Raw genomic sequence first — 55,559 nt, forward strand, 5'->3', positions numbered from 1 at the left:
CGATAACGGTGTATCAGTGCCGGATGTATTGCCTGACACACCGTTATCGCGGGCAAGCCCGCTCCCACATTGACTGTATGCGGTTCAGGTACTCTCGCGCACCTTCAACTCAAACCCCATGTCCACCACCGGCCTGGCGATCTTGCTGCCCGCCATCGCCATCAGCAAATGCTCTGCCGCGCGTCGGCCAATGGCTTCGCGTGGGGTGCTGATGCTGCTCAGGCGCGGCACCATGAAGCTGGAGGCGGGCAGGTCGTTGAAGCCCAGCACCGCCACCTGTTGCGGCACCTTGATCCCGTGGCGCAGGGCTTCGAGCAAGGCGCCCTGGGCCAGGTCGTCGTTGCCGAAGAAGATCGCGTCCACGTCCGGGTGGCTGGCCAACAGTTGCAGGAACAACTCGCCACCCAGGCCCACCGACGAGGGGCGCGGGGTCAGCAGTTCGAGGGCCGGGTCATACAGGCCGGCCTGCTGCAGGCCGCGGCGGAAGCCTTCGCCGCGCAGCAGCGTACGCTGGTCCAACTGCGCGCCGACATATGCCAGGCGCTTGCGGCCCCGGGAGATCAGGTGCGCCGCTGCGGTTTCGCCGGCATTGATCTGCGAGAAACCGACGCAGTTGACCCCGGCCGCCGGGTCCAGGTCCATCATGTACACGCAGGGCACATTGCTCGATTCCACCATGCGCCGGGCGCTTTCGGTGCGGTCAAAGCCGGTCAGCAGCAGGCCCCGTGGCTGGTAGGCCATGTAGTTGCGCAGCAGGTTTTCTTCTTCGTCCCGGGAATAGTGGGTGTTGCCGATCAGCACTTCAAAGCCCTTGGGCCGCAATACCTGGTGAATGGCCTCCAGGGTTTCGATAAATAGCAGGTTGGACAGCGAGGGCACCAGCACCACCACCGATTGGCTGCGGGCCGAGGCCAGGGCACGGGCGGCCGGGTTGACCACGTAGTTCAGCTCGGCTGCGGCTTTTTGCACTTTTTCCACCAGTTCGGTGGCCACGGTGCTGATCCCGCGCAGGGCCCGGGAGGCGGTAATCGGGCTGACGCCGGCCAGGCGGGCTACTTCGTTAAGGGTCGGGCGACCCGTGGTGCGGGTATTTTTATCGTTCTTGGAGGTCATCAGGCGGCTTGCCAAACAAAAATCGAGGCACTAAGGTAGCGCTGTCTCCAAAAGCCTGCAAATACTTGCGCAAACGGTTGGAGAGGATGCACGCGTCACTCCATAAAAATGACAATTAGGCGCGGGAAAAGCCTGTGTTTGCACAAGCCTTAGGGCGTGCAAAGATAGCGCTATCTGCGTCCTGAGGTGTTTCATGAGTCAACCTGTTACCGCCCTGGTCATCATGGGTGTTTCCGGCTGTGGCAAGTCCAGTGTCAGCGAGGCCCTGTGCCTGTTGAACGGCGCCACCGCCATTGAAGGCGACAGCTTTCACCCGGCCGCCAATATCGAAAAGATGAGCGCAGGCCATCCCCTCAACGACGACGACCGGGCCGGCTGGCTCGATATCCTCTGCGATGAGCTGCGCCGTGCGCTCAAGGCTGGCGAGCATCCGGTGCTGACCTGTTCGGCGCTGAAGAAAAAATACCGCGATCACCTGCGCGAAGCCGCGCCGGGCCTGGGCTTTGTCTTCCTGGAGCTGACCCGCGAGGTGGCCGCCGACCGCGTGTCCCATCGCCCCGGCCATTTTATGCCGGCCAGCCTGATCGACAGCCAGTTCGCCACCCTCGAATCGCCTATCGGCGAGCCGCTGACCCTGGCCCTCAACGCCAGTGAAGACAGCATCGAGGACCTGGCCGCGCAGACCCATGCCTGGTGGCTGACCCACGGCTTTGAACCTTCCCGATGATTTTTTGGCCGAAAGATAGCGCTATCCGACGGCACGAAACTCAACACCCGCTTTAATAACAACAACAAACAGGAGACGACCCCCATGTTTGGCATGTCCCACGAGTCTTACCTGCTGCTCGATGCAGTGGTCACCATCATCGGGCTGATCGTGTTGATCACCCGGTTCAAGGTCCACCCCTTTATTGCCCTGATCATCGCCGCAGGCTTCCTGGGCCTGACCTCGGGCATGCCCGTGGACAAGATTATCAAGGCCTTCCAGGACGGTTTCGGCGGGGTGCTCGGGTTTGTCGGGATTATCCTGGCGCTGGGTACGATGCTCGGCAAGATGATGGCCGAATCCGGTGGTGCCGATCAGATCGCTCAAACCCTGATCCGCGCCTTCGGCAAGGACAAGGTGCAGTGGGCCATGATGTTTGCCGCGTTCCTGGTGGGCATCCCGCTGTTCTTCGAGATCGGCTTTGTGCTGCTGATCCCGCTGGTGTTTATCGTGGCGCGGCGTACCGGGGTGTCGCTGATCAAGATCGGCATCCCGCTGCTCGCCGGCCTGTCGGCGGTGCATGGCCTGGTGCCGCCGCACCCGGGGCCGTTGCTGGCCATCGGCGTGTTTGGCGCGGATATCGGCAAGACCATCCTCTACGGCCTGATCGTCGCCTTGCCCACCGCCATCATTGCCGGGCCGATCTTCGGCACGTTCATTGCCAAGTACATTCCGGGCAACCCGTCCCAGGAACTGGTGGACCAACTGGCCCGCGAGTCCGACGGGAAAAACCTGCCGAGCTTCAGCATCACCCTGATCACCGTGCTGCTGCCGGTGTTCCTGATGCTGCTGAAAACCTTCGCCGACATCGCCTTGCCCGACGGGCATATCGTGCGCAACTGGATGGACATGATCGGCCACCCGATCAGCGCCTTGCTCCTGGCGTTGCTGCTGTCGCTGTACACCTTTGGCCATCGCCAGGGCATCGGCTCCAAGCAGATCCTCAAGCTGCTGGATGCCAGCCTTGCGCCGACGGCCGCGATCATCCTGATCATCGGTGCCGGCGGTGGTTTCAAGCAGATGCTGGTGACCAGCGGCGTGGGTGATGTGATCGGCCATATGGCGGTGACGGCACAGATCAACCCGATCCTGCTGGCGTGGCTGGTGGCGGCGGTGATTCGGATTGCCACGGGTTCGGCGACCGTTGCCACCATTACTGGCGCAGGCATTGTGGTGCCGGTGGTGGGGATGGTGCCGGGGGTCAACCTGGAGTTGCTGGTGCTGGCGACGGGGGCGGGGTCGTTGATCCTGTCGCACGTCAACGATGCCGGGTTCTGGCTGGTCAAGCAGTACTTCAACATGACCGTGGCCGAGACGTTCAAGACCTGGACGGCCATGGAGACCATCCTGTCCATCGTGGCGCTGGGCTTTATCATGTTGCTGTCGTTGGTGGTGTAACCCAACCAGGGGTGAGTGATCGTTCCCACGCTCCGCGTGGGAATGCCCCTTGTGACGCTCTGCGTCACGCTTTGGGACGCAGAGCGTCCCGGACTACATTCCCACGCAGAGCGTGGGAACGATCAGAGGGTCAGGCCTTGGTGACCAGGCCATCGGCCCGGAACATGGCCCGGATCCCGCGCACCGCCTGGCGAATGCGGTCCTGGTTCTCGATCAGCGCAAAGCGCACATGGTCATCGCCATACTCGCCAAAGCCGATCCCCGGCGACACACACACCTTGGCTTCAAGCAGCAGCTTCTTGGCAAATTCCAGCGAGCCCATGGCGGCATACGCCTCGGGGATTTTCGCCCAGACGTACATCGACGCCTTCGGGTTCTCCACCATCCAGCCCAGTTCATGCAGGCCCTTGACCAGCACGTTGCGGCGCTGGCGGTACTGCTCGGCAATGTCCTTCACACATTGCTGGTCGCCTTCCAGCGCGGCAATCGCCGCCACTTGCAGCGGGGTGAAGGTGCCGTAGTCGTGGTAACTCTTGATGCGCGCCAGGGCGTTGACCAACTCCGCATTACCGACCATAAAGCCGATGCGCCAGCCGGCCATGTTGTAGCTCTTGGACAGGGTGAAAAACTCCACCGCAATGTCCTTGGCGCCCGGCACCTGCATGATCGACGGGGCTTTCCAGCCGTCGTAGACGATATCGGCATAGGCTAGGTCGTGGATCACCAGCACGTCGTACTGCTTGGCCAGGGCGATCACCCGCTCGAAGAAGTCCAGCTCCACGCACTGCGCGGTCGGGTTGGACGGAAAGCCCAGGATCATCATTTTCGGCTTGGGGATCGAACCGCGAATGGCCTGCTCCAGCTCGGCGAAGAAGTCCACGCCGGGAATCAGCGGCACCGAGCGCACCTGGGCGCCGGCAATCACCGCACCGTAGATGTGGATCGGGTAGCTGGGGTTGGGCACCAGCACGGTGTCGCCCTGGTCCAGGGTGGCCAGCATCAGGTGCGCCAGGCCTTCCTTGGAACCGATGGTCACGATGGCCTCGGTTTCCGGGTCGATATCCACCTCATAGCGGTCCTTGTACCAGCGCGAAATCGCGCGGCGCAGGCGCGGGATGCCCTTGGAGGTGGAGTAGCCGTGGGTGTCTTCACGCTGGGCGACGGTCACCAGTTTTTCCACGATATGCGGTGGTGTCGGGCCGTCGGGGTTACCCATGCTCAGGTCGATGATGTCTTCGCCGCGCCGACGCGCAGCCATCTTCAGCTCGGCAGTGATATTAAAAACATAAGGGGGGAGTCGATCTATGCGCGCAAAGCGGCGCGGCGAACCTTGGTCTGCCATTGTTGCCTCGGAATACGTAAGCGCCCGGAACCGTCCGAGCGACGTCGGCCACTGCGGTGGCCTGCGGGGCAGACAATACGGGCGATGACAGCTGGTTGTCCAGATGGTGTAGGAAATTTTTCCATCTGGAGTGTGACGTGTGTATGCCCCTATACTCGGTATGGTTTTGGTCACTCACCCATGGAGATTGTGCAGATGAACCAACAGGTAACGTTACCCCTGGAACCCCGCATGGAAGAGGGCAAGGCCATGGTGATCGCCGGGGTCGGTGGTCATTACGGCAAGGCTACGCTGGGGGATATTCCGAAGTTGTGGGAGTTGTTCGACACCTGCATCAAGGACATCAAGAAACGCATTGGCGGCGTGACCTACGGCGTGTGCTACAACGCCACCCAGGAAGAATTCGATTACATCGCCGGGGTCCAAGTGCCGGCCAAAAGTGATGTGCCGGGCAACTTTCAATCCATTGAAGTGCCGGCCAATCATTACGCGGTCTTCGCGCACTACGGGCCGGTGTATGCGCTGTCGCAGACCTATGAGCGGATCATGTACGAGTGGTTGCCTGCGTCGGGGTACAAGGTGGCCGGGCCGGATTTAGAACGCTACAGCGCCGACTTCGATGTGGATAAGGGCACTGGCACCGTGGAAATCTGGCTGCCTGTCGAGCAGCGTTGATGCAATACGGCTGAGCTGTATGGGCAGCTCAGCCGATACCACTATTGGCTGAGCAGTCGTCCAATAAAGGACGCTGTCGCAGTGTTCAAAATGCCACTGCTTTGCAATGTTTTACTGGGCTCTACCCATTCCACTCGATTGATATCGGAGGACCAAGGTCTTCCCTGGGGGTCTCTCCATGCTTCGGCAATGCCTCCAGCACCAAAGGTGGAATCCAACTGGCCGGTCGGGGTGTGTCTGATCAGTTTGACTACACTGCCGCGCTCGTTGCGGGCTAATGCAACAACTTTCCCATCAGGTTGAACAGTCACGCTGACATAGCTTCCGTGTTGGCTGTCGCTTTCAAGAGGCTTTCCCAGGTGAAATTGTGAGTTGGGTTGGCCATTGGCAAGGAGACTGGTGATGAAGTTTACCTCTGTTGGCAAAGTGTAAGTGCCTCCTACAACAACGATTTGGCCATTTTTACCCCGGGCCAGTGCAGTAACCTGTTTGTCGTTATTGTTTGCAAATTGCAGTTGGACAAAACCATTGTTACCAAAGTTACTGTCTTGTTCCCCGTCGTGCTGAAGTCCGATGATGTATGCCTTTTGTACTGCGGATCCGGCAACTATAAAACCGCTGTTAGTGATCAGTACTGTATTGAGCCGGGCATTGGGTGATTCAATCGGGCCAACTCTTCCAAAATTGATTATCTCGCCGCTACTGTTGAGCTGGAAAATAAAGCTGTTTATGCGGTTATGGAATACAGCGATGATAGCGTGATCCTCCTGCTCCGCTAGACCACCTCTTGCGGTCAATCCGATGTAAAGCTGCTTGTCCAGTAACCTTGTACCCTCGATACCAAATGAAGGGTCCACACTGCCGGTGTCTGAATTGAATCGGGTAATGAATGCTGTTTGTGCTTCTCCAAGGGCGGCCAGTAGCAGAGGCTTCCCGTCATGCTGAATGATCAATTCAACGAGGGTGACAAAGTCTGTAGTAGGCGTATGCCAAACTCCGAAATTGATATCCAACTCTCCAGTAGGTGTGTGTTTGGTTACGACGATAAATCTTTCGTTTTCGATATAGGCCAGGCCGACGATTATAGATGAACCATTACTGAGTACACGAGAAAGCCCCCCGGATTCGGTAGCGATAACCGTACCGTCTTTAGGTTTTTTATTTCCGAAGGAAAGATCGGGGCCTCCTGCGGCGTTTACCGTATTGCTGTTCGACGGAATACTCATGGGCATTCTCCAACGTGGCAGTTTTGAGTGTCCACGCCTGCTCGTTGTAAGCGATGAGCGACAGCCTTGGTTGGTCAGTAAAAACCCATGGGTAAAATCCGTATAGCTGTGAAGGTTGACAGTAGACAACCGGCCTCTGGCAGGTCTAGCGTGTTCAATAGAGACTGTCTTTTACCCTCTGCGGCATCTCCCGGTCATAGGCCTCGGCATCAAACTGCCCATCATTCAAACGTCTGTGGAAGGCCCCCGCTGATGGCAGCGTCGAACGCTCCACATGCTTGTCCGGGTTCCAGCAATCGGAGCGTACAAAGGCCTTCGAGCAATGGAAATACGCCGCTTGCACCTGCACCACAATCACCGACCGCGCCGGCTTGCCATTGACCGCAAAGCTTTGCAGCAACTCAGGCTCGATGGAGATCTGCGCCCGCCCGTTGACCCGCAACGTTTCACCGATTCCTGGAATGATAAACAGCAAGGCAACCCGCGGATCCACCAACAGGTTACGCAAGGTATCGAGGCGGTTATTGCCCGGTCGATCCGGGATCGCCAGCGTGCGTTCATCGATGATCCGCACAAACCCCGGCACATCGCCCCGAGGCGAGCCGTCGAGGCCATCGGCGCCTGCCGAACTGACAATCACCAGCGGCGAGGCTTTGACCATCGCCTGGTAATCCTCATTGAGAAACGCGATTTCCTTGCGCAGGGCACGCTCGTGGGGCAGGCCGTAGAGGGTTTCGAGCTGTTCCAGGGTGCTTAGCATGGGAATCTCCTTGCCGGTAATCAAAACAGTAGCGCCAACCGCCGCTCATAACCCACCCGCCCCTTATACGCCTCCCCCCGGTCTACCCAACCCTGCTGCAAGTACAAGCCCATGGCCGCCACATTGTCGCGGTCCACCGACAACTCCAGGCCCGTGATCTGCGGCCAGGCCAGGCGGGCGGCGGCGGGCAGGGCTTGCAGGCAGGCCTTGCCGAAGCCTCGGCCTTGCTGGCGGCGATCGACTTGCAGGGCATGCAGGGTGGCGCTGTGGGCGTCGGCCCAATGGGGCAGGCACGGCGGGCGCTTGAGCAGCAGGAACGCCACGGGCATATCGTCGGCCAGCAGGGCGAAGCCCTTGATGCCGGGGCTGGGGTTGACCAGCAGGCTGTTCAACGCGCAGTCGATATCACCGCTATAGGGCAGTTGCCCGGGGTGGACTTCGAGGGTGCCGAGGTGCTGTTGCTGTACAGCGGTCAGCGTCTCATAGGGCGCGAGGCGGGTTTCCATCGAGCAGTTGTCCGAAATCCTACAGGGAAGTCGCAAATTCTAGCGGTTTTGCCCTGGGCGCAATTATTTTTCGTAGGCTTGTCGATTGGCGGTTGGCCCAGCCGACTAAGGCTGTCATCCGTGATTATCCAACCCTGAGGAGTAGCACCATGAGCAGCGCAATCAACACCCTGATCGAACAATGGAAACAAGCCGTCGTCGCCAAGGATATCGAGCGGATTGTCAGCTTTTATGCCGACGACATTGTCGCGTTCGATGCCGTCAATGCCCTGCAATTCAAAGGTAAGAACGCCTACCGTGCCCATTGGCAGGCCTGCATGGAGTGTTGCCCGGGCGCCGGTATCTTTGAGTTCCATGAGTTGCATATCGTCGCCGCCGATAACAGCGCCTTTGCCCACTGGCTTGCCCATTGTGGCGGCGCGGGGCCGGATGGCGTGGTTAAAACCTGCTGGATGCGCGTCACTGCCGGCTATCAGCGGATCGAGGGGCAATGGAAGGTGGTGCATGAGCACTGGTCCGCGCCTTTCGATATGGAAAGCGGCGTTGGCCTGTTCGACCTGAAACCTTGATCGCGGCCAACTATAGTCAGTAGTCCGAAAACGGAGAACGCCATGAAATACCTGTGCCTGGTCTACAGCGCCGAAGCCTTGCTGCACAGCCTGCCCGACAGCCCCAAGGATGCGGAATGCCATGCCTACGCCGAGGCAGTCCACGGCAGTGGCCGCATGCTTGCGGCCGAGGCCCTGCAGCCGGTGAGCACGGCCACCACCGTGCGCATGCGCAACGGCAAGTTATCGATCACCGATGGGCCGTTTGCCGAAACCAAGGAGCAGCTTGCCGGCTTCTACCTGATCGAAGCCCGGGACCTGAATGAGGCGCTGCAGGTGGCCGGTGGTATCCCGGCGGCACGGGTCGGCAGTGTGGAAGTGCGCCCCGTGCGTGAGTTGACTCTCTGAACCCAACAATCATAAGACTCAGGAGGTTTATCCATGAACACTCAACCCGCTGCATTTGAACTGTCCATCAGCCGCGTGATCGACGCGCCACCGAACCAGGTGTTCCGCGCCTGGACCGAACCTGCGCTGTTGCAGCAATGGTGGGGCCCCCACGGCATGACCACGCCGGAGTGCGAAATGAACCTGTGGGTCGGTGGCCTGTTTCGCACCCTGATGCGCGCGCCGGACGGCAGCGAGTACCCGACCCAGGGCGTGTTCCTGGAGATCGATGCGCCGCGTCGCCTGGTGTTTACCGATGCATTCCTGCCGGGCTGGATTCCCTCGGGCAAGCCGTTTATGAGCGCTGAAGTGACCTTCGAGGAGGTGGATGGCAAGACCCGCTATACCGCCCGCGCCATGCACTGGAGCGAAGCCGACAAACAGGCCCACGAAGCCATGGGCTTCCATCAGGGCTGGGGCGAGAGCCTGGAGCGGTTGGTGAGACTGGTGACCGAGGGCATGCCTGATTGACCGTCAAGGCCCGGGTCGAGGCAATCTACCGCAGTGAGTCGCGGCGCATCCTGGCCACCTTGATTCGCCTGCTGGGGGATTTCGACCTCGCCGAAGAGGCCTTGCATGAGGCGTTCTTCGTCGCGGTCGAGCGCTGGCAGCAAGACGGCGTGCCCGACAACCCCCGGGCGTGGCTGGTGTCGACCGGGCGCTTCAAGGCCATCGACCGCTTGCGGCGCCAGGCCCGCTTCACCCCGTTGTTGCAGGAGCAGGCCGATGCGCTGGAAGCGGCTGACTGGAGTGCCGAAGACGTGGAAGACGACCGCCTGCGCCTGATCTTCACCTGCTGCCATCCGGCGCTGGCGGCGGATGCGCAGGTGCCGCTTACCCTGCGTGAGATTTGTGACCTCAGCACCGAGGAAATTGCCCGGGCCTTCCTGGTTACGCCGGCGACCATCGCCCAGCGTATCGTGCGGGCCAAGGGCAAGATCCGCGAGGCGAAAATCCCCTACCAAGTACCAGGGCTGGCCGAGTTGCCCGAGCGCCTGGACAGCGTGTTGCGGGTGATTTACCTGGTGTTCAACGAGGGCTACTCGGCCTCCATGGGCGCCGACCTGACCCGTGACGACTTGACCCGCGAGGCCATCCGCCTGGGCCACCTGCTTCTGGAGTTGCTGCCGGAACCGGAAGTCATGGGCCTGCTGGCGTTGATGCTGCTCCATGAGTCCCGGCGCCCGGCTAGGCTGTCGCCCGCCGCGGAGCTGGTGCTGCTGGATGAACAGGACCGGACGTTGTGGGATGCCTCATTGATTGCCCAAGGCTGCGCATGGGTGGAGCAGGCCCTGGCCACCCGGCGCTTTGGGCCTTATTGCCTGCAAGCGGCGATAGCGGCGGTGCACGCCGAGGCACCGAGTGCGGCGCAGACCGATTGGCCACAGATTATCGGCCTGTATGACGTGCTGCTGCGGATGCTGCCGTCGCCGGTGATCGAGCTCAACCGCGCCGTTGCCCTGGCCATGCGCGATGGGCCGCTGGCGGGCTTGCAGCAGGTGGAGGGGATCCTGGCGCGGGGCGAGTTGCGCGATTACCACCTGGCGCATTCGGCGCGGGGGGAGTTTTGTCGGCAACTGGGGCGGATGAAAGAGGCGCGCCAGGCCTACGAAAAAGCCCTGGGCCTGACCCATCAAACCCCGGAAAAACGCTTCATCGAACGGCGCCTGGCCAGCTGTACCGACACCCCCTTGTAGGCGCCGGCAAGCCGGCTCCCACAGGGGTTATTCGAGCATCTTTTCCAACAGCCAGCTCCCCGCCGGGCCCGGTGGGTGTTGCCGTGACCACAAGGCATCCACCGCCACCGAGCGTGGCCAGCCGCGAGCCTTGAGCTCTACCAGTTGGCCATTGGCAAAGCGCTCCACCAGCCAGCGTGGCAAGGGCGCCCAGCCAAAACCGAGGATGGCCATTTCCATCAGCATCAAAAAGCTGGGGGCGGACCACACCCGGCCGGTCAGCCGGTTTTCATTGGGGTTGATGATGCTTGCCAGGCGCAGTTCCCGGTGTTGTTGCAGGGTTTGCTGATCGAGGCCATCGAGGCTGGCCAGTGCATGTCGTGGGGAAACAAACAGCGCAAGTTGCGTGCGCTCCTCGACGGTGGCATGGGTCAGGTCTGGCGGGTAGACCTCCTGCGCCTCGATAAACGCGAGCTGCGCCCGTCCGCTTTGGACCAGGGCGATGAGGTCTTCGCATTCGGCAATCAGCCACTCCAGCTCCAGGTCTGGATAGCGCTGTTCGAGGGCACTGAGCAGCGTTTCAAAGCGTCCCGACTGATAGGTATCGGACATGGCAATGCTGAGCCTGGGCTCCAGCCCCCGGGACAACTGGCTGGCGGCAAGCTCCAGGCGGCTGCTGGCCTCCAGCACCTGCTCGGCCCGTTGCAGCAGGACATGCCCGGCCGGGGTCAGGGTCGGCTTGCGGCTGCTGCGGTCGAACAGCACCACGTCCAGGTCAATCTCCAGGCTGGCCACTGCCGCGCTGACCGTGGATTGGCTCTTGCCCAGCTTGCGCGCCGCCGCCGAAAACGAACCTTGGGTCGCGGCCTGCACAAAGGCTTGCAACACTTCATAAGAGGCCATCATCTATCGCCTTGATCGATGGTTATTGATTATGAAGTATCGGGTTTAAGGGTAATGATGGCAACCCTCGACATTCACAGAGCAAGGCTTATGAACACCACCAAATCCATCACTGAACGCGTTTTCCAGGCCATCGGCTTTGAAGGCCTGGCCTTGTTGATCTGTACCCCGCTACTGGTCTGGATCACCGGCCGGCCGGCCCTGGAAATGGGCGCGGTGACCCTGGCCATCAGCCTGTTGGCGCTGACCTGGAACATGATTTTCAACAGCTTTTTCGACCGCCTCAAGGTGCGCCTGCAACTGGCCAACAGCGTCAAGACCCGGGTCATGCACGCCCTGTTGTTCGAGGGCGGGCTGATTCTGTTTGCCGTGCCGCTGATTGCCGCGTGGCTGAACATCAGCCTGATGCAGGCGTTTATCCTGGATATCGGCGTGCTGCTGTTCTTCCTGCCGTACACCTATGTGTACCACTGGGGCTACGACGTGCTGCGGGAAAAGTTCCTGCAGCAACGTGCGCCAGAGCGAGTGTGACGGTCAGACAAACATCCCGCCCGACGCCTCGATCCGTTGCCCATTGATCCATTTGCTACCGTCGGCCAGCAGCGTGGCAATCGCCCCGCCAATATCGTCCGGCAAGCCGACCCGCCCCAGGGCCGTGTTGCCGGCGACAAACGCATTGATGTCGGCGTTATCGCGCACGGCACCGCCGCCGAAGTCGGTGGCAATGGCGCCCGGGGCCAGGGTATTGACGCTGATCCCTCGTGCGCCCAATTCCTTGGCCTGGTAGCGGGTCAGCACTTCCATCGCGCCTTTCATTGAGGCGTAGGCGGCATACCCCGGCAGGCTGAAACGGGCCAGGCCGCTGGAGATATTGATGATGCGCCCGCCATCGACGATCAGTGGCAGCAGCTTCTGGGTCAGGAAGAACGGGCCCTTGAGGTGGATCGCGACCATTTGGTCGAACTGTTCTTCGGTGGTTTCGACAAAGCTGGCATGGGTGCCGACACCGGCATTGTTGACCAGAAAATCGAAATACTCCTGTGCGAAAACGTCCTTTAACGTGCGGCCGACTTCGCGGATAAACCCGTCGAAGGTGGCACTCTGGCTTACATCCAGTTGCAGCATGGCGGCGCGGCCACCGAGCTGTTCTATCTCTGCCACCACCGCCTGGGCCTCCTCGGCCTTGCTGTAGTAAGTGCCAATGATATCGATGCCTTGCGCGGCCAGGTGCAGGGCGGTGCTTTTGCCCAAGCCACGGCTGGCGCCGGTGATCAGTGCGATTTTACGGGGCATGGTGTAGTCCTCGGAGCGGGTGGTAGGTATGGGATTGAGTGTATTTGTCCGTGCATTGCGTGATAAATAGAGCAGATCCGAACTCACTGGTCGGATCAGCCGAACAATCACGGGCCGCCGCCATGAACAAGCTGGACCTGTTGCACACCTTTGTCCGCGTCACCGAGCTGTCGAGTTTTACCCAGGCCGGCGACAGCCTGGGGCTGCCGCGCTCCACGGTGTCCGAGCACGTACGGGCCCTGGAAACGCTGCTGGGCACGCGCCTGTTGCAGCGCACCACGCGCAAGGTGCAGGCCACCCAGGACGGGCGGGTGCTGTATGAGCGCAGCAAGGATCTGCTGGCGCACATGGAAGAGCTGGAAGGGTTGTTTCGCCAGGACGAGGCGCAATTGAGCGGGCGGATCCGTATCGATATGCCCAATGTCATGGCCCGCAAGGTGATCGTGCCGCGCCTGCCGGAGTTTATGGATCGGCACCCCTTGATCGAGCTGGAGATCAGCGGCTCCGACCGTCAGGTCGACCTGCTGGCAGAAGGCTTTGACTGTGTGTTGCGTGTCGGCGCGCAGCCCGACCAGTCGGTGGTGGCGCGGTTATTGTGCAGCATGCCAATGATCAACTGCGTCAGCCCCGGCTACCTGCAACGCTACGGCGAGCCCCGGACCCTGGCCGATCTGGCCGTGCATCAGTTGGTGCACTACGTGCGCCCGCTGGGCGCGCGCTCGTCGGGCTTTGAGTATGTGCTGGGCAACAAGGTGCAGCGCATCGCCATGGCCGGGCGGGTCACGGTCAACAGTACGGACGCGTACCAGTCGGCGTGCCTGGCCGGTTTCGGGATCATTCAGGTGCCGCGGCTGGGCATCCGCGAATTGCTCGACAAGGGTGAGTTGGTGGCGGTGCTTCCCGACTATCCCGCGCCTGCGCTGGATGTGTCGATGCTGTATGCCGGCCAGCGCCACTTGCCGCTCAGGGTGCGGGTGCTGATGGAGTGGTTGTCGGCCACCTTGAAGGCCCAGCTTTAACGGCGTGTCGACAACTGCTGCGGGGCGAGGAACGCGTCGTGGAAGTAGTCGCGGAACGCCTGCATCGCCGGAGTAAAGGTGCGCTCGCGGTGCCAGGCCAGGCCGACGCTCATGGGCGCGACCTTGTCAGTCACGCTCAAGGTCTCGATACGCTTGCCTTCCAGGGACCAGGGGCGGTGCACCAGGTCGGACAGGATCGCCACGCCACTGCCATTGGCCACCATACTGCGCACCGCCTCCACCGAACTGGTACGCAGCCGTACCTTGGGCGTCTGCCCGGCCTGTTCCCAGTAGCGCATGGCACTTTGCTCGGCCTCATCCACGGTCAGCAGGATATAGGGCTCCCGGGCCACATCGGCCAGGCTGACGGCGCTGCGCTCGCACAGCGGATGGTGGCTGGGCAGCCACAGGCGACGTTCGGAGTTGAACAGGGTTTCGGAGACGATATGCGGGTGGGTCAGGTTGGCGGTGAGCACCACCGCCATCTCGAACTGGCCCTCCAGCAGCCCCTGTTCGATGGCCTGGCGCTCCTGCTCGAAGACCTCGATGGTCACGTCCGGGTGCCAATGCGCCATGCGTTGCAGGTGGTGCGGCAGGAAGTAACCCAGCACCGTGTAACTGGCCGCGACCCGCAGCACACCGCTGGCGCGGTAGTCTGGCAGCGGGCTGCTGAGGGCATCGTCGACACTGCGCACAATCACATAGGCGCGGTTGAGAAAGTGCCGGCCGGCGTCGGTCAGGTTCATGCCCTGGGCCGAGCGCACAAACAGCTGGGCACCGAGCATGGCTTCCAGTTCCTTGATCGCGGTGGTCACCGCCGATTGGGAAATGTTCAGGTGAATCGCCGCCTGGGAAATCTGGCCGATTTCGGCGGTGGCGACAAAGTAGCGCACCTGGCGCAAGGTCAGGGACATGCAGATTTCTCGTTGGGGTATCTGATTTTCAGAAGATGGTCTATCTGATAATAGATCTTCCCAAGGGGTCAAGGGCCAGCCTATTTTCCCTGGCACGAACCCTAGCGGAGCAGCCCCGATGCAGACAGTGGATTTCAACTCGGACATGGGCGAAAGCTTCGGCCCCTGGACCATCGGCGACGGTGTGGATCATGAGTTGATGGCGTTTATCAGCTCCGCCAATGTCGCCACTGGCTTTCATGCCGGCGACCCCGGCACCATGCGTCGCACCATCGAGCGCGCCAAACAGTTGGGCGTGGCCATTGGCGCGCACCCGGGCTTTCGCGACCTGGTGGGGTTTGGCCGCCGCCACATCAACGCCCCGGCCCAGGAACTGGTGGACGACATGCTCTACCAACTGGGGGCCCTGCGTGAATTGGCGCGGGTACAGGGCGTGACCTTGCAGCACATCAAACCCCATGGCGCGCTGTACATGCATCTGGCCCGGGACGAAGAAGCCGCACGCCTGCTGGTGGAAAACCTGCAACGCCTGGAGCCCGGGCTGTTGCTGTACTGCATGCCGGGCTCGGTGATCTGGCGTATTGCCAAAGAGCTGGGGCAGCCGGTGGTGCGCGAGTTCTATGCCGACCGTGAGTACGACCTGTCCGGCTCCATCGTGTTTACCCGCAACGTACGCGCCCTGGACCCGGCCACCGTGGCGGCCCGTGTGCTGCGGGCCTGCCAGACCGGCCTGGTGCGCACCGTCGAGGGCGAAGACCTGTTTATCGAATTCGATTCCATCTGCCTGCACAGCGATACACCGGGGGCCCTGGACCTGGTGGCAGCAACCCGCAGGGCCCTGGACCAGGCGGGGATCGTGGTGCGCACACCCGCCTGAACCGCAGCACCCTGCATGATTTTTGCCTGCCTTTCTACAATGATTCCAAGAGGAACAGACATGGCTGAAACATCCCCGATTCGCTACAGCTTTGGCGCCGATGAGCATTTGTTCGCCGAGGTCAGCGAAAGCATGTCCCTGGAAGCATTCTTCAAGGGCATGGCCGTCACCCGTGCGGTGCAGCGCCTGACGCTGCCCGGCGTGCTGGATATCTGCCTGGCCAACGCCTCGTTCCAGATCCGCTTCGACCCGGACCTGATCGCCCCCCATGCGCTGCTCGACGCGGTGCAAAGCGCCGAGGCCCAGGCCGTGGCCGAGCGCACCTTGCACACACGGATCATCGAAATCCCGGTGCTGTACAACGACCCCTGGACCCATGAAACCCTGATGCGCTTTCGCGACCGACACCAGGACCCGACGGGCACTGACCTTGAGTACGCCGCACGGATCAATGGCCTGGCGGATGTCGAGGCGTTTATCGCGGCCCACAGTGGTGCGCCGTGGTTTGTGTCAATGGTCGGCTTTGTCGCCGGCCTGCCGTTCATGTTCCAGATGGTCGAGCGCGAACGCCAGTTGCAGGTGCCCAAATACCTGCGCCCGCGCACCGACACGCCGAAGCTGACCCTCGGTCATGGCGGCTGTTTTGGCTGCATTTACTCGGTACGCGGCGCCGGTGGCTACCAGATGTTTGGCGTGACCCCGGCGCCGATCTACGACCCGGCCCAGCAGTTGGCCTACCTCAAGGAACATATGGTGTTCTTCCGCCCCGGCGATATCGTGCAGTTCAAGCCCATCGACCGGGATGCCTACGACCTGGCGGTGGCCGAGGTAGAAGCTGGGCGTTTCGACTTGCGTATTCGCCCGGTGGAGTTCTGTCTGGACGACTTTTTGGCCGACCCGGTCGGTTACCCGAAAACCTTGCAGGAGGCGCTCGTATGATCAAGGTGCTCAAGCCTGGCCTGGCGACCTCCGTGCAGGACCTGGGGCGCGAAGGCTATTACCACCTGGGGATCCCGCCGTCCGGCGCCCTGGACCAGTACGCCTTGAGTGCGGCCAACCACCTGGTGGGCAACCCGGCGGGCGCGGCGGGGTTGGAATGCACGCTGATCGGCCCGCAGTTGGAGTTTCAACAGGACGCCCTGGTGGCGCTAAGTGGCGCCTTGATGTCGCCGCGCCTGGACGGTGCCGTGGTGCACCAGGACACCGCGTTCCAGGTGCGCGCCGGGCAGGTCCTGCGCTTTGAGTTCCCCGTGGCCGGTGCGCGCACCTACCTGGCGGTGGCCGGTGGGATCGATGTGCCGCTGGTGCTGGGCAGTCGCTCCACCTACGCCCTCGGTGCCCTGGGCGGCTTTCATGGGCGACGCTTGCAGGAGGGCGATCTGTTGCCCATCGGCGAGGTCAGCCGCGAAGGCCGTGCCGGCAACAGTTTGCCGATGGCCCTGCGCCGTTCGGTGGGCGGCGACGTGACCTTGCGTGTGGTGCCGGGGCTGTATTACGAACGCCTGGCGGCGGGTGCCAAAAGCAGCTTTTTCGCCGAGCCGTGGACCGTGGGCTCCGAGGCCGACCGCATCGGCTACCGCTTCAAGGGCGGTAGTGCCCTGAGCTTCCAGCCACGGGAGCAACCGTTTGGCGCAGGCTCCGATCCGTCGAACATTGTCGACAGCTGCTACCCCATCGGCTCGATCCAGGTGCCGGCCGGGCTGGAACCGATCGTGCTGCACCGCGATGCCGTATCGGGCGGCGGCTACGCGATGATCGGCACGGTGATCAGCGCCGACCTGGACCTGATCGGGCAGATGCAGCCCAACCAGCGGGCGGGGTTTGTTGCGGTGACGTTGGAGGAGGCGCTGGAGGCGCGGCGGGTGTACAAGAAGCGGCTCAAGGCGATGGCCAGCTTATTCGCAGGCTAAGCCATCACACACAGCAAAATGTGGTGATTCAGAAGAGTTGGGTAAACAGCCAATACAGACTGCCCGACAGTACAATCGCCGCCGGCAACGTCAGCACCCAGGCCATCAGCAGATTGCGGATGGTCTTCATCTGCAAGCCACCGCCATGGTCCCGGCCACGCCCGACGACAGCAATGAGGCGGCGATCTGGTCGACCGTTCATCCGCAGGGCTCAAGAAGCCTCTGGCCCGGCCGATGCAAGGCATAAGCACTGTAGTGGACGATAGCGATCGTGCGGTGCCAGTCCCCATTTCCCCGTTTCGAGGCTTTCCCCTATGAGCTTTTTGCGACAGTCTTTGAGAGCACAAATCCTGTCGCTGCTCGGTGGCAGCCTGCTGGCAATGCTGTTGATTGCCTTGGCGTGTTTTCATTTTCTCTCCAGCGGTGTGCAGAGTTATCGCAGTTTGCTTGACGGACCGTTGCAAACCTCACAGTTGCTCGATGAAGCCAACCTGCAATTCAAGGTCCAGGTCCAGGAATGGAAAAACGTCCTGCTGCGTGGCAAGCAACCCCAGGACCTGGATAAATACTGGGGGCAGTTCCAGGACCGGCAACAAGACGTGCAAGGCATCCTGGCGCGCCTGGTAAGCAACACCCAGGATGACCCCGGCTTGAACCGTCGCCTCGAAACCTTGCGCCAGGAACACCAGATGCTGGGCGTCGCTTACCAGAAGGGCCGTGATGCTTACCTGGCGGCCGGGGCTGACTTTGCGGCTGGAGACCATGCCGTCAAGGGTGTGGACCGCGCGGTGAGCGAGCAGATGAGTGCGCTGGTCACCCAGTTGCATGAGCAGGGCAAACTGCAATCGGTGGCGATCAGCACCTACGCCGAGCGTACCGTGATGCTGGGCTTGGCCGTGATGGTGCTGTCCGGGGTACTGATCGGCCTGTTCAGCCTGTGGTTGCTCAACCGCAACCTGATTCTGCCGATCCGTGGGCTGATCAATTATGTGGCCCAATTGAGCCAGGGCCGGTTTGCCGAGCGCGTTGCCAGCCAGCGCCAGGATGAACTGGGGCGCTTGGCCGAAGCGGCCAATACCCTGCGCGACTTCCTGGCGGAAACCTTCGGCCGCCTGCAGCGCAGTGCCAAGGACCTGGTGGGGGCCAGTGGCGAGTTGAATTCGATTGCCGGGCAGATGGCGACCGGCACCCAGGACCAGTTCAGCCGTACCGACCAGGTGGCGACGGCGATGACCGAAATGTCCGCCACTGCCCAGGAAGTCGCGCGCCACGCCGCCAGTGCCTCGCGGGCCGCGGATGAGGCTGACCAGTCGGCCCGTGAAGGCGGCCAGGTGATGCAAGTGACCATTGCCACCATCGGCCAGATGCGCAACGAGATCCTCAACACCGGTGGCATCATCCGCCGCCTGGAAGCGGACAGCGTGCGCATCGGCACGGTGCTGGAAGTGATTCGCGGCATCGCCGAACAGACCAACCTGCTGGCCCTCAATGCGGCGATCGAGGCGGCGCGGGCGGGCGAGGCCGGTCGGGGGTTTGCGGTGGTGGCCGATGAAGTACGCAGCCTGGCGCAGCGTACGGCGGCGTCGATCATCGAGATCAACCAGATTATCCAGGCGGTGCAGACCGGGGCGGTGGATGCCGCCGAGGCGATTATCAGCGGCCAGTCATGCAGTGATGAGAGTGTCGAAAAGGTCACCCAGGCCGGGGCGATGCTCAGTCAGATCTCCCAGGCGGTGGAGGCGATCCGCGACATGAACCGGCAGATTGCCACGGCGGCCGAAGAGCAAACCTCGGTGGCCGAGGATATCTCGCGCAACATCACGCAAATCACCACGGTGGCCACGGCCAACCTGGACAATGTGCAGCGCACCGAAGCGGCCAGTCATAACCTGCGCGGGCTGTCTACTGAGCTCAATGAGGTGACGGCGCGCCTGAGTGACTGACCAGAAACAACTGCGCCGCCCGAAGGCGGCGCGTTGTGTTGCCGGGGCAACTCAGGTGTCTTGCTTGTTTTCCAGGACTTCGCCGGTCTTGGCGTCGAGTTTCACGTCCCATTTCACGTTGCTGGTGTCGCGCATTTCAACTTCATAGACCAGGCGACCCCCTACTTGCTCGTCCAATTCGGTGTCGAGGATGGAAGCACCGGCGTGCTTGGCCAATGCCGCGGCGTTGAGTTTGTCGAAGGTCATGATTTTGCCCGATTTGAGCAGGCCTTCGATGTAGTCCGGGCGAACATCGGCCTGGGCCAGGCCGGCGGTCAGGGTCAGGGCGGCAGCGGCGAACAGAGCGGTGAGGTTTTTCATGGTGGAGTCCTTTGGGGTGAGCTGTTTAAGTGGGATCAGATTACCCAGTGCAACTTAATTCACCCTTAATTGCGTAGGACATGCTTGGCTGCACGCCCCTTTGTTCTGGGGCGGATTTCAGTAACCGTTGTCCTGCAGCAGGTCCTGCACGCTGGAGGACGGCCAGCGCTTGTAGAACTTCAGCAGTTCGGCCGCGCGGTTGGTAAAGATGCCATCGACCCCGGCGCTCAAGACCTTCTGGAAATCCACCGGCTCGTCGACGGTATACACGTGCACCAGCAGGCCCTTGTCGTGGGTCAGTTGGTTCATCTGTGGCTTGACCAGGTCCGAATAGCTCTGGTCGCCCAGGTTCGTCAATTGCGCGGACGGGCCGGTGCCAATCGCCCCCAGGCTCTTGGCTTCATCGACCCACTTCTCGAACTCGGCAGCGTCCTTGGGTTCCTGCTTGGCATAGTAGGCCGCCTTGCTCGGTTCGCCGGACTCGGCGAAGGTCACCTTGGACTTGGGCTCGATGCTGCCTTCACCGACCCACAACAGCAGGATTTTCGGGGTGTTGGGCATTTCTTTCTGCAGTTCCTTGAGGCTGGCCGTCTCGAACGTCTGCAACACCACGCGGCCCTTGCCCTGGCCGACGCCCGTATTGCTCTTGCCCAGCTTGGAACCCACGGAACTCAGCCAGCCCTTGTCCAGCAGCTTGTCCTTCAGATCGGCTTCGATCCCCGGGAACTGCTTGGGCTCCTTGGTTTCGATGTACAGGCCGGGTTTGTGCTGGGGGTTGCCTTCGGCGATCTTGATGATGTCGTCCAGGCTGAGGATTTTCAAGCCGACGAAGCCCGGGCGCGCACGCTCCGGGTAGGCGGCATTGAACCAACTGCCGGCATCCAGGGTTTGCAGCTCTTTCCAGGTGAATTCGTTGGCCGGGCTGTCCTTGCGCTCGGGGAACTTGCTGGCCACATCGGTGGTGCGCTGCAGGTTGTTGTCGTGCAGGGCGAACAGCACGCCGTCCTTGCTGCGTTGCAGGTCCAGTTCCAGGTAGTCGGCACCCAGGTCGCGGGCCACCTTGTAGGCGGCGGCAGTGGACTCCGGCGCATCGTAGGACGCACCCCGATGGGCGATCACGGCCGGGTGGGGAATGCCCTCCTTGGTCGCCAGCTCAACCGGGCTGATAGGGCTTGCCGCCTGTGCGTGGCCAAGGCCCATCATCAGAGCGAGCAGCAGGGCACTCTGGGTAAACGTAACAGGCATGTGCGAGGTCCTTTCGTGGAGGTAACTTCAAGAAGGGTTCCTTTTTAACAATTGCCTGCAAAACGCGCTATCACCAAACCGACATTAACGTGCGCATGCGCTATTTTTCTGCGCTTTTGTGCCGTGCTATGCAGTATTCTTGGCCCGAGCCTCCCCGTCAGAGGGAAGCCCATTGCCTTATTTCGCCGCCTCGCGTGTAAACCATCGTTCACTTCCCCTGTGGGATTTTTTAGTGAGGTTTAGCATGCGCATCACATCGGAACTCATCTGCCAGGCCGCCGACCAACTCAACGGCTTTGTCGGCCTGAACCGCAAGACCGGCCAATACATCGTGCGATTCAGCGAAGATTCGTTCGGCATGGACGTCGCCGACGACGGCATCATCCCCACCAGCGAGTTCGTCTGGCAGCCTGCGGCCGACCAGGCCATGACCCTGTCCCGCGAGCACATCCAACTGCTGCTGGACCAGAACATCGACGACCGCATCAACATCACCGAGCCGCTGCGGGTGTATATGCGCCGGGTGGAAATCCCGCAGATCAGTGCGGTGCGTAGCCTGGTGGGTTGAGCAGGGTGGGGCCCTCGGGGGCACACCGATCGCCAGTTCAAGCCGGTGCCTACAGGGCGGTGAAGGCGTAAGCCCGCTCTACCTTGCATACCCGTGTCTGAAAGGCTGAATACCAGGTGGCCCGGCCCTGTTCGCGCACGCTGCTGTGCTCGGCGTGTTGTTTCCAGGCCAGGATGGCGGCCTCGCTGGTCCAGTAGGACACAGTAATCCCCAGGCCATCTTCGCTGCGGGCCGATTCGACACCGAGAAACCCCGGTTGCTTGCGGGCCAGTTCGAGCATGCGTTCGGCGGCCTGTTCGTAGCCTTGGTCGATATCGGTGCGCTGGGAGGTGAAGATCACGGCGTAATAGGGGAGGTCGTAACTACCGATCAAAGCGAGGTGGGCAGCAGTGCGGTTCATGGTGTGGGTCCAATGGCTTGTCGAGTCCAGGGGCGCATTATAGATTGGCGTCTGCGCAATCAATATTGGCGTTCTTCCATATGCTCAATGCAGTCACGCACTATCAACTCGACTATCCCGACCTAGCACTGATCCTTGCCTTGGTGCGTGGCGGCACCCTGGCGCGGGCGGCGGCCTTGCTGCGGGTGGATGTGTCTACGGTGTTTCGGGCCGTACGGCGTCTTGAGTCGTCCCTGGGGCAGGCGTTGTTTGAAAAAAGCCGCGCCGGTTACTTGCCGACCAGCTTGGCTACTACCTTGGCCCAGCAGGCCGAGCGTGCCGAACAGGCGTTGCAAGCAGCACGTGTGGGGGTTGAGCAGGGTGGTGAAGTGATCAGCGGTACAGTGCGCCTGACTTGTACCGACTCAGTGTTGCAGGGCCTGTTATTACCGGCCTTGGCGCAGTTCATGCCCGCTTACCCTGCACTGATCCTGGAGCTGAGTACGTCCAATGACTTCGCCAACCTCAGTCGCCGCGACGCCGATATTGCCTTGCGCCTGACTAGGACGCCGCCGGAACACTTGGTAGGACGGCGTTTGGGCACGGTGTCCTATCGGGTCTGTGCCAGTGCCGGTTACGTACAACAACACGCGACTCAAGACTTGGCGACCCTGGCCTGGATCGCCCCGGATGATTTTTTGCCCGACCATCCCACCGTGGTTTGGCGTCGCGAGCATTTGCCCGGCGTAAGGCCCCGTTATCGGTGCAATAGCATGCTGTCTGCCACCGAATTGGTGCGCGCCGGTCTGGGCGTCGCGGCGCTACCGGACTTTCTGTTGGGGGAGGGTCAGGGACTACAGCCGTTGGGGCCGGCGCTCGCAGGGTACGACACGGCCTTGTGGTTGTTGACGCGTCCGGACTGCCGGGCGCTGCGTTCAGTGGTGACCCTGTTCGACGAGTTGGGCCAGCACATTCTGCGTCTTCCCTAGACGCTTCCTACAGTTCCACGGGGCAACCGAGGGGGTTGAGTCCGGGGGCGTTCAGGCGGAACGGGCGACCAGCGATTCGGCGACCGTCACCCGGTTGCGCCCGTTGCCCTTGGCGGCGTACAGCGCCTGGTCTGCGGCGTTGAGCCACATATGCGCCTGGGTGAATTGCACCTGGTAGGCCGCCAGGCCAATGCTCAGGCTGACTCGCAGCGCTGGAACCTGCGGGTCGCGGTAGCGGCTGAATATTTCCCGCAGGCGCTCCATCACATCACTGGCCTGTTCCAGTGGCACATCCGGCAGGATCACGCAGAACTCGTCGCCACCGTAGCGGCCCGCCAGGTCATTTTCCCGCACGTTGCGCTGCAATTCCTTACTCAGTTGCCGTAAGACCCGGTCACCGACGATATGGCCATAGGCATCGTTGATCTGCTTGAAGTGGTCGATATCGATCAGTGCGATAGTGGCCTGGGACTGTTGCTGTTGGCACTTGTGGAACTTCAGTTGCAGCAGGTCCTTCCAGGAGCCGTGATTGAGCAAGCCGGTCAGGCTGTCGATGCGGCTCAAGGCACTGAGGGCGCGCTTGTGTTCCGAGAGTTTGATAGCCAATTGATAGCTAACCATGCCAACGGTGGCGGGATAGAAGATCAACATCGGCAGGCAGGCATACACCTGGATCAGGCCGACATTGGGGTTGAACGAGGGACCGAACACCAGCCAGGCCAGCCCCACCCCCACCAGTTGTGCGAGCAGGCCCTGAAACATCAGTTGCCTGCCGCCCGCCGCGACATTATGCAGGGTCATCATGGCGAGGATGGTCACGGCGGTCAGCGGCGTGAATTGCGTGGCGGCGGCCCAGAACCCACCGGAAAGCGAGTCATAGAGCAGGTTACGGCGCTCCGCTTTGTAGGGAAACGCCGAATGGCTCGACAGCTGGTACGCCAGGTGTGGCCAGATAAAGGCGTTGAACAGCCATAGCCCCCAGATCCAGCCGGGCATGGCCAGCGGGTACAGGGCGGCAAACACACACAGGCTGCCAAGGCCCAGCCCGATAATGCGTGGGCGATAAATGCGCCGGGCAAACGACAGCCCTTTGCCTCGAAGGTTTTCCATAGATCCCTGCGTCAGGTTTTTCTTTTTTTAAGTGGCGAAGGCGTACGTTATCAACAGGCCATTTACGCCAGATGACCGGCGATTATTGTCAGTTATTTACGCAGGAATAATCAGTGTCCTTCCAGGCCATTTGCGCGGGAATTCTGAGGGATTGCGGCAAAAACGACCTGCCCGTGTCGTATTGGCGACAGAGGGGGTTATCGAGGGCAGGTGGCCATCTCGTAGCCGGCCAGGAACAGGTCCATCGCCGACTCGATGACGTTGGCCTGGGTGGTCGCGTCCAGGGTGGGTTGGCCAAGGGTGATTTGTGGCCAGAAGGCGAACGCCTTGAGCAGGCTTTGCACCTGATGGGCGGCAAAGCATGGATCAACTGGCTTGAGCCGCCCGTCCTCCTGCGCTGCGCGCACCCATAAGGTGAAACCTTCTTCGCGTTCTTTCAGGCGATTGACGATGTCCTGGGCGCGTTCCGGGGAATGGATGGTCGCGGCAATCGCCACCCGGGCCAGATCGAGGAAGTTGGTGTCCGACATCATTTTCATCTTCGCTTCCAGCAACCCGCGCAACTGGTCGCGCAGGGGCTGTTCGCTGCTGTAGCTGACATCCAGTTGCGCCACGCTGCTGGCCCATAACTTATGCAGGATCTCGGTGAACAGCTCTTCCTTGCTGGGGAAGTGGTTGTACACCGTGCGCTTGGATACGCCAGCGGTGGCGGCGATCTTGTCCATGCTGGTGACCTCGAAACCGTTGTCGCGAAACTCGGCAATGGCCGCTGCCACGATGGCTTCGCGTTTACGGTCGGTGAGGCGTTGAGGTGCAATCATGGGGCTTTCGGCTCTGGGAAGAAAATTACACTCGGTAGTTTACTTGGTCCGGGTTTTGTTGCAATCTTGAAACTACACTGTGCAGTGTAATTGTTGATCTGCATCAACAGAACGTACCGGAGTCACTCTGTAATGGCCACGATCTCTACCCGTGTCGACACCTCGTCCCCCGCGCTCAAGCCATCCGAGCAGCAAGGTCACTTCAAGAATCATGCCCCGGTCAATCGTGCGGGCTTGGGCAAAACGTTGCAGATCTTCTGGAAGATGCTCTTTCACAAGCCGCGCAGTACCCGGCCCGTGGGGGACATTCCGGTACAGCACCTGACACGCGAACAGCTCCTGAGCGCCCCGGATCACAGTGTCTACCGGCTGGGGCATTCCACTGTCCTGCTGAAAATGCGCGGCAAGTTCTGGCTGACCGATCCAGTGTTCGCCGAACGTGCCTCGCCTTTGAGTTGGGCCGGCCCCAAGCGTTTCCACCAGCCGCCTATCAGCCTGGAAGAACTGCCGCCGATTGAGGCGGTGATTCTGTCGCACAACCATTACGACCATCTAGACCGTCAGGCCGTTGTGCAATTGGCCGCCAAGACCCGCTATTTTCTTGCGCCACTGGGCGTCGGCGATACCTTGATCAAATGGGGCGTGGCGCCCGACAAGGTCCGGCAGTTGGATTGGTGGCAGGGCACCGAAGTGGACGGTATCCGTTTTGTCGCCACCCCAGCCCAGCACTTTTCCGGGCGTGGCCTGTTTGATGCCAACCAGACGCTGTGGGCTTCCTGGGTGATGATCGATGGCGCCCGGCGCATTTTTTTCAGTGGGGACACTGGCTATTTCGATGGCTTCAAGTGTATTGGCGAGCAGTATGGGCCGTTTGACCTGACGCTGATGGAAACCGGTGCTTACAACGTCGACTGGCCCCATGTGCACATGCAGCCCGAACAAACCTTGCAGGCCCATCTCGACCTGAAGGGGCGCTGGTTGCTGCCGATCCACAATGGCACCTTCGACCTGGCTTTCCATGCCTGGCATGAGCCGTTTGATCGCATCATGGCCCTGGCCTGGGAGCGCAATGTGTCGATTACCACGCCTGCCATGGGCCAGGCTTTTACCCTGGCTGCGCCTGAGCGCGGGCATGCCTGGTGGTTGGATGTCGAGGCCCAGGCAACGGAGCCGCTGGTGAACTGAAGGTGTTCGTAACGCACTGTTATAGACAGGGCTTTTCAAGGTATTGCGGCCTGGAGAACTGGCTGGAAAAGGATGCGATGATCTTGGGAAATCTTTTCCTGGGAGTGGGGCGTGATGAAGGAAAAATGTAGGAGCATCTTGCCACCCTGTATTCCCTGCCCAGTGGGGATATATTCAGTACTTCACCTTTTTGATAAAACGACCTTTGTACCGCCTGCCCCGGCCGCGTCGGCGGGCTCTGTGCCAGGGGCTCGCTGTGGCATTGAGTTCCAGCCCGCGGCAGCGCCTGTTGCGGCTGAGTTCGTCGTCGCCCAGGGCCCCAGGTTCGATATCCCGGGGCCGATGATGAAGACCGTGCGTGATCCGTCGTTATCGCTCATTGCCCTAAGTGGCCTCGACCCCGAGGGCCCGGTCATGGCGGAAGTCCCGCTCGTCATGGAGAGCGACGCCTTGAAGGTTCGTCCTGCCCTGGCTGATTGGCGCATCGGTTTTGCTGACGAGTACCTGCGCGATGGTGTGCTTGAAGCGGTGGAGCACTCCAACGGATTTCTCCTGGCCTTGGAGGTGCTCAGGGCCTCAGGCGCTGACGTGGTACCCGTGGTGGCGCAGTTACCGGATACCCCAGAGCAGTTCAGCCTGGCATCCGGCAACGAGATCGATAAGCGAGTGAGCGAACATCGCCTCGACGCGTTGGTGTCAGACGGCCAAAGCCCAGCCTTCCACGGCTTCTGCAAAACCGGATACCCGGGCGTATGCCAGATATTCAACGACGAACTCCATGGCACCAGGGTCGTGCTCTGGTTCTACGGTGCCCGTTGGGCACGGGATTCGTTGTCGGTCTTGGCACGGGTCTATCAACAGGCGATGCAGGCACGCGCCGGCATGTCCGCGAGGTGAACCCGTGGCGTGGCCAGTGGGCCTATGCGCCGTTGGGGTGAGGCGTGTTCGATGATGTAGAGCCCATCAGCCGTGCGATAAGGCTACGGTGGCCAGGTTCGGCATCTGCCTGTGGCGCTGAGGAGCGTCGCCCGCTCATGCCCCAGGCCGGCGCGAACCCCGGGAAAAACACCAGGCCTTCGTGCTCCAGGCGAAACGCCAGGGCAATGCAGATAGCGTCATCCACCTTATGATGGCTTTCAAAGCGCTGGATAGCGTCAACCGCCACCCCGGCGTGCCGTGCCAGGTCTTCCCGGCTCCAGCCCAACAGCGCACGGGCCTGGACGCTGTGCCGTGGGGTGAACTGATGAAGGACGATTTGTTGATCTACGGTGGTGCTCACTGCCAGAGAGGACATGGGGTTCTCCAGGAATCCAACGGGGGAGGGCAAACTATACTGTGTTTTTATACAGTTGTTTTGACCGTTCATCAATTGGCGCATTTCCTGGAGGGCCGGCCCGCGAGTGGCGGGCGTTTGCGGTCATTTCTCCTCCAGCCCCGGAGCCTCGCGGATAAGCAGGTGGTCCAGGTTCTGGATATCGGCGCTGAACACCCCGAATGTCTGTTCGGGGTTTTTCTTGCTCGGCACCTGTTTCAACACCGGTGTCACACCATAGAAGAAGCAATACAGCGCCCGCTCACTGTCCACGGCGGCCTTGATCTGCTCCAGGAACGCCTTGCGCTTGCGGTAGTTCTCGATCAGCTTCTTGTTCAGGTAGACGTTGACGGAGTAGGGCTTCTTGTCGAGCCACACCTTCTTTTCAAAGTCGATGCGAAAGCTGCTGGTGTAGTCCTTGATCGCCTTGATCCGGCCCCAGTAGATCAAGCCCTTGTTGTCTTGCAGGTATTGGATCTTCTTGAAAAACGTCCAATAGGTCGCGCTCTGTTCGCCGATCTTCAACGGCATGCCCTTGAGCTTGTCCTTGTCGTCGATGTTGGACACATAGCACTCCACCGGGTGGGCAAAGACGCTGGTCTTGTCTGGTGTGGTTTCGCTGGCGCTGTGGGAAGTATTGGAAATTATCGAAGGTGCTTTCGTCGGATCCTGTGGGATAGCGTCTGTGGATCCGTGGATGGCTGCCTTGCGTTCGTACTGACGCCGAGCCAGCACCCACTCCGACGGGAAGTGCTCCTCGCGTCCATCCTCGGTTTCTCCTGCCACGGCTTTGTGGCTGGCATAGTGGCAGCCGTCGCTATGCCGGGTGCTGGGCAGGTTCTTGAAATGTGGGGTACGCAGGTAGTTGACGTTCTTCGCATTGAACGTACCCAGCACATTGCCCGCCGCAAACGCCGCACGGCAGTCATCGTTGGGGCACAGGAAACTGTCCTTGTCGGAGTCGAAGGCGGCGGTTTCGTCGAAATTCAGGTCGCGCACGTCATAGATCGACAGCTTTTCGTCCAGGCTCAGGCAATAGGCAGTGTCGAATTTCATCGGGGCGGGTCCGTGGGGATATTCGCTATTAATAGCGGGGTTGCGCAGGTAGCACAAATGTCCGCTATCAAGGCGCAGCCCTTTCAACGCGTCTGAAAGGGCTGGTTCCAAGGGGCTTATGGCTTCGGCTTGCCTCGCCGCTTGGCCGAATGAAAATGCCGCCAATGCGCATCCTGTGCCGCTGCCAGCAATTCGCGATCCCCGCGCGTGTCACCCCAGGCCCTGAGCCGGTAATCACCCAGGTCGCCATACACCGCTTCAAGCCGCAGCACCTTGTTCTCACAACGGCAGTTGTTGCCCGTGAGGCGCCCACTCAGCACCCCATCGACCACCTCAAGCTCGGTGCCGATCAGCTTGATCCCCAGGCGATCGGCAAAAGGTTGCAACACAATTGCCGGCGAAGCCGAGCACAAGGTTACCTCGGCGCCGGAGCCAATCTCATCGGCCACCGACTGCAAGCCGGCAGGGCGCATCAGCTTGTTCCAGTAGGTCCGGCAGTATTCCTCGGCTTTCTGCTGCACCCAGGCCTTCTCCACCCCGGTCATAAAGGTGCGAATCAGCTGGGCCTTGAGCTCATCCCGGCTCATCCGGCGCAGCAGGAAGCGCAAGCCAGGCAGTGCCAGCTTGAGCATCCTGCGGTTGAATTCCTGCTTGCCGAACGCAAACTTGAGAAATGGCACAAAACTGTCGTGGCGGGTCAGGGTGCCGTCGAAGTCGAACACCGAAAGTACCTTGGCGCCCACTGGGCCGGCTTCTAGCATGTCTGGGGTCACGGGGTGGCCTCGGTCCTGTCTATTGTTTTTTTGGAAGAATATGGCAATCGGAGCACAAGGCTACAGCATTGGTGATGTGATCCGAACCCTTGCGGGTTAGGGGGCTACGGGCGATATGCTTCAAGAAATGGCAAGCCTCTACTTCAAACGCACTGTTTGACGTAAAGGCTTGCCATAAAAAAAGCCCTGAGTGTGACCTCAGGGCTTTGCGGTAGAGCGAGGTCTAGCCGATCAATCCCAGCTCAACGCCCCACCGGTCTGATACTCGATCACCCGGGTCTCAAAGAAGTTCTTTTCTTTCTTCAAGTCCATGATCTCGCTCATCCACGGGAACGGGTTGGTGGTGCCTGGGTACTCTTCCTTCAAGCCGATCTGCGACAGGCGACGGTTGGCGATGAACTTGAGGTAATCCTCCATCATCGCCGCGTTCATGCCCAGTACGCCGCGCGGCATGGTGTCGCGGGCGTATTCGATCTCCAGCTGGGTCCCTTGCAGGATCATCTGGGTCGCTTCTTCCTTCATCTCGGCATCCCACAGGTGTGGGTTTTCGATTTTGATCTGGTTGATCACGTCGATGCCGAAGTTCAGGTGCATCGACTCATCGCGCAGGATGTACTGGAACTGCTCGGCCACGCCGGTCATTTTGTTGCGACGGCCCATGGACAGGATCTGGGTGAAGCCGCAATAGAAGAAGATGCCTTCCAGAACGCAGTAGTAGGCGACCAGGTTGCGCAGCAGTTCCTTGTCGGTGTCGACGGTGCCGGTCTCGAACTTCGGGTCGGAGATCGAGCGCGTGTACTTCAGGCCCCAGGCGGCCTTTTTGGCGACCGATGGGATCTCGTGGTACATGTTGAAGATCTCGCCTTCATCCATGGCCAGCGATTCGATGCAGTACTGGTAGGCGTGGGTGTGGATCGCCTCTTCAAAGGCCTGGCGCAGGATGTACTGGCGGCACTCCGGGTTGGTGATCAGGCGGTACACGGCCAGGACCAGGTTGTTGGCCACCAGGGAATCGGCGGTGGAGAAGAAGCCCAGGTTGCGCATGACGATGCGGCGTTCGTCGTCGGTCAGGCCTTCGGGGTTTTTCCACAGGGCGATGTCGGCGGTCATGTTGACCTCTTGCGGCATCCAGTGGTTGGCGCAGCCGTCGAGGTATTTCTGCCAGGCCCAGTCGTATTTGAAGGGGACGAGTTGGTTGAGGTCGGCGCGGCAGTTGATCATGCGCTTTTCGTCAACGGCGACACGGGCGGCGGCGCCTTCGAGTTCGGCCAGGCCTTCGGCGATGTCGAGTTTGTCCAGGGCGGCCTTGGCGCGCACGATGGCGGCGGAGTCATTGGCGGTGACGGCGCGGGCTTCGAGGGCGGCAGCGGCGCCGGCACCGTCGAGGCGGTCCATGTTGGCTTCGGTGGCGTGGCCGGCGTTGGCGCCTTTAGCGGCGACTTCGCCTTCTTCTTTGTCGAATTCGTCCCAGCTCAGCATGACGTGTCGTCTCCTGCGTGAGGGCCAATGGTGCCCGTGTGAAACCGGATGGTTGGGTGTTCACACGGCCCAGGGGCCGCGGTGGATCTTTAAGGAATCGTTTGTTGCAACAGCTCGCGCAGGCACTAAACGGAATAGGGCTACGGGTACTCTGCTTGAAGCCTGAGGGGCGGAGCGACAGTGTCGTACTCCTGCGGGGTCTCAGGCTTGGCTCGTTACCCCCATGTAAAGGGATATTGCAGGCCCGATTTACCCGCGCATTATAGGGAAAAATTTGCCTTTGTGTTGCGGCGGATGGTCTCGGTGGGCGGCCAATTTGATGGCGCTTGCGGCCAGAGTGCGGGTTTGCAAGGGTTTGCCCGGTGCGGATTTTTTTGACCGGCGGTCGGCGCTGCTTTTAAGGCACGGGTCTGGGGGCGGCCGCAGGTCAATTCGGCACCGCCGTTCTTGCGCCCCTTGGCGCAAGAACGGGCCACCGGGCCTTACTGCGCTGCGGCCTGAATACTGGCCAACATCTGCTTCCCCGCCTTGGCCGGGTCCGCGTCTTTATCGCTCATAAAGTGGCTGACCACATCAAATACCGCCCCTTGCACCGCCTGGGAGGTCGACATATTGAACGCCATGCTCGGCGCCAGGGTGCCGGCTTTCTCGGCTGCGGCAAAGTCTTTGGCAGAGGCCTGGGCGCAACTGTCGAACTGGCTCATGTCCAGGCCGGTGATCACCGGGATGGAGCCTTTGTTCTGATTGAATACCGTTTGAAATGTCGGCTCCAGGGCGGTCTTGGCCAGGTCGTCGCGCGCGGCATTGTTGCCTGGCGTGTCGTTTTTACTGGACAGCTTGAACATCGCCAGGGAGTCGATGGTGTAGCTATAGAGGCCTTGGGAACCGGGGAAGGGCACGCATTCATAATCGATACCGGCTTGCTTGCCGGCCGCGCTCCATTCGCTCTTGGCCCAGTCGCCCATGATCTGCATGCCGGCCTGGCCCTTGATGACCTTGGCGGTTTCCATGTTCCAGTCTTGGCCCGCACCATTGGGGTCCATGTAGGTCTTGAGTTTGCGCAGCGCAACAAACACTTCGGTCATTTGGGGGCCGGTGAAGGTGGCTTCGTCGTGATCGATAAAGGCTTTTTTAAAGCCGTCCGCACCGAGGAGGCTCAGCACCAGGCCCTCAAATACCGTGGTGTCCTGCCAGGGTTGGCCGCCGTGGGCGATCGCGATAAAACCGGCGGCCTTGAGTTTGTCGCCGGCGGCATACAGCTCTTCGAGGGTGGTCGGCGCCTGGGGCACGCCAGCCTGCTTGAGCACAGCGGGGTTGGTCCAGAGCCAGTTGATACGGTGGATATTCAGCGGTACGGCAACATAATGACCATCATATTTCATGAGCTGAGCAATGCTCTGGGGCAGCCGGTTATCCCACTGATTGGCCTTGGCCACGTCATCGATGCTGGTCAGCAAGCCCAGATTGCCCCACTCCTGGATATCCGGGCCCTTGAGCTGTGCGGCGGAGGGCGGGTTGCCGGACACGGCGCGGGTCTTGAGCACGGTCATGGCCGCTGCGCCCCCGCCACCGGCGACGGCGCTGTTTTGCCAGGTGAAGCCGTCTTTTTCGATCAGTTGCTTGAGCACGTCCACAGACTTGGCTTCCCCGCCCGAGGTCCAGTAATGCACGACTTCCACGCGGCCCTTGCTCTCGGCGCCATGGGCGCTGAAGGTGCAGAGGCTGGCGAGGGAGATGGCAACGGCAAGGCGATTGACGATTTTCATAGGGGGTGGCCCTTTTTGTTTTTGTGGTGAGAGGAGGGTGCTTATTCCAGCCCCAGCCCTTTGCGGCCGAGGGTGTTCAACTGCGAGGTCATGAAGCGGTCGCGCCAGTGCTTTTCGTAGTCCTCGCGGGGGAAGTCATCGGGCGAGGCGCCTTGTTCAAAGGCCCGCAGCACGTCCCTGGCATAACGCAGGTTTTTCGGACACATGGGCGCAGCCGGTACGTACATCACATTGCCCCAGCCCTGCTGGTTTTCGACGGGGGCGACGCTATGGACTACATCGCAGTGCCACCACACCGAATCGCCGGCCTGCACGTCCGGGATCGGGGTCATGCCCTGGACCAGCAGCGGGTGCCACTGCTCCAGGATCGGCAGTACCTTGCCCGGCACAACGCCACACAGTTCATCCTCGGGCACATCATCCAGCAGCGGGCGCAGCAGCAGGTAGGCCATGGCCTTGGGGATTGGCAAGGTATGCAGTACGCCCTGGTCGGCAGTCATGTCGCACAGCGCGGTCCAACCCTGGAAGGTGCGGAAGGCCGAGCATTTGGTGCCTGGGTAGGCATATTCATCGACTTCGGTGCGATGGGCGGCATCCCAGGGGTCGTAGGATTTGAAGTCATTGCAGTAGATTTTCTCGAACACCTTCAGGTAGGCCGGGTGCAGCCAGCGCTCCAGCGCCCCGGAGTCGGTGTGCGGGCCCAGGCCCTTGGACGTGGTGCCGGGCGGGCGCCGCCGCACGCGGTCCGGGTACAGGGCATTGGTATCCGGGTCGAACCACTGCCGACCGTGGGACTCGATGGTCCACAGGCGGTTCAAAAAGGCTTGGGCGCAGCCCATGCGCTCATGCTGGCGCAGTTGCATCTGGGCCTGGGACCAGTAGATCGGGAAGATTTCCGGGCGCGAGGCCTCCAGGTTGCCGAAGAAGTTGTCGGCAGGGCCACGGTAAACCGCGTCGAATTGGTTGTGGTCCAGGTAGTCCAACAGGCTCTTGTCCCATCCCAGCACCTGCTGCCTGGGGAAGTGGTTGCGGATCACCAGGCAGCCTCGGCGCTTGATCAGGGCGCGTTGTGCTTCTGTGACCTGGCCGTTGGCGAGGGTGGCAAAGTCGAGTTCGGGCCAGGCGGAGCCGGTCTGGGCTTGTTGGGCCTTGATCGAGGCGATTTCCGTGGCGATAAAGGCGCTGACTTCGGCAAACAGCGCAGGCACGTCGCCGATCTGTGCGCGCAGTGCCTTTTTCATGGCGACGATGCTGCGTTTGTAGTCGTCGGGTAGCTCGGCACTGGCGAAGGATGGGGCGTTGTTCATGGGGTGGCCTGCATTTTTATTATTCATGCAGGTATGGAATCACTCCGAACGGCCTGGGCGGCAGCCTTATTTGGCGCGTTGAGCAATACGATTGTGGCGTTTGCTTCTGGCCCGGCAGAAGAATCAGCTTGGTGATGCCCTACTGGAAGTGATGCCCATGCTGGCCACGGAAGTCTGAAGGTGTCATGCCTTTGTGTGCCTTGAATTGCCGGTTGAACAGGGCCTGGGAGGCGTAGCCGACCTGTTCGGCGATGGTGCTGACGGCCAGCTTGCTTTGCATCAGCAGGGCGCAGGCGTGCCCGATGCGCAGCCGCACGATGTAGTCCAATGCCGTGCAGCGTGTGTGTTTGCGGAACATGCGGTGGAAGGCGGAAACGCTGACGCAGGCCATTTGGGCCAACCCAGGAATGCTCAGGGGCTGTGCATAGTGACCGTGCAGGTAATCCAGGACCCGACGGATGCGCGCGTCTTCAATGATGTGAGGCGTGTCTTGCACGGCAATACGCTGCGCCGCGACATCCCGCGACAGGGTATTGAGCACGGTCAGCAGGGAAATCAGGCGCTGGGAGGCGTCTTGCTCGACCATGGCCTCGATCACCGGGCGCAGTGCGCGTGAGGTGGCGTCGCTGAAACTCAGTGCATGTTGCGCGGCCGCGAGCAGGGCACGGGTCGATGCCATTTCCGGGAACAGCTTGACCAGCGAGTCGGCCCAGGCCTCGGAAAACCAGATGACCAGGGCAATGTGCGGTTGGGTCGGGTCGATCGTCTCGGCCGACGACCAGCTATGGGGAACGTTCGGGCCCACCAGCACCAGGTCGCCATCATCGTAGCGTGCCACATCGTTGCTGATATAACGGTGCCCGCGACTGTTGAGGGTGAGGGTCAGTTCGTATTCGGGGTGGTGATGCCATTCAAACGGGATCGCCTGCGGCAGGCGCCTGTTGAGCAGGGTCCAGGAGGTATTGGCCTCGGTGGGGATTTTCTCGAAACTGGCTCTCATGAACCCATCCTGCCCGGCAACGTCAGTAGCGACGCCACAATCGTAGCATTCGGGGGGCAGTGAACAAGCTTCTTGGCCGCAAGAACGATTCCTTGCGGCGAATATTGTCAGGGTAAGTTTCAACTAACTAAATTATTAGCCGTTAGAGCAACCACTGCCCATGACTTTGTAATTAAGGATATGACGCTGGCCCTGGTGATCTTCATATTCCATGCGTGCTGGAACAACTTCGCAGACATTGGGAATAGCACTCATGGACACCACCTTGGCAATATCCAGATCAGTGGAGTAGGTGTATTCCTCAACAATGGCGGTGTGCTGGCTGGCTACGTCAGTCGGGATCTCGTCGGCCAGGGCGGCGGTGGCGCACAAGCTGGCAAGGGCCATAACTAATAAAGCTTTCATTTCCAATTTACCTTTTTACAGTCGAAGGGGGTCACGGGGCCCTTGTGAGGCTACGTGTGTAACTTGAGTAGAGAGTTCGGATTAACGTGCCTTCGTGGGGGCTGCAACTTGGTTAATCACGGTGCCTTGTTGGCGAGGTTGATTGTAGGCGCCTGGGTTACATTCATATACCCGTGCTTTTGATAAACACTATTGGCGGTTTTCGTAACAATCCACGACAGAGGTTTTTTTAGATGCCGAGAAAAGCGCCACAGGCCCCGAGCCAGAGCATTGCAAGGGGATAACAGGGCAATTTGTAGGGGCTTGTTACTACCATCGTCGAATGGTTCTATAGGCCTACCCCGGCTACAACAGGGGCATACAACAACAACTATTGTCACCGAGGTAAGAAAGATGAGTGCGGCTTCCCTGTACCCCGTTCGCCCCGAAGTAGCAGCCAACACGCTGACTGACGAGGCGACCTACAAGGCCATGTACCAGCAGTCGGTGGTCAACCCCGACGGCTTCTGGCGCGAGCAAGCCAAGCGTCTTGACTGGATCAAGCCTTTCACCACGGTCAAGCAGACCTCGTTCGACGACCACCATGTCGATATCAAATGGTTTGCTGACGGCACCCTTAACGTTTCCTACAACTGCCTGGACCGTCACCTCGCCGAGCGCGGCGACCAGGCGGCGATCATCTGGGAAGGCGACGACCCTTCCGAGAGCCGCACCATCACCTACCGCGAGCTGCATGAACAAGTGTGCAAGTTCGCCAACGCCCTGCGTGGCCAGGACGTGCACCGCGGCGACGTGGTGACCATCTATATGCCAATGATCCCCGAAGCCGTGGTCGCCATGCTGGCCTGTACCCGCATCGGCGCGATCCACTCGGTCGTCTTTGGCGGTTTCTCCCCTGAGGCCCTGGCCGGTCGCATCATCGACTGCAAGTCCAAGGTGGTGATCACCGCCGACGAAGGCATCCGTGCCGGCAAGAAGGTGCCGCTCAAGGCCAATGTCGACGACGCCCTGACCAACCCGGAAACCAGCAGCATCCAGAAAGTCATCGTGTGCAAGCGCACCAATGGCCAGATCAAGTGGAACCAGCATCGCGACATCTGGTACGAAGACCTGATGAAAGTGGCGGGCACGGTCTGCGCGCCCAAAGAGATGGGCGCCGAAGAAGCGCTGTTCATCCTTTATACCTCCGGCTCCACCGGCAAGCCCAAGGGCGTGCAACACACCACCGGCGGCTACCTGTTGTACGCGGCGCTGACCCACGAGCGCGTGTTCGACTACCGCCCGGGCGAAGTCTACTGGTGCACCGCCGACGTCGGCTGGGTCACTGGCCACACCTATATTGTCTACGGCCCGCTGGCCAATGGCGCGACCACGCTGCTGTTCGAGGGCGTGCCGAACTACCCGGATATCACGCGGGTGGGGAAAATCGTCGACAAACACAAGGTCAATATCCTCTACACCGCGCCGACCGCGATCCGCGCGATGATGGCTTCCGGCACCGCCGCCTGCGAAGGCACCGATGGCAGCAGCCTGCGCCTGTTGGGTTCGGTGGGTGAGCCGATCAACCCGGAAGCGTGGGACTGGTACTACAAAAACGTCGGCCAATCCCGTTGCCCGATTGTCGATACCTGGTGGCAGACCGAAACCGGCGCGACCCTGATGAGCCCGTTGCCGGGGGCCCACGCCCTCAAACCAGGGTCGGCGGCACGTCCGTTCTTTGGCGTGGTGCCGGCGTTGGTGGACAACCTGGGCAACATCATCGAGGGCGCCGCCGAAGGCAACCTGGTGATCCTCGATTCGTGGCCGGGCCAGGCGCGTACCCTGTACGGCGACCATGACCGTTTCGTCGACACGTACTTCAAGACCTTCCGTGGCATGTACTTCACCGGTGACGGTGCGCGTCGCGATGAAGACGGCTACTGGTGGATCACCGGCCGTGTGGATGACGTGCTCAACGTTTCCGGGCACCGCATGGGCACCGCCGAGATCGAAAGCGCCATGGTTGCCCACCCGAAAGTCACCGAGGCGGCCGTGGTTGGCGTGCCCCACGACATCAAGGGCCAGGGCATCTATGTGTATGTCACCCTGAAAAACGGCGAAGAGCCGAGCGAAGCGTTGCGCCTGGAGCTGAAAAACTGGGTGCGCAAGGAAATCGGCCCAATCGCTTCGCCGGATGTGATCCAGTGGGCACCGGGCTTGCCGAAAACCCGTTCGGGGAAAATCATGCGCCGTATCCTGCGCAAGATTGCCACGGCCGAGTATGACGGGCTGGGGGATATCTCCACCCTGGCTGACCCGAGCGTGGTGCAGCATCTGATCGATACCCACAAGACCATGAACGTCGCGTAAGCGGGTCTAGGGGACCAAGCCCCATTCGGTGTAGGCCGGGTGGGGCTTTTTTGTGGGAATTCACTGTGCAATACCATCAATGTGGGAGCAGGCAAGCCAGCTCCTACAATAGGGTAGGGTGGCTGACAGACCGTTCTCAGCACCAAGCCAATAAATATCGGTTTATCTCGTAGGGCATTTCTGAATGTTACCCAGTGGTGCAAATGTGTAACCTTGCGCCCAAACATGAGGCAAAGTGCTACATCCATGCCGCGAAAACGCCCGTTTCAGACACCCGGCAAAATAAGATCAAACGCTACACTTGCCGGAATAGAAGGGTTTGCGAATAATAGGCCCGCAATTTGCAGCGTTAATAGGTTGAATATCTTTTGCCATTGCATAAAAAGCAGAGGCTGTCAATATGTCGGAGTCGTTTTCTCGGTGCTTCTGTAAATTGTTGTCGCATTGAGGAAATATCGGCTTCCGGCCTGTCGTTAGAATGCCGATCACTCGCTCGTCGTCGCCGTGTTGAACTGATGTAGGACGCAGCACCGCTATTCGGTTTCACTCAGTCGCATCGTGGGCCATGGCTCATACTGCTGTTTTTGTCCTATACCGATGGAGTCCCAAGATGAAGAAACTCGTGCTGTTGGGCGCCCTGGCGCTGTCCGTGCTGTCCATGCAGGCCTTCGCTGAAGAGAAACCGCTGAAAATTGGTATCGAAGCAGCCTACCCTCCGTTTGCCTCGAAGGCGCCGGATGGCAACATCGTCGGTTTCGACTACGACATCGGCAACGCCCTGTGCGAAGAGATGAAGGTCAAGTGCACCTGGGTCGAGCAGGAATTCGACGGCCTGATCCCGGCGCTTAAGGTACGCAAGATCGACGCGATCCTGTCGTCCATGTCCATCACCGACGACCGCAAGAAATCCGTGGACTTCACCAACCGCTACTACCTGACCCCGGCACGCCTGGTGATGAAGGACAGCGTCACGGTCAGCGACAGCCTGGTTGAGCTCAAGGACAAGAAGATCGGCGTACAGCGCGGTTCGATCCATGACCGTTTCGCCAAGGAAGTCCTGGCGCCTAAAGGTGCGACCATCGTTCCCTACAGCACCCAGAACGAAATCTACCTGGACGTGGCTGCCGGTCGCCTTGATGGCACCGTGGCTGATGCGACCCTGCTTGAGGACGGTTTCCTGAAGACCGACGCTGGTAAAGGCTACGGGTTCGTAGGTCCTGCGTTCACCGACGCCAAATACTTCGGCGACGGCATCGGTATCGCGGTACGTAAAGGCGACAAGGCCAACCTGGACCGCATCAACGCAGCCATCGCCGCGATCCGCGCCAATGGCAAGTACAAAGAAATCGAGAAAAAGTATTTCAACTTCGATATTTACGGCGCTGACGCCAAGTAAACCTTCGCAGTTGTCTGTCTGAAATGGCGCAAGCACCAGGATCTCTGAAGTTTGCGCCATTTTTTCATCCGCCTTTTCGAGGACCTGAATCATGTTGAAAGGCTACGGGGCCGTTATCCTCGATGGCGCATGGTTGACGCTTCAGCTCGCCTTGTCGTCCATGGCCTTGGCCATTGTTCTGGGTCTGATCGGAGTTGCCTTGCGCCTGTCGCCGGTCCGCTGGCTGGCTTGGCTGGGTGACCTGTATTCCACGGTGATCCGCGGGATCCCCGACCTGGTGCTGATCCTGCTGATTTTCTACGGCGGCCAGGACCTGCTCAACCGTGTCGCGCCGCTTTTGGGCTACGACGACTATATTGACTTGAACCCCTTGGCCGCCGGTATCGGCACCCTGGGTTTCATCTTTGGCGCCTACCTGTCGGAAACCTTCCGCGGTGCGTTCATGGCCATCCCCAAGGGGCAGGCCGAAGCGGGCATGGCCTATGGCATGAGCCCGTTCCAGGTATTTTTCCGGGTGATGGTGCCGCAGATGATCCGCCTGGCAATCCCCGGCTTTACCAACAACTGGCTGGTATTGACCAAGGCCACCGCGCTGATTTCGGTGGTGGGCCTGCAAGACATGATGTTCAAGGCCAAGCAGGCGGCGGATGCCACCCGCGAACCTTTTACCTTCTTCCTCGCGGTGGCGGCGATGTACCTGGTGATCACCAGCGTCTCGTTGCTGGCCCTGCGTTACCTTGAGAAGCGCTACTCGGTAGGCGTAAAGGCGGCTGATCTATGATCTTCGACTACAACGTCATCTGGGAGGCCATGCCGCTGTACCTTGGCGGCCTGCTGACCACCCTCAAACTGCTGCTGGTCTCGCTGTTCTTCGGCCTGCTCGCCGCCGTGCCCCTGGGCCTGATGCGGGTGTCCAAGCAGCCGTTGGTCAATGGCACGGCCTGGCTCTACACCTATGTGATCCGCGGCACGCCGATGCTGGTGCAGCTGTTTTTGATCTACTACGGCCTGGCCCAGTTTGAAGCGGTGCGCGAGAGTGTCCTCTGGCCGTGGCTGTCCAGCGCAACCTTCTGTGCATGCCTGGCCTTTGCCATCAATACCAGCGCCTACACCGCCGAGATCATTGCCGGCAGCCTCAAGGCCACGCCCCATGGCGAGATCGAAGCGGCCAAGGCCATGGGCATGTCGCGCTACAAGCTGTACCGCCGCATCCTGCTGCCATCGGCCCTGCGCCGGGCGCTGCCGCAGTACAGCAACGAAGTGATCATGATGTTGCAGACCACCAGCCTGGCCTCCATCGTCACCCTGATCGACATCACCGGTGCCGCGCGCACGGTGAACGCCCAGTACTACCTACCGTTTGAAGCCTATATCACCGCGGGCCTGTTCTACCTGTGCCTGACGTTCATCCTGGTGCGCCTGTTCAAGTTGGCCGAGCGTCGCTGGTTGAGCTACCTGGCACCCCGGAAGCACTGACTATGGAACGCATCGAGCACGTACTGCCCTGGGGGCACCTGGGTTGCGAGCGCCAGTTGACGGTATTCCGTTTCGGCCATGGCGAGCGCAAGGCGTATATCCAGGCCAGCCTGCATGCCGATGAGTTACCGGGGATGCGCGCCGCCTGGGAGCTGAAAAAACGCCTGGCCGAACTGGAACAGCAAGGCGCCCTCAACGGGGTGGTCGAGCTGGTGCCGGTGGCCAACCCGATGGGCCTGGGCCAATTGCTGCAAGGCAGCCACCAGGGGCGTTTCGAGGTCGGCACCGGCAAGAACTTCAACCGGGATTTCGTCGAGTTGAGCGAGCCGGTTGCGGCCTTGCTGGAGGGCCGGCTGGGGGATGATCCCCACGCCAACGTGCGCATGATCCGCCAGGCAATGAGTGATGCGCTCAATGCGCTGCCCGAGCCGAGCAGCCAGTTGCAAGGTATGCAGCGGGTCTTGCTGGGCCATGCCTGCACTGCCGATGTGGTCCTCGACCTGCACTGCGACGCCGAAGCCGCGCTGCACATGTACGCGCTGCCCCAGCACTGGCCCCAGTGGCGCTCGTTGGCGGCGCATTTGAATGTGAAGGTCGGCCTGCTGGCGGAAGACTCCGGCGGCAGCTCGTTTGACGAGGCCTGCTCGTTGCCGTGGCTGCGTTTGTCGCGGGCATTTGCCGAGGTGCCGATCCCCCTGGCGTGCCTGGCCACGACCCTGGAGCTGGGCGGCCAGGCCGATACGGGGCGCGATGAGGCGATTTTCCACGCCCAAGGCATCCTCGCATTCCTCGCCGAACAGGGCCTGATCAAGGGGCAGTGGCCGGCGCCGCAACATGAACCGTGTGAAGGCGTGCCCTTTGAAGGCACCGAATTGCTGTTTGCCCCCCACGCCGGGGTGATCAGTTACCTGCGTAAAGCCGGGGACTGGGTGGACGCCGGCGAACCGATTTTTGAAGTGATTGACCCTTTGGCCGACCGCGTCAGCATTGTCTGTGCCGGCACGCCGGGGGTGTTGTTTGCCGTTGAACGGCTACGTTATGCCCAAGCGGGTTTCTGGCTGGCCAAGGTGGCGGGGCGCGAAGCGTTGCGTCACGGGCGCTTGCTCAACGACTGACCAACTGTTTTTGTGAGAACCGACCGCATGTACAAACTTGAAGTCCAAGACCTGCATAAATGCTATGGCAGTCATGAAGTGCTCAAAGGCGTGTCCCTGGCCGCCGCGGCCGGTGATGTGATCAGCATCATCGGTTCCAGTGGTTCGGGTAAAAGTACCTTTTTGCGCTGCATCAACCTGCTGGAGCAGCCCCACGCCGGCAAGATCCTGCTCAATAACGAAGAGCTGAAACTGGTGCCCAACAAGGACGGCGCCATGAAGGCTGCCGACCCCAAGCAGCTGCAGCGCATGCGTTCGCGCCTGTCGATGGTGTTCCAGCATTTCAACCTGTGGTCGCACATGACTGCCCTGGAAAACGTCATGGAAGCCCCGGTGCATGTGCTGGGCATGTCGAAAAAAGACGCCCGTGAAAAGGCCGAGCACTACCTGGCCAAAGTCGGCGTGGCCCATCGCAAGGATGCGTTCCCCGGCCATATGTCCGGTGGCGAGCAGCAGCGCGTGGCGATTGCCCGGGCGCTGGCGATGGAGCCTGAGGTGATGCTGTTTGACGAGCCGACTTCGGCCCTCGACCCGGAGCTGGTTGGCGAAGTGTTGAAAGTCATGCAGGACCTGGCCCTGGAAGGCCGGACCATGGTGGTGGTGACCCACGAAATGGGCTTTGCCCGTGAAGTGTCCAACCAGTTGGTGTTCCTGCACAAAGGCATTGTCGAAGAGCGTGGCAACCCGCGTGAAGTGCTGGTCAACCCGCAGTCCGAGCGGTTGCAGCAGTTCTTGTCCGGGAGCTTGAAGTAAACAAGGCTGCGTTTGTGCACTGGAATAGTGCATGCTTCGCAACCTTGAGGTTGGCCTCGATTCCCTGTGGTAGCCGGCAAGCCAGCTCCCACATTAGATCTCTGTTTGTGTTGAGATTTGTGTTGGTTTACGGGCTAGCATTGGCCCTTGTCTTCATTACCGTTTTCGTTTCGGATAGCCCTCCATGACAGCCCATCGCATCGGTTTCCTGATTTGGCCCAGCACTAAAGCCCTGACGCTTGCGCTGGCTGAGGAGGCCTTGCGCGTGGCCCAGCGGGTGCATCCGGATGTGGTCTACGAGGTGTCATTCCTGCAGGCCGAGCCACCGCTCGATGGCGAGTGGACATTGCCCGGCGAACCCTGGGCCGGCAAGCTGGAAGGCTTCCAGAAGTTGTTCCTGCTGGCCGATGAGCCGCCTACGGTAATCGCGTCCCAACTGGGCACCGCGCTCAAGCAACTGGTGCGTGCCGGCTGCGTGATCGGCGGCTTGTCGGCGGGGGTGTATCCCCTGGCGCAACTGGGCTTGCTCGACGGTTATCGCGCCGCCGTGCACTGGCGCTGGCAGGACGACTTTGCCGAGCGTTTTCCCAAGGTCATCGCCACCAGTCATTTGTTCGATTGGGATCGTGATCGCCTGACCGCCTGCGGTGGCATGTCGGTGCTCGACCTGCTGCTGGCGGTGCTGGCCCGTGACCACGGCGCCGAACTGGCCGGTGCGGTCTCCGAAGAGTTGGTGGTAGAACGCATCCGCGAAGGCGGCGAGCGCCAGCGTATCCCCCTGCAAAACCGCCTGGGTTCCAGCCATCCGAAGCTGACCCAGGCGGTGTTGCTGATGGAGGCCAATATCGAAGAGCCGCTGACCACCGACGAAATCGCCCAGCATGTATGCGTGTCGCGACGACAACTGGAGCGCATCTTCAAGCAATACCTCAACCGCGTTCCCAGCCAGTACTACCTGGAGCTGCGCCTGAACAAGGCGCGCCAGATGCTGATGCAAACCAGCAAGTCGATCATCCAGATTGGCCTGTCCTGCGGCTTCTCCTCGGGGCCGCACTTCTCCAGTGCCTACCGCAACTTCTTTGGCGCCACCCCCCGTGAAGACCGCAACCAGCGGCGCAGCAGCAGCCCGTTCGAGCTCTCGTCGGTGCCCTCCGAGCGCGGCTGAGTCGCGGGTTTATTCCTCCATTGGCCTCGGTGTGCCCGGGGCGGGCAGTTCTATGCCGAACGCGTCGAACATTGCCTCTTCCACACCCAGTTCGTAGCCTGTCTGGCGGTAATAGTTGCGCAGCAACTCAAGGCTCTGCTCGGACAATGGGTTGCCGCTCAAGTCAGAGTCATCGTTGAGTGGCAAGGGCATCTCCATCAGGTCGCTGGGCAGTTCGGTGATTTGGTTGTCGCTCAGGTCCAGCACCCGCAGGCGACCCAGGCTGAACACCCCCTCCGGCACTTGTACCAGCTCGCAGTTGTGCAGGTAGATTGACTTCAGGCGCGTCAGGTTGCGCAGGTCCGGCAACAGGGTCAGCGGGTTGTCGCTCATGTCCAGGTATTCCAGGTGGACCAGGCGCGAGAGCTGTTCCTGGCTGTTGGGCGTCAGGCGGATCTGGTTGTCCGCCAGCTTCAGGTAGCGCAGGCGTGGAAGGTTGAACACCGTCGCGGGGATGTCGAGCAATGCGTGGCCCTCAAGGGTCAGGTTGATCAGGTTGGGAAGGCAGCGCAGCAATCCATCGACCTGTTGATTGGTGCCGTCGCCGATGATTTCCACCAGGCTCACATGGTTGAACCGGGCGTTCAGCTGGGGCATGTCCCCCAGCAGTTGCCCGTGAAACACCAGCTTGTAGCTGCGGCGGATGACGCTGTTGGAGTCGTCCAGTTCGCTTTCCCGCCGCCAGCAGCGTTCGAGCAGGTCTTTGAAGTGCAGGCGGCGGATCTGTTCTTCGGCCCGGGCGCCTTCATCCAGCACGGTGTCGAGCAGAGGGTCCCTTTGCGGGATGTCGAGGGCCCAGGCCTGCAGCTGGGTTTGCATCTGTGGGTACTCGAGGGCCAGGCGCTCGATTTCGGCGGGAGCGTTGTTCAGGTCGCCGGGCAGTTGGAAGTACAGGCGGCTGGCTTCACGGGTGTCGAGCCGTGGGTACAGCGCCTGGAGCTGTTGCAGTTGCGGCTGGGGCGCCTGGACATTCCAGTGTTCGGCCGTGCGCTGGCAATAGGTCTTGAGACGTACCAGGGTTTGTTCGGACAAGGGGTTGCCCGATAGATCAAAGGCTGCGGCAACGATGGCGGGCAACTTGAACCCGGCTTCGGGGATCCGCTCGATGGCGTTATGGCTCAGGTCTACCCGGCTTCGCAAGACCCTGCCGGAGAGCAGTGACGGCGGAATCTCCCGCAGGCCGGTGTTGCTCAGCGACACACTGGTCAGCCCCGTCAGGCGATTGAAGTCCGGCACCCAGGCCAGGCGATTATTGGCCAGGTCCAGGTGCTTGAGCTGGGGCATGCCGGAAAGGGCCAGGGCGCTGGCGGGGTTCATTTCGATGGCGCAGCGGTCCAGGCGCAGATGGGTCAGTCGGTTCAGTTGGGCAATGGTCTTGGGCACGTGAACCAGGGTGTAGCGGTCGATGGACAGTCGCTCCAGTCCCGTAAAACTGCGCAAAAACTCATCCACCTGCAGGGCGGCCCCGTTGCCGGTCAGGCTCAGTGACGAGATGTGCCTGAACGGTGTACGCATGGCCGCCAGCGTGCCGCTGATGGGGTAAGCCAGCCGCAGGGTGAAGCGCGGTACGCCGCCCTGGGCATCGGCATCCAGTTCGGTTTCACGGCGCCAGGCCGCCTCAAGCGTATCAAGGAACAGTGAGCGGTAGGTGCGCTCCTGGGTCGATACCTGTTCATCCTCGGCCCAGGACGTCAGGTCCTGGCGGATCATTGGGTATTCGCTCTCCAGCTGTTGCAGGGCGACCCTTCCGGCCTCCAGGTCGCCCGGCAGGCCAAGGATCAAGTGATTGATCTCTTCGTTGCTGAGGGTGGGGTACAGGCGCTGGGCCAGTTCGACATCCGCGCTGGGGGCTTCTATCTCCCAGTGGCCGCCGGTCCTTTGGTAATAGGCCTTGAGCTGTTCCAGGGTGGGGCGTGACAGCGGGTTGGCGGAAAGATCGAACTTGCGGCTGGTATCGGCCGGCAAATTGAAGAGCGCAGCCGGCAGTTCGCGAATCTGGTTGTTGGACAGGACCACCAGTTCCAGCTGCGGGCGGCTGAGTATGTCCGCCGGCAGTTCACGCAAGCCGGTGTGGCTCAGGTCCAGGTGTTGCAGGGCGGGCATGTTGGCGACGCTGAAGGGCAAGCCCAGGGGGTTGTTGTACAGGTCCAGGGTCATCAGGCGGGTCATGCCGCTGAGGGCTGCCTGGCTTTCTTCGGTCAGGGTGATATTGCAGGTGTTCAAGACCAGGGCGGTGAGGTTGGGCAATTGCGGGATGCTCGGTGGCAGGTGCCCCAGGGCAAACTGCTTGATGCTCAAGTGCCGCAGCCGGGGGAACAGTTGCAAGAAGTCATTGACCTGCAAGGGTGTGTGTTCGCCCTGCATCTCCAGCAGGCTGATGTGCTCGAAGCGCGCCGTGAGCCTGGGCAACTCGCCGTAGATGGGGATTGTCAGTTGCAGCTTGTGGCCATTGAGGGTCAGGGGTTCGTGGTAGTGATCGATTTCGGTTTCCTGGCGCCAGCCGCGTCTGATTTCCTGGGCCCACAGCGCGCGATTGCGGCGAGCGTACTGATATTCCTGGGGGGCCAGCGGGGTTTCGCTCAAGGGGTGGAAGGCCGGTGTCATGGCCTCCCAGATGGCCAGCTCAAGGTCCAGCCTGTTGTATTCGGCTTGCAGGGTGGCCAAGGTCGCCAGGGCCCCTACTGGCCGGTCTTCCAGGGTTTGCACCACTTCGGCGATCTGTTGTGGGTTGAGGCTGGGCAGCAGGTGGTGCGCGCGCTCCTCAAGGGTGGGCGGTCGGGTTGCGGCCGGTTGGGAAGGGCCGGCGGCCTGGTAGCCGTCCATGCCGCCACGCAGGCGCATGACCTGGGGGTCATAGGTGGGTTTGCGATAGAGGTCTTTGTGCAGCCAGCCGCGCAACTGATCGCGATCCACGGCATATTCGCCAATCACTTGGCGCAGGCGTTCGCCCTGGCCTGCCTGGAGGTTGAGGGCATGGCGCTGGCGGTCCGGGAGGGCCTGGAGCACTGCGTTGTAAAAATCGCTCTCGGCCGACCCCGGGCCCTGGTCGGCGAGCGCGATGTAGTGGCCTGTTTCGGTGTAGACCAGCGTGCGCCTGGTCGGCGCCTCTGCGCTCCCGATCGCTTCCAGCAAGGGGCCGTCGATACGGTACTGGCGGACCTCCAGGCGCAGGCCGGTCGACCATCCGGGCAAGCGTTCCAGGGATAACAGGCCGAGCAGGTGCGTGTCCGGGTTGTCGATGGCGTCCAGATACAGGCCTTCGTAGGCCCGGGTGGTGCGGACATCCAATTGGGCCGAGGCCGCCTGCGCAACAATGCGCGCAGGCACCGTGCCCTGGTCGATTTGTCGCCATTCTTCCCCGCTGGCACTGGCCAGCAGTTCCTCGGCGACGCTGGTGGGCAACCCGGGCTCGGGCGCCGCGTCGATGATTTTTTGCAGCGAAGGGGTCTGGATACGTTCTGCTGTGCGGTAATGGGAGTCGAACAGGGCGAAGCGTTTGAGGTAGGCAAACCGGGCGATTTTCTGGCGCAGGGCGGCGACGCGCAGGTGGGCGTCAGGCGTGGCAAGCTCGGCAGGCTCTTCCAGGAGTGCCTTGCGTTCCGGTTCATTCAGGCTTTCCAGCAGAATGTGCAGTAAATCACCACGCTTGAGTTGGGCTTCGTGGACTTGCACCACACTCGCCCCTGGGCGGCCGGCAAACTCCCATTGGGTTTTGCCGCTGGGGTCGAGAAAGCGCAGGGTCCTGGAGGCAGGCCATAACCCGGAGCCGGTCAGCACCTGCAACTGGGTCTGGGGGTCGGCCTGGCGATAAATCATGGGGTCGTTGCTGTTCAACTGCGTGATGAAGTCTTGCAGGGACTGGTCGATCTGAAAGCGCTTGAGGCTGTCGGCCAGCAACGGCGGAGGTGCCTGATGGTTGAGGTGCATGCTGCGCAGGGCGTTGTCATGGGTGCCGCTGACGCTGCGCACCTGTTGCAGTTGGGCGTCGCTGAGGCCGTCGGTCTGGTAGCCGAGACGGCGCATCAAGGTGGCACTGTCCCAGCTCAACGGGCGCTCCAGTTCCGTGATCCAGGCCCCCTGGCCGTTGGTCATCACCGCCGGCTGATAGGCCGATGGCCGGGTCGGGTGTTGTATGAAATAGCGCTGGCTGGAGGGGTCTTGCCGCAGGTTGTAGTGGCCGTCGTCCAGGCGCAACAGGTTGTTGCCGTTGTAACGGTACAGGCCTTGTGCGTCGGGGCGCAGGGTCTTGGGCGGTACGCGCGCGTGGCGATAGGGGGCCAGGTCAGGGTGCCACAGGCGGGCGCTGCCGTCGGGTGTGGTCACCGGTGTGTGGCTGTCGATAAAGCGCAGGCTCTCAACCGGCAGTACCTTGCGCAGAATGCCCTGGGCGATGGGGACCCCGGTGGCAAACAGACCCAATTGCACCACTTGCTCGACAAGCCCCATGCCATGCACAAAGGCTTCCTGCACCCGGCCTTCAGACCAGTCGATGATCCCTTCAAAGGCTTCGTCCAGCAGTTGATAGGCGGTGTAGCCGAGCATCAGCAGACCCAGCGGCGCAACAAATGGTGCGACAAACAAGGTGGCCACTTGCAGCACCACCGAGGCGATTTTTTGCACCAGGTCCCAGCGCTCCCAGCGCGCTTGCTGGTTGACGCTGGCGGTGGACACCGCCTGGCTACTGGCATCGTCCAGCAGTTTGCTCAACTTCATCTGATGCAGATGCTGGAACAGCGGCTGCTTGATGGGGATGCCGCGCACTTGCAGGTTGGGCCGCTCCACATCGGTTGCCCGCCAACTGGGCAGCGGGTCGCCTGGCGTATGGGGATGCCAGGTCACTTCGGAGAGGCGGCGGGTGAGGTCGGCAAAAAAACGGCCGGTATCGGCGTGGCTGACAAAACGACTGAAGAATTGTTGAAAGTCCGTGGAACGCAGGCGTGCGCTGAGCGCCTGGACAAACGCCTGGGCGCTGGCATATTGCTTGATTGGGTGTTGCGGGTCGTCGGGGATATAGACAATCACCGGCACCACCTCGCGGCTCGTCTCCAGGTGCTGCGCAAACAGCACGATCCCGCTCAGGCGGCTGGACATGATCACCAGCTCGTGGGCGATCAGTGCCGGGCGCGAGTGGCCGTGATTGATCAGGCTGTGCATTGCGTCATACCCGGCTTGTGGGAGATCGCCCTTGAGCAGTGCCATGTACAGCACCAGATGGAGGGCGCTGGTCAGGCTTTGCGTCACCCGTGCCTGCAACACGGCCCTGGCCACGGGGTTGGCCAGCCCCAGATAGTCGTGGAGATAGCGCTGGTAGCGGCCACCGATATCCAGGTCGCGGCACAGGGTGGCGAATTGCGCGATGCTGATTTTTGCATCAACCGCCGGCAGGCTTTGGAAGTGCCCGGCGGCATTGGGTTGGGTGCTGAAGCCGGAGTGCTGCTGATAGGCTCCGGGCTCGGCTTCGGCAGGTTCAAAGTTATGCAGGGCGGCCTGCAGCACGGACACGCTCCAGGTGCGCGCCGCACCGGCCTTGACCTGGAACCCGGCGAGGGTCAGCGGGACATAGAGTTGCAGCCAGGTGCTGTGCACATCCAGATCCAGGCCATAGTGGCGCTTGAGCGCCGGTTGCAGCAGCTCGGCGCCGAAGGTCTCAGGGCTTTTGAGCCCCGCCAGGGCCTTGTCCACTTGGTTCTGCCGGGTCCAGGCGTCACTGTTGAGGCGCTTGAGCGTTTCATGCTGGGCGGCCGAGGCGTTTTTGTACCAGTCGGGGAAGCTCGGCGCCAACTCGCGCAGGGCCGAGCGCCTGGCGGGGGTGGCGTCCCCGAGCCAGCGAGGAATGGCCTGGGCGAGGATGGCGTGGTGCGCCTGGGGGGTGGCTGGGGCAGGAAGGTGGGGCAGAGGCATGGGGTCGGTCCTTGACGCGGTTAATGTCTTGCCAGCAGACCAGTCGGCACCCGATCGACGGCGGTAGATAGTTGCTGCGGTATGCTTGGGCGCCGTTGCGAAGATCACCTGCCCACGGAGCGGGCGCACGGTTTAAACTGCGCCATTGCGACGCTATTTGTCGCATTGGCGTAAACCCACGCACATCGCGGGTTGGCGCTATAAGAAGTTGTCGCTTGGCGGCAAGGCTGCACTGAAAACTGTCCTTACAATCCCTGCATCGCCCGCCAGTTCCAGGCAGGCGTTCCTCTTCAGGAGACTCCGATGTCCGTTGAGCAAACCCCGGTGCAACGTGCCGATTTCGACCAGGTCATGGTGCCCAACTATGCCCCTGCCGCCTTTATCCCTGTGCGTGGCGAAGGTTCCCGCGTGTGGGACCAGTCGGGTCGCGAGCTGATCGATTTTGCCGGCGGCATCGCAGTGAACGTGCTGGGCCACGCCCACCCGGCGCTGGTCAGTGCGCTGACCGCACAGGCCAACAAGCTGTGGCACGTCTCCAACGTTTTCACCAACGAACCGGCCCTGCGCCTGGCCCACAAGCTGATCGACGCCACCTTTGCCGAGCGGGTGTTCTTCTGCAACTCCGGTGCCGAAGCCAACGAGGCCGCCTTCAAGCTGGCCCGTCGTGTGGCATTCGACCGTTTCGGCAGTGAGAAATACGAGATCATCGCCGCGCTCAACAGCTTCCACGGCCGCACCCTGTTTACCGTCAACGTCGGTGGCCAGTCGAAATACTCCGATGGTTTCGGTCCTAAAATCACCGGCATCACCCACGTTCCCTTTAACGACCTGGCCGCGCTGAAAGCCGCCGTGTCGGACAAGACCTGCGCCGTGGTGCTGGAGCCGATCCAGGGCGAAGGCGGCGTGATGCCGGCCGAGCTTGCGTACCTGCAAGGGGCTCGCGACTTGTGCGACGCCAACAACGCGCTGCTGGTGTTCGACGAAGTGCAGACAGGCATGGGCCGTACTGGCAACCTGTTCGCCTACCAGCATTACGGTGTGGTGCCGGACATCCTCACCAGCGCCAAGAGCCTGGGCGGCGGTTTCCCGATTGCCGCGATGCTGACCACGGACGCCCTGGCCAAGCACCTGGTGGTCGGTACTCACGGCACCACCTATGGCGGTAACCCGATGGCGTGTGCCGTGGGCGAAGCGGTGATCGACGTGATCAACACCCCGCAAGTGCTGGCGGGTGTCCACGCCCGGCATGACCTGTTCAAGGCCCGCCTGGAGCAGATCGGCAAGCAGTACGGCATCTTCACCGAGATACGTGGCATGGGCCTGCTGCTCGGTTGTGTCTTGAGCGACGCGTTCAAAGGCAAGGCCAAGGACGTGTTCAACGCGGCCGAGAAAGAAAACCTGATGATCCTGCAAGCCGGCCCGGACGTGGTGCGCTTTGCGCCGAGCCTGGTGGTGGACGAGGCGGATATCACCGAAGGCCTGGACCGTTTTGAACGTGCGGTAAAAGCGCTAACACAAGCCTGACAGATACACCTTTATCTGCCGAACCGGATCAAGTGTGGGAGCGGGCTTGCCCGCGATAGCGATCTGTCAGTCGATGTTGTTGTGACTGGCCCACCGCAATCGCGGGCAAGCCCGCTCCCACATTGGGACCTGGGTGATTCCAGGTTCAATGTCCGATATTTTTTTATGAAGTTTTCGAGTTAAGGAGTGACACCATGCTGGTGATGCGCCCCGCGCAAATGGCTGATCTGGGCGAGGTACAGCGTCTGGCTGCGGATAGCCCGATTGGTGTCACCTCCCTGCCGGATGACGTTGAACGCCTGAGCGACAAAATCGCCGCCAGCGAAGCTTCCTTCGCCGCTGAAGTGAGTTTCAACGGCGAAGAAAGCTATTTCTTTGTCCTTGAAGACACCGTTGCCGGCAAGTTGGTGGGCTGTTCGGCCATCGTCGCCTCGGCCGGTTATTCCGAGCCGTTCTACAGCTTTCGCAACGAGACGTTCGTCCACGCCTCCCGTGAACTGAAGATCCACAACAAAATCCACGTCCTGTCCCAGTGCCACGACCTGACCGGCAACAGCTTGCTGACCAGTTTCTACGTGGTGCCGGAGCTGGTGGGGTCGGCCTGGTCGGAGCTCAACTCCCGTGGCCGCCTGTTGTTTGTCGCCAGCCACCCCGAGCGGTTTGCCGACTCGGTGGTGACCGAAATTGTCGGCTACAGCGACGAGAACGGTGATTCGCCGTTCTGGGACGCCATCGGCCGCAACTTCTTCGACCTCAACTACGCCGCCGCCGAGCGCCTGTGCGGGTTGAAAAGCCGCACCTTCCTCGCCGAACTGATGCCCCATTACCCGATCTACGTGCCGCTGTTGCCCGACCAAGCCCAGGAAGCCATGGGCCAGGTGCACCCGCGTGCGCAGATCACCTTCGACATCCTGATGCGCGAAGGTTTTGAAACCGACCATTACATCGACATTTTCGACGGTGGCCCGACCCTGCATGCACGGGTCTCGGGCATCCGCTCGATTGCCCAGAGCCGCGTGGTGCCGGTGAAGATCGGCGAGATGGTCAAGGGCGTTGGCCGTCAGTACCTGGTGAGCAATGCGCAGTTGCAGGATTACCGTGCGGTGATGCTGGAACTGGACTACGCGCCGGGCAAGCCAGTGACCCTGGACCTGGAAGCAGCCGAAGCCCTGGGCGTCGGCGAAGGCGCCAGCGTGCGCCTGGTAGCGGTTTAAAAAGCAGAGTTTCGCGGGTGGCTGCACAGCGGCCCGTCTGAGGAGATAGCATGATCGTTCGTCCCGTACGCAGCAGCGATTTACCGGCCCTGATTGAGTTGGCGCGCAGCACCGGCACCGGTCTCACCACCTTGCCGGCCAACGAAGAGCGCCTGACCCACCGGGTGGGCTGGGCTGAAAAGACTTTTCGCGGCGAAGCCGGGCGCGGCGATGCCGACTACCTGTTTGTGCTGGAAAACGACGAAGGCCGCGTGGTGGGGATTTCCGCCATTGCCGGCGCCGTGGGCTTGCGTGAGCCGTGGTACAACTTCCGGGTCGGCCTGACGGTCAGCGCCTCCCAGGAGCTGAATATCTACCGCGAGATCCCCACGCTGTTCCTGGCCAACGACCTGACGGGCAACTCCGAGCTGTGCTCGCTGTTTTTGCACGCCGATTACCGCAACGGCCTCAACGGCCGCATGCTGGCCAAGGCGCGGATGCTGTTTATTGCCGAGTTCCCGCAGCTGTTTGGCAACAAAATTATCGCCGAGATGCGCGGGGTGTCCAATGACGCCGGGCGTTCGCCGTTCTGGGAGAGCCTGGGGCGGCACTTCTTCAAGATGGAATTCAGCCAGGCCGACTACCTCACCGGCGTGGGCAACAAGGCGTTTATCGCCGAACTGATGCCCAAGTTCCCGCTGTACACCTGCTTTTTGTCTGAAGATGCGCGCAACGTGATCGGCAAGGTTCATCCCGATACCGAGCCGGCCTTGAGCATGCTCAAGAGCGAGGGCTTCAGCTACCAGGGCTATGTCGATATCTTCGACGCGGGTCCTGCGGTGGAGTGTGAGACCAGCAAGATCCGCGCGGTGCGTGACAGCCAGGCGCTGGTGCTGGCCATCGGCACGCCGGGGGACGATGCCACGCCGTTTTTGATGCACAACCGTAAGCGTGAAGAGTGCCGCATTACCGCCGCGCCGGCGCGCCTGGCTGCCGGCACCCTGGTGGTCGATCCGCTGACCGCCAAGCGCCTGCAACTGGTGGCCGGTGATCAAGTGCGTGCCGTACCGTTGTCTGCTGCCCGGGAGTCGAAATAATGAATTCGTTGTATATCGCAGGGAGCTGGCTGGCTGGCCAGGGTGAGCGCTTTGAGTCGCTGAACCCGGTGACCCAGCACGTGGTCTGGGCTGGCAATGGCGCCAGCGTCGAGCAGGTCGAATCCGCCGTGCAGGCCGCCCGCCAGGCCTTCCCGGCCTGGGCCGGGCGCCCGCTGGAAGAGCGCATCGGCGTGCTGGAAACCTTTGCCGCCACCCTGAAAAGCCGCGCCGATGAAATCGCCCGCTGCATCGGTGAGGAAACCGGCAAGCCGCTGTGGGAATCGGCCACCGAAGTCACCAGCATGGCCAATAAAATCGCGATCTCGGTGCAAAGCTACCGCGAACGTACCGGCGAGAAGAGCGGCCCCCTGGGCGACGCCACTGCCGTGTTGCGCCACAAGCCTCACGGCGTGGTCGCGGTATTCGGCCCTTACAACTTCCCGGGCCACTTGCCCAACGGGCACATCGTCCCGGCCTTGCTCGCGGGTAATACCGTGTTGTTCAAGCCAAGCGAACTGACCCCTAAAGTGGCCGAGCTGACGGTGCAGTGCTGGGTCGAAGCCGGCCTGCCGGCGGGCGTGTTGAACCTGCTGCAAGGCGCGCGGGAGACCGGGATCGCCCTGGCCTCCAATCCAGGCATCGATGGCCTGTTCTTCACCGGCTCCAGCCGCACCGGTAACCACTTGCACCAGCAATTCGCCGGGCGCCCGGACAAGATCCTCGCGCTGGAGATGGGCGGCAACAACCCGCTGGTGGTGGACCAGGTGGCCGATGTGGACGCGGCGGTCTACACCATCATCCAGTCGGCCTTTATTTCTGCCGGCCAGCGCTGCACCTGTGCCCGGCGCCTGCTGGTGCCGGAAGGCGCCTGGGGCGATGCACTGCTGGCGCGCCTGGTTGCCGTCAGCGCGACCATTGCCGTGGGGGCCTTCGACCAGCAACCGCCGCCATTCATGGGCTCGGTGATTTCCCTGGGCGCGGCCAAGGCCTTGATGGCGGCCCAGGAGCTGATGCTGGCCAACGGCGCCGTGGCGCTGCTGGAAATGACCCAGCCCCAGGCGCAGGCCGCCTTGCTGACACCGGGCATCATCGACGTGACGGGCGTGACCGAGCGCGAGGACGAAGAACTGTTCGGCCCGTTGCTGCAAGTGATTCGCTACGCGGATTTCGCTGCGGCGATCAGCGAGGCCAACAACACCCAGTACGGCCTGGCCGCAGGTTTGCTGTCGGACTCCGAGGCGCTCTACCAGCAATTTTGGCTGCAAAGCCGGGCCGGTATCGTCAACTGGAACAAACAGCTGACCGGCGCCGCGAGCACCGCGCCCTTTGGTGGGGTAGGGGCCTCGGGCAATCATCGCGCCAGTGCTTATTACGCGGCGGATTATTGTGCGTACCCGGTGGCCTCGCTAGAGACCTCAAGCCTGGTCTTGCCAGCAACACTGAGCCCAGGCGTAACACTGATCTAAATGTGGGAGCAGGCTTATGTAGGAGCTGGCTTGCCTGCGATGCGAGCACCTCGGTCTTTCAGCCAGACCGAGGGGATGCCATCGCAGGCAAGCCAGCTCCCACACAAGCCTGCTCTCCCAGTTGATTTGTGGTGTATTCAAGTAAATTGATGCCTATAAAAACAGATGTTCGTGGAGCCTCGCCGATGAAATCCTGTGAAGTCAATTTTGACGGTCTCGTGGGGCCGACCCATAACTACGGCGGTCTGTCCTACGGCAACGTCGCGTCCCAGAGCAACAGCCAGCAATCTTCCAACCCCAAGGAGGCGGCGCTGCAAGGCCTGGCGAAAATGAAAGCCCTGATGGACATGGGCTTTGTGCAAGGTGTGCTCGCCCCCCAGGAGCGCCCGGATGTGGCCGCATTGCGCAACCTTGGCTTTGCCGGCAGCGACGCCCAGGTGATCCAGCAGGCGGCCAAGCAGGCGATGCCTTTACTGGTCGCCAGTTGTTCCGCATCGAGCATGTGGGTGGCCAACGCCGCGACCGTCAGCCCGAGTGCCGACACGGCCGACGGCCGCGTGCATTTCACCGCCGCCAACCTCAACTGCAAATACCACCGCAGCATCGAGCACCCGACCACCAGCCGTGTGCTGGGGGCGATGTTTGCCGATCAGCAGCACTTTGCCCACCACGCCGCATTGCCGGCCGTGGCGCAGTTCGGTGACGAAGGCGCCGCCAACCACACCCGCTTCTGCCGCGACTATGGCGAGGCGGGCGTGGAATTCTTCGTGTTCGGCCGCAGTGCGTTCGACACCCGCTACCCGGCGCCGCAAAAGTACCCGGCGCGCCAGACCCTCGAAGCGTCCCAGGCGGTCGCCCGTTTGCATGGCCTGCAGGACAGCGGTGTGGTCTACGGCCAGCAGAACCCGGCGGTGATCGATGCCGGGGTGTTCCACAACGACGTGATCGCGGTGGGCAACGGTGAAGTGCTGTTCT

General features: G+C 61.3%; 51 protein-coding genes and 2 pseudogenes (1 of these 53 running past the window's edge). 30 read left to right on the top strand and 23 right to left on the bottom strand.

Annotation, left to right across the window (positions count from 1 at the left end; genetic code table 11):
* Positions 1-84: 84 nt before the first annotated feature.
* Positions 85-1,116 (bottom strand): HTH-type transcriptional regulator GntR, encoded by a 1,032-nt coding sequence (gntR, locus tag AC07W7_RS20320; RefSeq protein ID WP_495040026.1) that lies wholly within the window; start codon positions 1,114-1,116, stop codon positions 85-87.
* Between the two features lie 190 nt (positions 1,117-1,306).
* Here gntR and AC07W7_RS20325 point away from each other — a divergent pair, with 190 nt between their 5' ends.
* Together AC07W7_RS20325 and AC07W7_RS20330 are read left to right on the top strand one after the other, a co-directional pair.
* Complete coding sequence (locus AC07W7_RS20325; RefSeq protein WP_029296460.1) at positions 1,307-1,840, top strand: gluconokinase; 534 nt, start codon at positions 1,307-1,309, stop codon at positions 1,838-1,840.
* Between the two features lie 84 nt (positions 1,841-1,924).
* Positions 1,925-3,277 (top strand): GntP family permease, encoded by a 1,353-nt coding sequence (locus AC07W7_RS20330; RefSeq protein WP_099170209.1) that lies wholly within the window; start codon positions 1,925-1,927, stop codon positions 3,275-3,277.
* A gap of 130 nt (positions 3,278-3,407) precedes the next feature.
* Here AC07W7_RS20330 and alaC read toward each other — a convergent pair whose 3' ends face one another.
* Positions 3,408-4,619: an alanine transaminase gene (gene alaC, locus AC07W7_RS20335; protein ID WP_495040004.1), complete on the bottom strand. Its 1,212-nt coding sequence runs from the start codon at positions 4,617-4,619 to the stop codon at positions 3,408-3,410.
* Between the two features lie 195 nt (positions 4,620-4,814).
* On the opposite strand from alaC, the gene AC07W7_RS20340 reads away from it, so the two are divergent.
* A complete protein-coding gene (locus AC07W7_RS20340; RefSeq protein ID WP_076962932.1) occupies positions 4,815-5,294 on the top strand; it encodes a GyrI-like domain-containing protein in 480 nt (159 codons plus the stop codon).
* Positions 5,295-5,335: 41 nt separating this feature from the next.
* On the opposite strand, the gene AC07W7_RS20345 is transcribed toward AC07W7_RS20340, so the two are convergent.
* From AC07W7_RS20345 to AC07W7_RS20355, 3 genes are all read right to left on the bottom strand, one after another.
* Positions 5,336-6,520: an NHL repeat-containing protein gene (locus AC07W7_RS20345; RefSeq protein ID WP_495040005.1), complete on the bottom strand. Its 1,185-nt coding sequence runs from the start codon at positions 6,518-6,520 to the stop codon at positions 5,336-5,338.
* A gap of 154 nt (positions 6,521-6,674) precedes the next feature.
* Positions 6,675-7,280 (bottom strand): pyridoxamine 5'-phosphate oxidase family protein, encoded by a 606-nt coding sequence (locus tag AC07W7_RS20350; protein ID WP_495040006.1) that lies wholly within the window; start codon positions 7,278-7,280, stop codon positions 6,675-6,677.
* Positions 7,281-7,300: 20 nt separating this feature from the next.
* Entirely contained in the window at positions 7,301-7,786 is a 486-nt protein-coding gene (locus tag AC07W7_RS20355; protein WP_076962929.1) for a GNAT family N-acetyltransferase, read from the bottom strand.
* Between the two features lie 149 nt (positions 7,787-7,935).
* On the opposite strand from AC07W7_RS20355, the gene AC07W7_RS20360 reads away from it, so the two are divergent.
* The 4 genes from AC07W7_RS20360 to AC07W7_RS20375 are packed head-to-tail and all read left to right on the top strand — an operon-like array spanning position 7,936 to position 10,478.
* The gene (locus tag AC07W7_RS20360) at positions 7,936-8,355 is read left to right on the top strand and encodes a YybH family protein (protein ID WP_076962928.1); all 420 of its coding nucleotides are present in this window, start codon (positions 7,936-7,938) and stop codon (positions 8,353-8,355) included.
* Positions 8,356-8,397: 42 nt separating this feature from the next.
* Complete coding sequence (locus tag AC07W7_RS20365; protein WP_099170213.1) at positions 8,398-8,742, top strand: YciI family protein; 345 nt, start codon at positions 8,398-8,400, stop codon at positions 8,740-8,742.
* Positions 8,743-8,775: 33 nt separating this feature from the next.
* Positions 8,776-9,252, top strand: a complete 477-nt coding sequence (locus AC07W7_RS20370) for an SRPBCC family protein (RefSeq protein ID WP_495040007.1) — start codon at positions 8,776-8,778, stop codon at positions 9,250-9,252.
* On the top strand, positions 9,249-10,478 hold the full coding sequence (locus AC07W7_RS20375; RefSeq protein ID WP_076962925.1) for an RNA polymerase sigma factor: 1,230 nt from the start codon (positions 9,249-9,251) through the stop codon (positions 10,476-10,478). The genes AC07W7_RS20370 and AC07W7_RS20375 overlap by 4 nt, the downstream gene beginning before the upstream one ends.
* Before the next feature lie 27 nt (positions 10,479-10,505).
* Here the strand turns inward: AC07W7_RS20375 and AC07W7_RS20380 are convergent, their stop codons facing one another.
* A complete protein-coding gene (locus AC07W7_RS20380) occupies positions 10,506-11,360 on the bottom strand; it encodes a LysR family transcriptional regulator (protein ID WP_495040008.1) in 855 nt (284 codons plus the stop codon).
* Between the two features lie 90 nt (positions 11,361-11,450).
* On the opposite strand from AC07W7_RS20380, the gene AC07W7_RS20385 reads away from it, so the two are divergent.
* Positions 11,451-11,891, top strand: coding sequence for a multidrug/biocide efflux PACE transporter (locus AC07W7_RS20385; RefSeq protein ID WP_076962923.1), 441 nt, complete (start codon positions 11,451-11,453; stop codon positions 11,889-11,891).
* A gap of 3 nt (positions 11,892-11,894) precedes the next feature.
* Here the strand turns inward: AC07W7_RS20385 and AC07W7_RS20390 are convergent, their stop codons facing one another.
* Positions 11,895-12,653: an SDR family NAD(P)-dependent oxidoreductase gene (locus AC07W7_RS20390; protein ID WP_076962922.1), complete on the bottom strand. Its 759-nt coding sequence runs from the start codon at positions 12,651-12,653 to the stop codon at positions 11,895-11,897.
* A 122-nt stretch (positions 12,654-12,775) separates the two neighbouring features.
* Between AC07W7_RS20390 and AC07W7_RS20395 the strand changes: the two genes are divergently transcribed.
* Positions 12,776-13,672, top strand: coding sequence for a LysR family transcriptional regulator (locus AC07W7_RS20395; protein ID WP_076962921.1), 897 nt, complete (start codon positions 12,776-12,778; stop codon positions 13,670-13,672).
* Here the strand turns inward: AC07W7_RS20395 and AC07W7_RS20400 are convergent.
* The gene (locus AC07W7_RS20400) at positions 13,669-14,586 is read right to left on the bottom strand and encodes a LysR family transcriptional regulator (RefSeq protein WP_076962920.1); all 918 of its coding nucleotides are present in this window, start codon (positions 14,584-14,586) and stop codon (positions 13,669-13,671) included. The two genes, AC07W7_RS20395 and AC07W7_RS20400, sit on opposite strands and share 4 nt — an antisense overlap.
* A 118-nt stretch (positions 14,587-14,704) precedes the next feature.
* Here AC07W7_RS20400 and AC07W7_RS20405 point away from each other — a divergent pair, with 118 nt between their 5' ends.
* From AC07W7_RS20405 to AC07W7_RS20415, 3 genes are read left to right on the top strand one after another with little or no spacing between them, the layout of a single operon-like run.
* The gene (locus AC07W7_RS20405; RefSeq protein ID WP_495040009.1) at positions 14,705-15,463 is read left to right on the top strand and encodes a 5-oxoprolinase subunit PxpA; all 759 of its coding nucleotides are present in this window, start codon (positions 14,705-14,707) and stop codon (positions 15,461-15,463) included.
* A 60-nt stretch (positions 15,464-15,523) separates the two neighbouring features.
* Complete coding sequence (locus tag AC07W7_RS20410) at positions 15,524-16,402, top strand: 5-oxoprolinase subunit B family protein (RefSeq protein WP_169867093.1); 879 nt, start codon at positions 15,524-15,526, stop codon at positions 16,400-16,402.
* Positions 16,399-17,373: a 5-oxoprolinase subunit C family protein gene (locus AC07W7_RS20415; RefSeq protein ID WP_169867094.1), complete on the top strand. Its 975-nt coding sequence runs from the start codon at positions 16,399-16,401 to the stop codon at positions 17,371-17,373. Before AC07W7_RS20410 ends, AC07W7_RS20415 begins: the two co-directional genes overlap by 4 nt.
* Before the next feature lie 28 nt (positions 17,374-17,401).
* Here AC07W7_RS20415 and AC07W7_RS20420 read toward each other — a convergent pair.
* Positions 17,402-17,547 (bottom strand): annotated as a pseudogene (locus AC07W7_RS20420) (hypothetical protein); the annotation flags it as partial.
* Positions 17,548-18,272: 725 nt separating this feature from the next.
* Between AC07W7_RS20420 and AC07W7_RS20425 the strand changes: the two are divergent.
* Positions 18,273-18,383 (top strand): annotated as a pseudogene (locus AC07W7_RS20425) (hypothetical protein); the annotation flags it as partial.
* A 228-nt stretch (positions 18,384-18,611) separates the two neighbouring features.
* Complete coding sequence (locus tag AC07W7_RS20430; RefSeq protein ID WP_495040027.1) at positions 18,612-19,316, top strand: methyl-accepting chemotaxis protein; 705 nt, start codon at positions 18,612-18,614, stop codon at positions 19,314-19,316.
* A gap of 51 nt (positions 19,317-19,367) precedes the next feature.
* On the opposite strand, the gene AC07W7_RS20435 is transcribed toward AC07W7_RS20430, so the two are convergent.
* A complete protein-coding gene (locus AC07W7_RS20435) occupies positions 19,368-19,676 on the bottom strand; it encodes a PepSY domain-containing protein (RefSeq protein ID WP_169902220.1) in 309 nt (102 codons plus the stop codon).
* 117 nt (positions 19,677-19,793) lie between these two features.
* Positions 19,794-20,921 (bottom strand): glycerophosphodiester phosphodiesterase, encoded by a 1,128-nt coding sequence (locus tag AC07W7_RS20440; RefSeq protein ID WP_495040010.1) that lies wholly within the window; start codon positions 20,919-20,921, stop codon positions 19,794-19,796.
* A 244-nt stretch (positions 20,922-21,165) separates the two neighbouring features.
* Between AC07W7_RS20440 and AC07W7_RS20445 the strand changes: the two genes are divergently transcribed.
* Positions 21,166-21,489 (top strand): DUF2025 family protein, encoded by a 324-nt coding sequence (locus AC07W7_RS20445; protein WP_076962912.1) that lies wholly within the window; start codon positions 21,166-21,168, stop codon positions 21,487-21,489.
* A gap of 49 nt (positions 21,490-21,538) precedes the next feature.
* On the opposite strand, the gene AC07W7_RS20450 is transcribed toward AC07W7_RS20445, so the two are convergent.
* On the bottom strand, positions 21,539-21,889 hold the full coding sequence (locus AC07W7_RS20450; RefSeq protein WP_495040011.1) for an antibiotic biosynthesis monooxygenase family protein: 351 nt from the start codon (positions 21,887-21,889) through the stop codon (positions 21,539-21,541).
* A gap of 80 nt (positions 21,890-21,969) precedes the next feature.
* Here AC07W7_RS20450 and AC07W7_RS20455 point away from each other — a divergent pair, with 80 nt between their 5' ends.
* Positions 21,970-22,857 carry a LysR family transcriptional regulator gene (locus tag AC07W7_RS20455; RefSeq protein WP_197883569.1) on the top strand — a complete coding sequence of 296 codons (888 nt, stop codon included), beginning with the start codon at positions 21,970-21,972 and terminating at the stop codon, positions 22,855-22,857.
* Positions 22,858-22,908: 51 nt separating this feature from the next.
* On the opposite strand, the gene AC07W7_RS20460 is transcribed toward AC07W7_RS20455, so the two are convergent.
* Together AC07W7_RS20460 and AC07W7_RS20465 are read right to left on the bottom strand one after the other, a co-directional pair.
* Positions 22,909-23,967 (bottom strand): diguanylate cyclase, encoded by a 1,059-nt coding sequence (locus AC07W7_RS20460; protein ID WP_099170224.1) that lies wholly within the window; start codon positions 23,965-23,967, stop codon positions 22,909-22,911.
* A gap of 197 nt (positions 23,968-24,164) precedes the next feature.
* Positions 24,165-24,788: a TetR/AcrR family transcriptional regulator gene (locus AC07W7_RS20465; protein WP_076962910.1), complete on the bottom strand. Its 624-nt coding sequence runs from the start codon at positions 24,786-24,788 to the stop codon at positions 24,165-24,167.
* Between the two features lie 132 nt (positions 24,789-24,920).
* On the opposite strand from AC07W7_RS20465, the gene AC07W7_RS20470 reads away from it, so the two are divergent.
* Both AC07W7_RS20470 and AC07W7_RS20475 read left to right on the top strand, forming a co-directional pair.
* The gene (locus AC07W7_RS20470; protein ID WP_495040012.1) at positions 24,921-25,973 is read left to right on the top strand and encodes an MBL fold metallo-hydrolase; all 1,053 of its coding nucleotides are present in this window, start codon (positions 24,921-24,923) and stop codon (positions 25,971-25,973) included.
* 345 nt (positions 25,974-26,318) lie between these two features.
* A complete protein-coding gene (locus tag AC07W7_RS20475) occupies positions 26,319-26,870 on the top strand; it encodes a hypothetical protein (protein ID WP_236310179.1) in 552 nt (183 codons plus the stop codon).
* Between the two features lie 22 nt (positions 26,871-26,892).
* Here the strand turns inward: AC07W7_RS20475 and AC07W7_RS20480 are convergent, their stop codons facing one another.
* The 8 genes from AC07W7_RS20480 to AC07W7_RS20515 form a co-directional block, all read right to left on the bottom strand.
* Positions 26,893-27,267: a helix-turn-helix domain-containing protein gene (locus tag AC07W7_RS20480; protein WP_495040013.1), complete on the bottom strand. Its 375-nt coding sequence runs from the start codon at positions 27,265-27,267 to the stop codon at positions 26,893-26,895.
* Positions 27,268-27,390: 123 nt separating this feature from the next.
* On the bottom strand, positions 27,391-28,341 hold the full coding sequence (locus AC07W7_RS20485) for a hypothetical protein (RefSeq protein ID WP_495040014.1): 951 nt from the start codon (positions 28,339-28,341) through the stop codon (positions 27,391-27,393).
* A gap of 116 nt (positions 28,342-28,457) precedes the next feature.
* Complete coding sequence (locus AC07W7_RS20490) at positions 28,458-29,102, bottom strand: HAD family hydrolase (RefSeq protein WP_169867100.1); 645 nt, start codon at positions 29,100-29,102, stop codon at positions 28,458-28,460.
* Positions 29,103-29,345: 243 nt separating this feature from the next.
* Positions 29,346-30,593: a ribonucleotide-diphosphate reductase subunit beta gene (locus AC07W7_RS20495; RefSeq protein WP_076962905.1), complete on the bottom strand. Its 1,248-nt coding sequence runs from the start codon at positions 30,591-30,593 to the stop codon at positions 29,346-29,348.
* A 482-nt stretch (positions 30,594-31,075) separates the two neighbouring features.
* Entirely contained in the window at positions 31,076-32,359 is a 1,284-nt protein-coding gene (locus AC07W7_RS20500; protein ID WP_495040015.1) for an ABC transporter substrate-binding protein, read from the bottom strand.
* 41 nt (positions 32,360-32,400) lie between these two features.
* A complete protein-coding gene (locus AC07W7_RS20505) occupies positions 32,401-33,666 on the bottom strand; it encodes a DUF1479 domain-containing protein (protein WP_495040016.1) in 1,266 nt (421 codons plus the stop codon).
* Between the two features lie 139 nt (positions 33,667-33,805).
* Positions 33,806-34,666, bottom strand: a complete 861-nt coding sequence (locus tag AC07W7_RS20510; RefSeq protein ID WP_495040017.1) for a helix-turn-helix domain-containing protein — start codon at positions 34,664-34,666, stop codon at positions 33,806-33,808.
* Between the two features lie 135 nt (positions 34,667-34,801).
* Positions 34,802-35,071 (bottom strand): DUF2790 domain-containing protein, encoded by a 270-nt coding sequence (locus AC07W7_RS20515; RefSeq protein WP_076962901.1) that lies wholly within the window; start codon positions 35,069-35,071, stop codon positions 34,802-34,804.
* A gap of 393 nt (positions 35,072-35,464) precedes the next feature.
* Here AC07W7_RS20515 and acs point away from each other — a divergent pair, with 393 nt between their 5' ends.
* The 7 genes from acs (at position 35,465) to argR (ending at position 43,364) form a co-directional block, all read left to right on the top strand.
* Complete coding sequence (gene acs / locus AC07W7_RS20520) at positions 35,465-37,420, top strand: acetate--CoA ligase (RefSeq protein WP_038442654.1); 1,956 nt, start codon at positions 35,465-35,467, stop codon at positions 37,418-37,420.
* 610 nt (positions 37,421-38,030) lie between these two features.
* Positions 38,031-38,816 (top strand): ABC transporter substrate-binding protein, encoded by a 786-nt coding sequence (locus tag AC07W7_RS20525; RefSeq protein WP_099168443.1) that lies wholly within the window; start codon positions 38,031-38,033, stop codon positions 38,814-38,816.
* A 91-nt stretch (positions 38,817-38,907) separates the two neighbouring features.
* Positions 38,908-39,597 (top strand): ABC transporter permease, encoded by a 690-nt coding sequence (locus tag AC07W7_RS20530; RefSeq protein WP_029294434.1) that lies wholly within the window; start codon positions 38,908-38,910, stop codon positions 39,595-39,597.
* Complete coding sequence (locus AC07W7_RS20535; protein ID WP_076962898.1) at positions 39,594-40,292, top strand: ABC transporter permease; 699 nt, start codon at positions 39,594-39,596, stop codon at positions 40,290-40,292. The genes AC07W7_RS20530 and AC07W7_RS20535 overlap by 4 nt, the downstream gene beginning before the upstream one ends.
* A 2-nt stretch (positions 40,293-40,294) precedes the next feature.
* Positions 40,295-41,407: a succinylglutamate desuccinylase/aspartoacylase family protein gene (locus AC07W7_RS20540; protein ID WP_495040018.1), complete on the top strand. Its 1,113-nt coding sequence runs from the start codon at positions 40,295-40,297 to the stop codon at positions 41,405-41,407.
* 27 nt (positions 41,408-41,434) lie between these two features.
* Positions 41,435-42,199: an ABC transporter ATP-binding protein gene (locus AC07W7_RS20545; protein WP_076962896.1), complete on the top strand. Its 765-nt coding sequence runs from the start codon at positions 41,435-41,437 to the stop codon at positions 42,197-42,199.
* A gap of 184 nt (positions 42,200-42,383) precedes the next feature.
* Positions 42,384-43,364, top strand: a complete 981-nt coding sequence (gene argR / locus AC07W7_RS20550) for a transcriptional regulator ArgR (RefSeq protein ID WP_076962895.1) — start codon at positions 42,384-42,386, stop codon at positions 43,362-43,364.
* Between the two features lie 9 nt (positions 43,365-43,373).
* Here the strand turns inward: argR and AC07W7_RS20555 are convergent, their stop codons facing one another.
* Entirely contained in the window at positions 43,374-49,304 is a 5,931-nt protein-coding gene (locus AC07W7_RS20555) for a dermonecrotic toxin domain-containing protein (protein ID WP_495040019.1), read from the bottom strand.
* Between the two features lie 303 nt (positions 49,305-49,607).
* Here AC07W7_RS20555 and AC07W7_RS20560 point away from each other — a divergent pair, with 303 nt between their 5' ends.
* The 5 genes from AC07W7_RS20560 to astB all read left to right on the top strand — a co-directional run.
* Complete coding sequence (locus tag AC07W7_RS20560; RefSeq protein WP_076962893.1) at positions 49,608-50,828, top strand: aspartate aminotransferase family protein; 1,221 nt, start codon at positions 49,608-49,610, stop codon at positions 50,826-50,828.
* Between the two features lie 194 nt (positions 50,829-51,022).
* Positions 51,023-52,042, top strand: a complete 1,020-nt coding sequence (gene aruF / locus AC07W7_RS20565; protein WP_076962892.1) for an arginine/ornithine succinyltransferase subunit alpha — start codon at positions 51,023-51,025, stop codon at positions 52,040-52,042.
* A gap of 50 nt (positions 52,043-52,092) precedes the next feature.
* Positions 52,093-53,118 (top strand): arginine N-succinyltransferase, encoded by a 1,026-nt coding sequence (gene astA / locus AC07W7_RS20570; RefSeq protein ID WP_057960449.1) that lies wholly within the window; start codon positions 52,093-52,095, stop codon positions 53,116-53,118.
* Positions 53,115-54,584, top strand: a complete 1,470-nt coding sequence (gene astD / locus AC07W7_RS20575) for a succinylglutamate-semialdehyde dehydrogenase (RefSeq protein ID WP_495040028.1) — start codon at positions 53,115-53,117, stop codon at positions 54,582-54,584. The genes astA and astD overlap by 4 nt, the downstream gene beginning before the upstream one ends.
* 185 nt (positions 54,585-54,769) lie before the next feature.
* Positions 54,770-55,559: the 5' portion of an N-succinylarginine dihydrolase gene (gene astB / locus AC07W7_RS20580; protein ID WP_495040020.1), read on the top strand. 557 nt of this gene lie beyond the right edge of the window; 790 of the gene's 1,347 nt are visible here — the first part of the coding sequence; the start codon lies at positions 54,770-54,772; the stop codon falls past the right edge of the window.

Source organism: Pseudomonas sp. GW821-FHT01D09, from assembly GCF_059422465.1.

What these genes read in the sequence shown, in the direction of transcription:
- AC07W7_RS20325 (WP_029296460.1), top strand. Translation starts at nt 1,307, where the DNA reads ATGAGTCAACCTGTTACCGCCCTGGTCATCATGGGTGTTTCCGGCTGT.
- AC07W7_RS20330 (WP_099170209.1), top strand. Translation starts at nt 1,925, where the DNA reads ATGTTTGGCATGTCCCACGAGTCTTACCTGCTGCTCGATGCAGTGGTC.
- alaC (WP_495040004.1), bottom strand. Translation starts at nt 4,619, where the DNA reads ATGGCAGACCAAGGTTCGCCGCGCCGCTTTGCGCGCATAGATCGACTC.
- AC07W7_RS20340 (WP_076962932.1), top strand. Translation starts at nt 4,815, where the DNA reads ATGAACCAACAGGTAACGTTACCCCTGGAACCCCGCATGGAAGAGGGC.
- AC07W7_RS20345 (WP_495040005.1), bottom strand. Translation starts at nt 6,520, where the DNA reads ATGAGTATTCCGTCGAACAGCAATACGGTAAACGCCGCAGGAGGCCCC.
- AC07W7_RS20350 (WP_495040006.1), bottom strand. Translation starts at nt 7,280, where the DNA reads ATGCTAAGCACCCTGGAACAGCTCGAAACCCTCTACGGCCTGCCCCAC.
- AC07W7_RS20355 (WP_076962929.1), bottom strand. Translation starts at nt 7,786, where the DNA reads ATGGAAACCCGCCTCGCGCCCTATGAGACGCTGACCGCTGTACAGCAA.
- AC07W7_RS20360 (WP_076962928.1), top strand. Translation starts at nt 7,936, where the DNA reads ATGAGCAGCGCAATCAACACCCTGATCGAACAATGGAAACAAGCCGTC.
- AC07W7_RS20365 (WP_099170213.1), top strand. Translation starts at nt 8,398, where the DNA reads ATGAAATACCTGTGCCTGGTCTACAGCGCCGAAGCCTTGCTGCACAGC.
- AC07W7_RS20370 (WP_495040007.1), top strand. Translation starts at nt 8,776, where the DNA reads ATGAACACTCAACCCGCTGCATTTGAACTGTCCATCAGCCGCGTGATC.
- AC07W7_RS20380 (WP_495040008.1), bottom strand. Translation starts at nt 11,360, where the DNA reads ATGGCCTCTTATGAAGTGTTGCAAGCCTTTGTGCAGGCCGCGACCCAA.
- AC07W7_RS20385 (WP_076962923.1), top strand. Translation starts at nt 11,451, where the DNA reads ATGAACACCACCAAATCCATCACTGAACGCGTTTTCCAGGCCATCGGC.
- AC07W7_RS20390 (WP_076962922.1), bottom strand. Translation starts at nt 12,653, where the DNA reads ATGCCCCGTAAAATCGCACTGATCACCGGCGCCAGCCGTGGCTTGGGC.
- AC07W7_RS20395 (WP_076962921.1), top strand. Translation starts at nt 12,776, where the DNA reads ATGAACAAGCTGGACCTGTTGCACACCTTTGTCCGCGTCACCGAGCTG.
- AC07W7_RS20400 (WP_076962920.1), bottom strand. Translation starts at nt 14,586, where the DNA reads ATGTCCCTGACCTTGCGCCAGGTGCGCTACTTTGTCGCCACCGCCGAA.
- AC07W7_RS20405 (WP_495040009.1), top strand. Translation starts at nt 14,705, where the DNA reads ATGCAGACAGTGGATTTCAACTCGGACATGGGCGAAAGCTTCGGCCCC.
- AC07W7_RS20410 (WP_169867093.1), top strand. Translation starts at nt 15,524, where the DNA reads ATGGCTGAAACATCCCCGATTCGCTACAGCTTTGGCGCCGATGAGCAT.
- AC07W7_RS20415 (WP_169867094.1), top strand. Translation starts at nt 16,399, where the DNA reads ATGATCAAGGTGCTCAAGCCTGGCCTGGCGACCTCCGTGCAGGACCTG.
- AC07W7_RS20430 (WP_495040027.1), top strand. Translation starts at nt 18,612, where the DNA reads ATGTCCGCCACTGCCCAGGAAGTCGCGCGCCACGCCGCCAGTGCCTCG.
- AC07W7_RS20435 (WP_169902220.1), bottom strand. Translation starts at nt 19,676, where the DNA reads ATGAAAAACCTCACCGCTCTGTTCGCCGCTGCCGCCCTGACCCTGACC.
- AC07W7_RS20440 (WP_495040010.1), bottom strand. Translation starts at nt 20,921, where the DNA reads ATGCCTGTTACGTTTACCCAGAGTGCCCTGCTGCTCGCTCTGATGATG.
- AC07W7_RS20445 (WP_076962912.1), top strand. Translation starts at nt 21,166, where the DNA reads ATGCGCATCACATCGGAACTCATCTGCCAGGCCGCCGACCAACTCAAC.
- AC07W7_RS20450 (WP_495040011.1), bottom strand. Translation starts at nt 21,889, where the DNA reads ATGAACCGCACTGCTGCCCACCTCGCTTTGATCGGTAGTTACGACCTC.
- AC07W7_RS20455 (WP_197883569.1), top strand. Translation starts at nt 21,970, where the DNA reads ATGCTCAATGCAGTCACGCACTATCAACTCGACTATCCCGACCTAGCA.
- AC07W7_RS20460 (WP_099170224.1), bottom strand. Translation starts at nt 23,967, where the DNA reads ATGGAAAACCTTCGAGGCAAAGGGCTGTCGTTTGCCCGGCGCATTTAT.
- AC07W7_RS20465 (WP_076962910.1), bottom strand. Translation starts at nt 24,788, where the DNA reads ATGATTGCACCTCAACGCCTCACCGACCGTAAACGCGAAGCCATCGTG.
- AC07W7_RS20470 (WP_495040012.1), top strand. Translation starts at nt 24,921, where the DNA reads ATGGCCACGATCTCTACCCGTGTCGACACCTCGTCCCCCGCGCTCAAG.
- AC07W7_RS20475 (WP_236310179.1), top strand. Translation starts at nt 26,319, where the DNA reads ATGAAGACCGTGCGTGATCCGTCGTTATCGCTCATTGCCCTAAGTGGC.
- AC07W7_RS20480 (WP_495040013.1), bottom strand. Translation starts at nt 27,267, where the DNA reads ATGTCCTCTCTGGCAGTGAGCACCACCGTAGATCAACAAATCGTCCTT.
- AC07W7_RS20485 (WP_495040014.1), bottom strand. Translation starts at nt 28,341, where the DNA reads ATGAAATTCGACACTGCCTATTGCCTGAGCCTGGACGAAAAGCTGTCG.
- AC07W7_RS20490 (WP_169867100.1), bottom strand. Translation starts at nt 29,102, where the DNA reads ATGCTAGAAGCCGGCCCAGTGGGCGCCAAGGTACTTTCGGTGTTCGAC.
- AC07W7_RS20495 (WP_076962905.1), bottom strand. Translation starts at nt 30,593, where the DNA reads ATGCTGAGCTGGGACGAATTCGACAAAGAAGAAGGCGAAGTCGCCGCT.
- AC07W7_RS20500 (WP_495040015.1), bottom strand. Translation starts at nt 32,359, where the DNA reads ATGAAAATCGTCAATCGCCTTGCCGTTGCCATCTCCCTCGCCAGCCTC.
- AC07W7_RS20505 (WP_495040016.1), bottom strand. Translation starts at nt 33,666, where the DNA reads ATGAACAACGCCCCATCCTTCGCCAGTGCCGAGCTACCCGACGACTAC.
- AC07W7_RS20510 (WP_495040017.1), bottom strand. Translation starts at nt 34,666, where the DNA reads ATGAGAGCCAGTTTCGAGAAAATCCCCACCGAGGCCAATACCTCCTGG.
- AC07W7_RS20515 (WP_076962901.1), bottom strand. Translation starts at nt 35,071, where the DNA reads ATGAAAGCTTTATTAGTTATGGCCCTTGCCAGCTTGTGCGCCACCGCC.
- acs (WP_038442654.1), top strand. Translation starts at nt 35,465, where the DNA reads ATGAGTGCGGCTTCCCTGTACCCCGTTCGCCCCGAAGTAGCAGCCAAC.
- AC07W7_RS20525 (WP_099168443.1), top strand. Translation starts at nt 38,031, where the DNA reads ATGAAGAAACTCGTGCTGTTGGGCGCCCTGGCGCTGTCCGTGCTGTCC.
- AC07W7_RS20530 (WP_029294434.1), top strand. Translation starts at nt 38,908, where the DNA reads ATGTTGAAAGGCTACGGGGCCGTTATCCTCGATGGCGCATGGTTGACG.
- AC07W7_RS20535 (WP_076962898.1), top strand. Translation starts at nt 39,594, where the DNA reads ATGATCTTCGACTACAACGTCATCTGGGAGGCCATGCCGCTGTACCTT.
- AC07W7_RS20540 (WP_495040018.1), top strand. Translation starts at nt 40,295, where the DNA reads ATGGAACGCATCGAGCACGTACTGCCCTGGGGGCACCTGGGTTGCGAG.
- AC07W7_RS20545 (WP_076962896.1), top strand. Translation starts at nt 41,435, where the DNA reads ATGTACAAACTTGAAGTCCAAGACCTGCATAAATGCTATGGCAGTCAT.
- argR (WP_076962895.1), top strand. Translation starts at nt 42,384, where the DNA reads ATGACAGCCCATCGCATCGGTTTCCTGATTTGGCCCAGCACTAAAGCC.
- AC07W7_RS20555 (WP_495040019.1), bottom strand. Translation starts at nt 49,304, where the DNA reads ATGCCTCTGCCCCACCTTCCTGCCCCAGCCACCCCCCAGGCGCACCAC.
- AC07W7_RS20560 (WP_076962893.1), top strand. Translation starts at nt 49,608, where the DNA reads ATGTCCGTTGAGCAAACCCCGGTGCAACGTGCCGATTTCGACCAGGTC.
- aruF (WP_076962892.1), top strand. Translation starts at nt 51,023, where the DNA reads ATGCTGGTGATGCGCCCCGCGCAAATGGCTGATCTGGGCGAGGTACAG.
- astA (WP_057960449.1), top strand. Translation starts at nt 52,093, where the DNA reads ATGATCGTTCGTCCCGTACGCAGCAGCGATTTACCGGCCCTGATTGAG.